We start from the raw sequence: 45,614 nt of genomic DNA, 5'->3' as shown, positions 1-45,614 counted from the left end.
GAGAGCATCTGCCTTACAAGCAGAGGGTCGGGGGTTCGATCCCCTCAGTCTCCACCATTTATTTCTTACAATGACGCGGGGTGGAGCAGTTCGGTAGCTCGTCGGGCTCATAACCCGAAGGTCGTAGGTTCAAATCCTGCCCCCGCAACCAATAAAACGTGGAACTGTGGTGTAGAGGCCTAACATGCCTGCCTGTCACGCAGGAGATCGCGGGTTCGAATCCCGTCAGTTCCGCCATTATTGTCTTGCTTCAGGGAAGAGAAGCCGTTAAGGGTTCGTCGGAGCTTTATCTTTGATAGGATGACTTCGCAGTCTCGAACGACTTGTATGATCTTCATGTTAAGCATGAGCCATTAGCTCAGTTGGTAGAGCACCTGACTTTTAATCAGGGTGTCGAAGGTTCGAGTCCTTCATGGCTCACCATCATTTAAATAATTAATGATACATATTTCGCGGACGTGGCTCAGTGGTAGAGCATCGCCTTGCCAAGGCGAGGGTCGCGGGTTCGAATCCCGTCGTCCGCTCCATATATGCGCCCTTAGCTCAGCTGGATAGAGCGTTTGACTACGAATCAAAAGGTCGGGAGTTCGAATCTCTCAGGGCGTGCCATTTTATTTTTTGAATTTGCAGTTTTTATTTTAATATAAGCCGGTGTGGCGGAATGGCAGACGCGTTCGACTCAAAATCGAATGGGGAGACCCGTGGAGGTTCGAGTCCTCTCACCGGTACCATATTAAAAACGAACAGTTCATTAGAGAATGTATCTAATGGGCTTTTTTTATGTATATGTCATTTGCCGATATCCGCCTACTACAGCCCTCGGCTGACTTTGGTACATCAAGACAAATATCGACTCGGCTTTGAAGCGGCGAAGCTGTTACTCTATTATGGAGGGAAAGGACGAGCCTAGAAATAAGTTCTCGAAACTAAATTAATCGTAAGAGAAAGTACGATGGCTCATCAGACGGAATAAATTTTTCTATAAATTTAGAGACTCTTACTGCTATATCGCTTCCCCCATATGTAAAGGTTAAATAACGAGAATGACTACTGGTGAGGAAAGCTTTTTTATTAGCTCGTTACGTCTCTTAGTTCTATTTATATTTTTTCAAAAAAACATCTTGCTATTTTAAGTGAATAAGTGATATAATCTTCTTGTCGTTTCAATTTGTTTCGGGACGTAGCTCAGCTTGGTAGAGCACCTGGTTTGGGACCAGGGGGTCGCATGTTCAAATCGTGTCGTCCCGATTGATGAAAGAATCCATGAATCAGAGTCTATCTGAGAAGTGGATTCTTTTTTTATGCTTGAAAAATGCTCCCTTCTTGTTCATTTAGGTTGAATAAATGGCTGATGAACAGGTCAAACTATGAAAAACATTGGACAGAAGGGATTAATTTGAATGTTTTTTCGAATAAAGAAACAATTCAAGAAACGATGGAGACGCTGGAGAAGGGCCTTGGGCACCTTTGCTCTCTTTATATTCATAGTCGGCGTAATCTGGACAGGTCAAACCTTTCCTGAACAGATGAAGGAACTGTTGACCCGAATGACGGACGGCTCTCCGATCGTTCTGGAGACTCTGCATGATCTGCAAAATAGTGTTGATCAGGAGGCGGAGGAACAGCGAATATTTATGAAACAGCTGAACGATTCCACAGGAGAAAGAACAGTTCATTTGCGAACTTCATATGTGTGCGGTGTGGAGGAACAGAAGTTAGGCAGTATGGATGTAAGCAGCATCTATACTCTCCTGAACAATCATCCGTCCTGGAAAGGAAGGATCGATGAGAAAGGGGAAGTATGGCTGGAAGAAATGATATCTGATGATCTTTCACCAGCATGCAAGGAGCAAGCTTATATGAGCATCGATGCCAATGGGAATCTGACGTTGTTTGATGGACCTCCGCAAGAAGAGAAGGTGTTGAGAACGTTCTTTCAACTGGACATCGGATCGATGGAATCATCTTTGCCCAAAGATGTGCTCAGGCAGCTTCAAGATGGCATCCGGATTCAAGATATTGATGAATATAACAGCGTATTGTCTACTTTTAGCGATTACGCAAGGGACCTGGCTGAAAATAAAATGGAGGCCCATTGAAGGGCGGAACATGTTTTGTATGTAAAAATCTTTAAATTGATGGGCAGTTGAATAAATTTATTAATTAAAGAGACGTCACAGGACGTCTCTTTATTTGTGTTTTGCAGGCAAGGTACAAAGTTTTTCCTCATTCGACAGCGATCTTTTGTTATAATGGGTAGACGATACATATGTTCGCTTCAGAGGAGAGATTCATTTTGCGCATATTGGGAATTGACCCGGGAATCGCGATAGTCGGGTTCGGGTTTGTAGATAAGGTTGGCAACAAGATGATACCGGTCCAATACGGCAGTATTCAGACAAAAGCACATACCCCCGAAGAAGAACGGTTGAATCATGTGTATGAAGGTATGGTGCAGCTGATCGATACATATAAACCGGATGCAGTCGCTTTTGAAAAATTGTTTTTTAACAGGAATGTTACGACGGCCATGTCGGTTTCACAAGCTCGCGGCGTACTTATATTAGCGGCTGTACAGCGCGGACTTCCTATTGCCGAATATACACCGATGCAGGTGAAACAGGCCATTGTCGGGTATGGGAAGGCGGAAAAGAAACAGGTGCAGGAGATGGTGAGAATGTTTCTGAAGCTGCAGAGTGTCCCTAAGCCTGACGATGTGGCGGATGCGCTATCCGTAGCCATTTGCCATGCCCATTCGTATACACTGAATTCAAAGATAAATGAGGTATTGCGAAAATGATTGATTTTTTACGGGGACAGCTTGTCCATATAGAGAATGAATATATTGTTCTGGAGGTTCAGGGGATCGGCTTTCGGGTGTTTTGTCCAAATCCGTTTGTCTTCGGCAAGGCTGAGGGTCCGGTCACGGTGTTTACTCATCATCATGTTCGTGAAGATACGATGCTTTTGTTCGGTTTTCCTACCCAGGAGGAACAGAGGCTGTTCAGAAAGCTCATTGAGGTTTCCGGTATTGGTCCGCGTGTTGCGCTTGGTATTTTAGGTGGCGGTTCACCGGAACAGGTTGTCTCCGCTATTTATCAAGAGAATATTTCTTTTCTCGTTAAACTGCCGGGGATCGGTAAAAAGACAGCGCAGCGAATGATCCTGGACTTGAAGGATAAGCTGGATGGTTTTGGAGGATACGAGCTCAACACCGGTCTGTTTGCGGCCAATGAAACCCAACCGGATGACGATTCGGCATGGGCGGAAGCGCGCGAGGGACTAAAGGCGCTCGGGTATACAGACAGTGAGCTTGACAAGGTATGGCTGAAATTAAAGGAAACGACAGCAGCCGAGTCCGTGGATGTGCTGATGAAGCGGGCACTGCAGCTATTATTTGCCGGTTAAGATGTCGGTTGCTGAAAGGAGTAGTTAAGGAATGGATGACCGTATCATATCGGCCAATTTAATGATGGAAGATCAGGCCGTAGAACTTAGTCTGCGACCTCGTTATTTAGCGGAATATATCGGGCAAAACCAGGTTAAAGAAAATTTGCATATTTACATTGAAGCGGCGAAAATGCGTAAAGAAGCGTTGGATCATGTACTTCTATACGGACCACCCGGTCTGGGAAAAACGACTTTGGCCAATATTATCGCCAATGAGCTGGGTGTAAGTCTGCGGACGACATCTGGACCCGCTATTGAGCGTCCGGGAGATCTGGCCGCCCTTCTCACAAATTTGCAGGAGGGCGATGTGCTGTTTATCGATGAAATCCATCGTCTGCATCGGTCGGTGGAGGAGGTCATGTATCCGGCGATGGAGGATTTTGCGCTGGATATTATGATCGGGAAGGGGCCGAGCGCACGTTCCGTTCGTCTTGACCTTCCACCCTTTACTTTAATTGGAGCTACTACCCGCGCAGGCTTGCTATCGGCTCCTTTAAGGGATCGCTTCGGTGTCGTCAGCCGTTTGGAATTTTATGCGGTCGATGAACTGAGTTATATCGTATCCCGGGGGGCTGACATTCTCGGCATCGAGATATTGGGAGATGCCTCCGATGAAATTGCGCTGCGCTCAAGAGGAACGCCAAGAATAGCGAATCGTCTTTTGAAGCGGGTTCGCGACTATGCACAGGTTCGTGGTGACGGTATCATCACGCCGGAAATTGCTCAAGAAGCGCTTCAAATGCTCCAGATTGATCCCATGGGTCTGGATTTTATCGATCACAAGATGCTTGGCGCGATGATTCACAGCTTTAGAGGAGGTCCGGTGGGGCTGGATACAATCGCTGCTACGATTGGAGAGGAGAGCCAGACCATCGAGGATGTGTATGAGCCCTATCTGCTTCAGATTGGATTTCTTCAACGGACGCCCAGAGGCCGGGTTTTGACACCGGCTGCATATAGCCATATGGGGATTCCGTATCCGGATGATGGCAGATAAACATAAGATTTTTTTATGAAAATATGATGATATCGATATAAGAAACGGCGCTGCCTTTTAATAGGATAACAAAGTCGTTCTACTTGCTTATTCTGACTATGCAGGAGGAATTACCTATGAAGAAAAATTGGAAGCGAAGCATTCATTCCTGGTGTATTAAAGGTTTGCTGGCCGTTATGGTAGTGGGGACGTTATGGCATGCCCCTGCTGCTTCTGCTGCAGCGCCTTCTCTGGATACGATAAGGGTAGCGATGTTTCTGGATTTGGGGAGCAAATATAAGTCCACAACTCCGGCTGTAACTGTAAAGTCGACAGAGTCTCTCTCTGCTTCATTGATTACCTCTGATGGTTCGCAAGAAGTGCTTTCCATCCCAGGGAATCAACAAGTTCGGTTTAGCGTGGACTCCTATCGTGTAAAAGTGTTGGAGACTACGGATTGGAAGACGGCCTCCGAGGCAGCGAAGAAATTGCAGGCGACGGCAGACAAGCCGCTTCTGTTCTTGAACAAGACTGCTAAAGGAAATGTGTATCAGCTTTATTCAGGTATGTACGCTAGCGAACAGGCTGCTAAAAGTGCTGCCACCCGAACGGCAAAGACAGTCGCTGCTTACTTGGATGGTCAGACTCCTGCGGTGAAGGGGTCTTTACACCTGTCGGCAGGCTCGTACGATTCTGAGGCAGCAGCCGAGAAGGTCCGCAGAACCTTTGTGGATGCAGGGATAGATGCTTTTAATGTGCTGGAGCCAAGCGCTGGTCATGCCAAGTATTCCGTATGGGTTGGAGAGGCGGCGAATTCATCTGAACTGGCAGCTCTTAAAAAGAAGGCTCAGGCGGTTTCTCCGGCACCACTTCGTGAAGTAGACAATAATGCGGCTGGTTTAATGATCAGACAAGATGCCGGGCTGAATCTACAACAGTCGCAGCCGGTGGATCATTATATGCTTGCAGGCAAGGCTTCCAAGCTGTGGATAGAAACTATGGGTACAGCGATTCAAGTGAAAGAGCGCTCTGATCGACAGTATAGAGGGGCGCTTGAGATCGGAACGAAGAACGGGCAGCTTTATCTTGTAAACGAACTGCCGTTTGAGCAGTATTTGTATTCTGTTGTTGGTGCGGAAGTGCCATCATCATGGGGGGCCGAGGCGCTGAAAGCACAAGCGGTGGCTGCTCGAAGCTATGCTTTATACCAAGGTGAAAAATTTGAAGTGGCTCATGTTGTAGATACGGTATTGAGCCAGGTATACAATGGGATTGGTTCTGAAAAAGAGAGTATTATCCAGGCGGTTGATGCGACAAAAGGCGAAGTTTTGATGAGGGGGGACAAGCTTGTTGAGGCGGTCTTTTCCTCCAATAGCGGCGGAATGACGGCAGACCCTTCGGAAGTATGGAACAGCAGCAATGATTTGTTCGCAGCGGTGGAAAGTCCCGGTGATAAATCTTCACAAGCTTCACTGAAGCAGTGGTACTATGTTCTGCTGCCTAATGGTATAGCAGGGTATGTTCGTGAAGATAATGCGAAGGAGACTGGCACTGTTACAGCGGCAGGCCTTAAGCACATGACCGTCACTGCGAAAAACACGAATGTGCGGCCGCTGCCTCTCATTCAATCTTCTGCAAAGCCGGTGGCTCAGATGAACCCAGGCGATACAGCGGTTATTTTGGATAAGGTTACTGAATCGAATAGCTATGAATGGATAAGAGGGCCTTATACATCTGCAGAGCTGCTTCAGTCTCTAAAGGGAAAAACCAGCTCGGCTCTGCCTGCTTCGATTAAAACATTGGAAGTTACTGAAAGAGGTCCATCAGGCCGGGCGATGGAAGTGGCGGCGAACGGACAGCCTCTCAATGTTAAATATCCGGATATGTACCGTTCTGCTTTTAAAGGACTTCCAAGCACGAAGTTTGATATTGAGCCGACCGGAAGTTATACTGTTTTAGGTGCTGATGGCAAGACAGCCACCGTCTCCGGCGGACAAAAGGTATCTGTAGTTTCAGCGGATGGAGAAAAAAATATAACTGGCGCCGGCTCGGTAGTTATGAATGGAGAAGGTAAAGCCAGAGTGATTGATAAGACGGCTGGATTTAAATTTACAGGTAAAGGCTTTGGACACGGACTCGGCCTTTCCCAATGGGGTGCTAAAGGGATGGCTGATGAAGGGTATGATTATAAGGAGATTTTGCAACACTATTATCGCAATGTAACTATTATGAAGGACTGACAATTGATGAATGTAGATTTGTATGATTTTGATTTGCCTGAGCATTTGATTGCCCAAACTCCGCTGCCTGAACGCAGCTCTTCCAGACTGTTGACGGTCAATAAAGTGGACGGGGCATTATCCCATCAAGTGTTCGGGGATATCGTGAACTATTTGCGGCCTGGCGATACGCTGGTGCTTAACGATACTAAAGTTATCCCTGCCCGGCTTTTTGGCAGCAAGGCAGATACAGGAGCAAAGGCTGAGGTGCTTCTTCTCAAGGCGCTTGGCGAGGATCGCTGGGAGGCGCTTGTAAAGCCCGGTAAAAAGCTGAAAAAAGGCAGCGTGATTACGTTTGGCGATGGAAAGCTAAGTGCAGTGATAGAAGAAGAGGGGGAAATGGGAGCGAGGGTCTTGTCCTTTTCATATGAAGGGATCTTCCAGGAGATACTCGATTCGCTAGGTCAGATGCCGCTTCCTCCATACATTAAAGAAAAACTGGACGATCGTGACCGATATCAGACCGTATATGCGAAGCATGAAGGTTCAGCAGCGGCTCCAACTGCGGGACTGCATTTCACGGAGGAGCTGCTTGATCGTATTCGAAAGCAAGGTGTTGATATCGCTTTTGTGACTCTTCATGTAGGTTTGGGCACCTTTCGTCCCATGACGGTTGATCGAGTAGAGGATCATGTCATGCATGAAGAATACTACTCTCTGTCACAGGAGACCGCTGAATTGCTTAATGAAACCAAACGTAGAGGCGGCCGGGTTATTGCAGTAGGGACAACCTCGTGCCGAACTTTAGAGACGGTAGGGAATCATTTTCAAGGTGGACTTTTAAGGGAGAGCAGCGGGTGGACGAATATTTTTATATACCCTGGCTACGAGTTCAAAGTGGTGGATGCGTTAATTACTAATTTCCATCTTCCGAAATCCACACTTGTGATGCTTGTAAGTGCTTTGGCCGGAAGAGATCATATTCTGAATGCTTATAAGGAAGCGGTTGAACGGAAATATCGTTTTTTCAGCTTCGGCGATGCAATGTTTATTTATTAATTTCGGAGGTTTATCAAAATGGCAGCAGCTATCACCTATGAACATATCAAAACATGCAAGCAGTCTGGCGCAAGACTCGGCCGCGTGCATACCCCTCATGGTGTTATAGAAACACCAACTTTTATGCCTGTCGGCACACTGGCAACGGTCAAAACGATGAGTCCGGAAGAGCTGAAGGCGATGGATGCGCACATTATTTTAAGCAATACCTATCATTTATTCCTTCGGCCAGGCCATGAGATTGTAAAGGAAGCAGGCGGTCTGCACCAGTTTATGAACTGGGATCGTCCGATTTTGACCGACAGCGGCGGTTTTCAGGTATTTAGTTTGGCAGAGATGAGAAAAATAACAGAAGAAGGCGTTCATTTCCGCTCTCATCTGAATGGAGATAAGTTGTTTATTTCCCCCGAGGTTGCGATGGAAATTCAAAATGCACTCGGTTCAGATATTATGATGGCGTTTGATGAATGTCCGCCGTATCCGGCCGAATATGAGTATGTAAAACAATCAACAGAACGCACTTCCAGATGGGCTGAGCGCTGCTTGAAAAGCCATGCTCGTCCCCATGACCAAGCCTTGTTCGGAATCGTTCAAGGAGGCATGTATGAGGACCTGCGGCGGCAGAGCGCGCGTGATTTGACTTCCATGGATTTCCCGGGTTATGCTATTGGTGGACTTAGTGTGGGAGAATCTAAGAAGCTTATGTATGAAGTGCTGGATTACACGGTACCTTTGCTTCCAGACAACAAACCGCGTTATCTGATGGGAGTTGGCTCGCCTGATGCGCTGCTGGAAGGTTCGATCCGGGGTGTGGACATGTTCGATTGTGTGCTTCCGACGCGGATTGCGCGTAACGGAACGACGATGACAAGCCAAGGCCGTCTTGTCGTTCGAAATGCCCAGTATGCCAGAGATTTTGGACCGCTTGATCCGGAGTGTGATTGCTATACATGTCGTAATTACTCACGGGCATATCTGCGCCATCTGATCAAAAGTGATGAAACGTTTGGGCTGCGGCTTACGACGTATCATAATCTTCACTTTCTTTTAAATCTGATGCGCAATGTGCGCAAGAGTATTATGGAAGATCGCTTGCTTGATTTCCGCGATGAGTTTTTTGAAAAATACGGCCTGTACAACAATGAAAAAGGGTTTTAAAATGAATGCCATCATGGAAAGTCCATGAAGGGGGGGAAAGATATGTTTGAAATTGCAGCTCAGCAGGCACCAAGTGGTGGAATTTTAAGTTTGATCCTGCCTTTTGTTCTGATGTTCGTCATCTTCTACTTTCTGCTTATCCGTCCACAGCAGAAAAAACAGAAGGCTCGCAATGCTATGCTTAGCGCTTTGAAAAAAGGTGATAAGGTAGTAACCATCGGCGGTCTTCACGGTACAATCGTAGAGATTACTGACGATGTCGTGGTGTTGAAAGTAAATGACGTAACCAAACTGACGTTTGATCGCAGTTCGGTTAGCCACAGCGTCGCTGCCGGCTCCGATGCATAAATCTCTTTAGCTGAAGATGATAGCTTCAGCTAAAGTTAACAAAGAGGGTGTCCGTTGATCGATGGATCAGCAGGACACCCTCTTTGTTAGTGATGACGTCACTTACACGACATTCACCCTGATATTCTTTTGTAAACAAGAGAGGAATGGGCTTTTTGGTGTGTAAGCTTTCCTAAATAAATACCTAGCGTAGAAGCGATCAAGCCTAGAATTGTTCCTGCAAGCATATCCAACAACCAATGAATACCGAGATAGAAAATGCTGAATATTATGATAGCCGCACTTATACCGGTAATGACCGCCCATCGTTTATTGCCGGAGCGGAAAGAGAGCATAGCCATGGATACGGACAAAGAGGTATGCAGGCTTGGGAAACAGTTATTTAATCCTGACATAGGTCGATAGACCGTCTCAAAGTTCGGAAATACGTCAAGCATATAAAAAGCTACCCCTGCAGCCGGATAAGACCAGGTTTCATTTACCGGGAACAGCAAGAAGAAGGGAATCGCCATCCCATAATTAATTAATATGGTATAGCAGGTCGCATACACATGCGGTTTGTTGTTATCGATAAGATATACTCCAATGGAAGCGATCATGAGTGCTTGAAATACAAGCAGATAAAAATAAGCTAGTATGGGTGTAAGCCAAGGACTATAAAAGATGTTCTGCACATGTTTTACAAAAAAACCTTCTAATTGAAAAATGACGGGGGTAAAATCCCCCGGAAACATAAAATAATTTTGCTCGAATTGAAGTTCAAGCTTATTTAGTAGAAGAACTGCACCCATAGCTATAAAAAGCATGAAAAAGCGCGGAGTTGATACTAGCTCTCTAACTAGGGCGAAAAGGGCTTTGAACGGATTGCTGAGAGTTCCTGCCCACAAAAGAACAATGACATTTAGGGCAGAGAACAAAACTATAGTACTCATGGATTGATATAACAAAGAAACAGAAGCCTCCTCTTTCCTGAATCCTAAAAAAGACAGTGTTATTAGTGTAACACAGTTTAGGGAAAGAGAATCAACAATTTATTTGTGTAAATTCACTCCAAACATGCCGCCTATGGAGCCTGAGACGAATACAGTGGCCATGAGTATAAGATTACCCCACGATAAAGAACTGTCAAGAGCAAGAAAACCGATAATGATCAACATGATTCCGTACAAAAGACCGGTGAGACAGCCATAGTACCAGCCTCTGTTTCCTGCACGCTTACCGCTGACAACTCCTCCAAACAGAGCAGCAACAGCATGTACGATAACCGTGTATAAAGATAAGTCATCCTCAGATAGATCGCTTGCCCAGAGAAGCAGTGACAATACGAAAGCCCCCAGAAACATCCACATAAATGAATACAGCAAGCCGGAAAGAATCGGGTTATTGATGCGCAAGGAGAAAACACGCCGGATTGGTTCCAATAAATCAGCCCCTTTACTAAACTTCAATTAATACCCATTATATGGCCAAGCCCCTACAGTTATTACTATCTAAGAAGTATATATGAATGGAAAGCTGGGTCGTGGGCAGAATACCAGTACCTTGAAAATGTCCAAACACATAGGAGGGAATGACAGATGGCAGAACATGTTACACTCCTTATTTTCCGGACAATTTTGATGTACGGGATTACTTTTTTAACACTGCGTATTATGGGGAAACGAGAGATTGGTAAACTATCAATATTTGATCTGGTCATCTCCATCATGATTGCGGAAATCGCCATATTTGTGCTTGAAGATGTAAAAAAGCCGCTTATTGACGGAATCATCCCCATTGTTGTATTAGTTACCATTCAGGTCGTGCTGGCTTATTGGGGACTGAAAAGCCGCAAAGTGCGGCTATTGGCAGATGGAAAGCCCAGTATTCTTGTGTCCAGAGGAAAGTTACATCGTAAGGAAATGAGCAGACTTCGTTATAATCTGGATGATTTAATGCAGCAGCTCCGGGGTAAGGATATCAACAGTTTGTCTGACGTGGAATTCGCGATTCTTGAAACATCCGGACAATTGACGGTTATACCTAAAGATCAAGCAAACAGTAGCGATGGCAGCAGCCCTTCAACGGCTGAAGATGAATCTTTGAATACCAAGTTTAAACATGACAAGGACATGAGAAGCGGAATCGATATTCCATATGGAAAAATAACATATGAAGCTCTGCCGGTCCCTCTAATCATGGATGGGAAGGTACAGGATGAAAATTTGGTTTTAATCGGCAAGTCAAGGCAATGGTTGAAACATGAAATTCAAAAGCATGGAGCACAAGACTTTGAAGAGGTTTTTTTATGTTCAATGGACCATAAAGGTAGACTGTATGTTGATCGGAATGATACGTAATTCCTTAAAGATGCTTTATGATCGGTCAAACCATTTACCGATAACCGGAACTCGCACCAAATCCCGAAAAGTGACAAGCTTCGTCATGAACACAACGATCATATACAAGAGAACACCTGTCGCCGCGGCGGATAAAAACTGGAGCCAGGGGAAGATGTTAAAAGGCAGATGCCGGTATCCATACAAAATACCTGCGCCCATGATAAGCATGACGGATGCGATTTTAACGAGGTCGAGCAGCTTGAAGCGAAATCCGATTAAACGGGATACACTGTATCCATGAAGCACCGTTACGACTATGCTGTTAACGATGATGGCAATGACCGCACCTTTGATGCCGAACTCGGGATTAGAGGATAAATACAAAATCAAGCCCATTTTGATCAAAGCACCGATCAAGGTGTTCAGCAAAGCTCTGCCTGGGCGGTCCAAGGCCTGAAGAGCGGCTTGGAGCGGTGCCTGTACATAGAGAAACAGCGCGAAGGGAGCCATTATTTTAAGCATGCCGCTAATTTCCGTATTGTTGTACAGCAGCAAACATAGAGGCTCAGCTAGAATGTACATGATGACGGCGAAGGGAGCTCCTGTTACAAGTGCCAGACGAAGGGCTTGATTCATCCGTTTATGGATGGTTGCCCGGTCTTTTCGAGCCGCAGCTTCTGAAAGCGAAGGAACTAGAGCGACAGCCAGTGACATCGTAATGGCTCCTGGTAAAAGCAACAGCGGAATGACCATACCTTGTAACGCTCCATATTGCGCTGTTGCCACGGATGTGGCTATGCCGGCGATGGCGAGGCTTCGAGCAGTAATGATCGATTCCATCAAATAGGAAATGGACCCTACCATTTTTCCACCGGTAACAGGGACGGCAATGCTCAGCAAGCGTTTCAGGACCATTCTTTTTTGGAGGGGAGTATGCAGGTTGTCCTGTTTATGGTTGTAGGAGGCTGCATCCGCAGCTGTTGGTTTGCGCTTATCGTCTTTAGCATATTGCCACAGCAGAACAAACATGCCGATTAGCTCGCCAACTGCCGTTCCAAGCATGGCTCCGGCGGCTCCATAGGCCAATCCCTTCGGCATCAACAGTTGAGCGAACAACAGCATACAGACGATTCTGACAATCGTTTCAATGATGGATGATGCTGCGGAGGGAATCATATTTTGCTTTCCTTGAAAATATCCACGATAAACAGCAGAGACGGCTATAATGATCATCATTGGAGTCATGCTGACAAAGGTTTGGTACACCCGCTCATCAGGAAGGATTACATTTGTAATCCATGGAGCCAGCAGAAGACTGATGATCATAAACAACGTTCCGGCTGTCACAGTAAAGGTCAGACTGCTCCGGAGTATATGTTTGGAGTAGTCGCTCCTCCCCGTTCCTTCCGCTTCTGCTACCATCTTTGCAATAGCAAGCGGAATTCCACCGGTGATGATCGTAACAAGAACGATAAAGAACGGATATCCAAGCTGGTAAATGCCGACCCCCTCCGGTCCGATAATACGCGGAAGGGCGATACGGGGAATAAACCCGAGTAGACGGTTAATAATTCCGGCGGCTAACAGAATCATGGTACCTTTAATAAATGATTGCTTGTTCAAGTTTATCCCACTCCCTGGTAAAAAGAATCCTTAAGCCTGATGTCCCTATTGATATGGATATGCCCTACCTGTCCCAGATGATGCTTTTCTTTTTTAGACTTTCTTGTATTTTGAAAAGAGGGAAATGAGATTTTCAGTCGAATGTTTAGCTAGAGACAACAGGGAGGAGGCGCTTACATGGGAATCGAATCCATGAGTGATAAAGAATTGGCCAGTATGATCGAAATGATCTGCTCCAGCAAGGTTGAAGAATTTCGCATGATCGGATACGAGTACGTGACGAGTGACGATATTTGGGATTGTGTAAGCAGCAAATACGAGAAACAGGGTATACCGTCTCTTCATAAGCTGGTGAATGATATTTTGTCACTGAAGGCGACCAGCTTCATGAATTATATGACAATATCCGCATATAAGGGATCTCCTTTTGATTAAAAAAGGATGATCTCTTTTGTTTGTATAACATACGGTAGACTCCTTAAAATGGCCGCCTGGTGGCCGTTTTCTAGTTAAAATTTTCGCTTATTTTCACGGATTCGACATTTCATGATAAATTGACTGGGTTTTGAGGCATCGCTATAATAGGAATATTGAGAATAGAAAGGGGAACTAGGGACGGCATGAAAAGAATCATAAGTTTCATCGCGACCGTACTCGTGATCACCGGTATAATGGTTGTGACGACCCCAGGATTGCTAAAAGACGTTCGTTTGGGTTTGGACCTGAAGGGCGGCTTTGAAATCTTGTATGAGGCAGAACCATTAGTGGAAGGTCAGCAAGTGACAAAAGAAGCCTTGCAGGAGACCGCAAAAAGTTTACAAAAACGCGCAGACGCATTAGGAACGACTGAGCCGGAAATAACACCGGAGGGGACGAACCGAATTCGTCTGAAGGTTGCAGGCGTCACTGACGAGGCAGAGGTCCGTAAGACGATGAAAGAACCAGCAAACCTTACGTTCCGCAGTAATGACGGTTGTAAAGAAGATGAACCATTTTGTAAAGTCGAGCTTCGGGGTGACGATTTCGTAGAGAACGGCGCTTCAGTCGTCTATGATAGCTTTAATCAACCTATGATTGATATCAAGGTGAAAGATAAGGCTAAATTTGCTGAGATTACAGAACGTCTTCTTGGACAAGAGCTCGCCATCTTTTTGGATGATGAGATGTTGTCTGCTCCGACGGTACAAAGTGTACTAATGGATGGTACTGCACAGATTACAGGTCAATTTACGATTGATGAAGCCGAAAATCTTCGAGACACGATTAATCTTGGCGCTCTGCCGCTGAAACTGACGGAGAAATATTCTCAAAGTGTAGGCGCTACCTTGGGAATGGAATCATTGACGAAAACGATACAGGCCGGCTTGATTGCTTCTGTATTTATCCTGCTCTTTATGATCGGCAGATATCGTATTCCAGGCATACTTGCCAGCTTTGCACTTATTTTGCACACGTGGCTTCTTATTCTGGTCTTTGTTTGGGCCAACTTTACATTGACGCTGCCTGGTATTGCCGCGATTATTCTAGGGATCGGGATGGCGGTTGATGCCAACATCCTTACTTACGAACGCATCCGAGAGGAAATGCGCAGCGGAAAGAGTGTGAAATCATCGGTCAAAGCAGGTGGTAAATCCTCACTCCGTGCCATTATGGACTCCAACATTACGACGATGTTGGTTGCAGCGGTTATGTTCGCATTCGGTACAGGTGCCGTTAAAGGATTTGCGCTCGTTCTTATCCTGGAGATTATTATCAGTATCGCAACAAACGTATACTTCTCCCGCTTCTTGCTTAACCAGCTTGTCCGGATCGGTTGGGCTAGCAAACCGAAGCACTTTGGTGTAAAGGAGAGTGACATACGTGAACTTTAAAAACTTTAACTTTGTTGGTGCCAGCAAATACTTTTATACATTCTCTATTATCCTTACGATTGTAGGGGCTATCTTTCTAGCTACTGTCGGTCTGAATTACGGGGTAGACTTCCGTTCTGGTTCCAATGTGGATATAACGACAACCAAAGAGCTTTCCAAAGAACAGCTTGAATCGATTCTGAATGATTTAGGGATCGGTGAAGATGCAAGTATCACTCCGGGTGAAGAACGGGTGAATATCCGATTCAATCAGATATTGACTGAGTCTCAGGATCTGGCTTTGAGAGACGCTGTTCATAAGCTGGACAAGGATGCGTCCTTTGAAATCAATACGGTGGACCCTGAGATGGCCAAAGAATTAGGACGAAACGCATTTTATGCAGTGTTGCTGTCTTGTATCGGGATCATTATCTACGTAAGTATTCGGTTTGAATGGCGGTTTGCCATTGCCGCAATTTTGGCCTTGATGCATGATGCTTTTGTCGTTGTAAGTGTGTTCTCTATCTTCCGTCTGGAAGTGAATACAACTTTTATTATCGCTGTTCTGACGATTATCGGTTACTCCATTAACGATACCATCGTAATCTTTGACCGAATTCGTGAAAACTTGCGGTTTGCAAAAATCAAAAGGCATTCCGATCTCGTCGAAGTGGTTAACAAAAGTCTGTCCCAGACGTTTGCACGTTCTTTGTATACGGCATTGTCTGTCGTGATTGCGGCATTCTTTATGCTTATCCTTGGCGGAGAGTCGATCAAAATGTTCTCTCTGGCGATCGTAATCGGATTGGTGATTGGTGCATATTCCTCGATCTTTATTGCTAGTCCGTTGTGGCTTTTGTTCAAGGGAAAAGATATTAAAAAGACGAAAGCACCGAAACCGAAAACAGAAGTTTAAGACTGGCAGCTTGGCAAGTATTGAATAGAAATGATATGAAAAAGAAAGCCGTGTCACAAGGCGACGCGGCTTTCTAAAAATAAGAAGTAAGTATAAACTACATAATGTATACTTGGCTTATATTCGAGAAACGCCGCCGCCTCTTAATATGGATGACGAAGGCGTTTCTTCTTGATTATCGATATATGTGCTGATATACAATGTTGAGGGGGGCCTCATGTGAATAACGAACGATTGTCGCAAACAGCTACAGCTGTTTGGGTCGGAATCATTAGTGATTTTACTGTGGCTATTGGTAAAGGCATTGCCGGTTATCTCTCCGGAAGCCGATCCCTGATGGGAGATGCGTTGCATTCAGCCACTAATGCCGTTGCACTGCTCGCGGAACGTTTACCCTGGTTTGGTGGACAGAGGCTTTTTAAAGGCAGCGGGACGAAAGCTTCCGAACAGCAGGCTTCACCCTTGGTGTCCATTTTATTTTCGGTCCTCCTGTTCATGGGTGGAATTCAAATCGCTGTCTCTGCCTTGATGGATATTTCCTCGGGAGCGCCGGAGGCTCCAGGCAGGCTGGCACTCATAGCTGTATTAATATCACTCGGTGTGAATGAAGCTGTTTTTCAATACCAATATCGTCTGTTCAAAAAAAATGATGATCGGCGTTTACAAATTCATTCTGAAAATCATCGATTCGGTTTATATTCTTCCTTTACGGTATTGATCGGCGCATTTCTTGCGATGGCAGGAGCGTATTTTGGCATACAGGCTCTAATATACATGGATTCAGTAGCTGCACTTATTATTTCAGGCTTAGTGCTTCGAAAAGGTTATATCCTGATTGTGCGTTCGGTCTACGGTTCATTGCCAGAGGAATCCCGTTATGAGAAAAGTGCTGATTACCTCGATACGATTCAGCGGGTGCATGGTGTCATTACGATTGAGGAACTAAAAATACAGGAGCATAGACAACTGCGCCGGGTTAGTCTGGATGTAAAGGTCAGCGTAAATCCGCGGATCACCGTCTTTGAAGCTCATGAGATTGCCGACAGGATTCGAAAGCTGTTGCTGCACCGTTTTATACATGTCTCCGACGCAAACGTGAGCGTAGTGCCTTACGAGCCTGGATATCCGTACAAATCCAATTTTGATTTGATGGATAACGATCCGCCAACATTACCACAGTGATCGTTATTCCAACCGGGCAAAATGGTGTTAAGCAAGAAAGAAAGGTGAACGATTGTGCTGTATTCCAAATATGAATGGCGAACGCTTTCAGTTGACAAAGAGATATCGAAGCAGCTTGAAAAAGAACTGTCTGTTTCCCCAATCGTGGCGTCTTTAATGGCTGCCAGAGGAATTACATCCTCAGTCGATGGAGAACTGTTTTTATATGGAACACTTGATCATACCCATGATCCGTTTATGATGCTGGGGATGCGTGAAGCGGTGAATCGAATCCGCAAGGCACTCGATGAAAAAGAACATATTTTAATATACGGGGATTATGATGCGGATGGTGTATCCAGCACCTCATTGATGATTTACTTAATGAGATATTTGGGCGCCTCATATGATATATACATACCTCATCGTTCCAACGAAGGATACGGACTTCACAATCATGCACTGGATTGGGCACACCAACAAGGTGTTAGTCTTGTCATCACTGTTGACACGGGAATAAGTGCGGTTGAACAAATAGCGTATGCCAATGAGCTGGGGATGGATGTTATTGTAACGGATCACCATGAGCCGCCTGAGCAGCTTCCGGAAGCCTACGCACTCATCAATCCGAAAATACCGGCTTGCCCTTACCCATTTAAGGGGTTAGCTGGTGTCGGGGTTGCTTACAAGCTGGCACAGGCTCTTGTAGGTACGCCTCCCCAGGAGTGGCTGGAAATCGTAGCGATCGGCACGATTGCGGATCTTATGCCGCTTGAAGACGAGAACCGTATTTTGGTCAAAAACGGACTGATGTCGATGAGGCACACTCGAACTGCTGGTGTAAGGGCGCTTCTTGAGGTTAGCGGGATCAATGTGGAGCAGGTGACGGCTGTTAATGTGGCATTCTCCATGGCTCCAAGAATTAATGCAAGCGGCCGGCTTGATCATGCTGGAAGAGCTGTTACTCTGCTGACAACAGACAAGCAGGAAGAAGCGGAGCGGCTGGCTTGGGAACTGGATGGCCTGAATAAGCATCGCCAACAGGTTGTGGAAGAGATTGTACAGGAATCGATGGATATGATTTTGAAGCGTTGGGGGTACGAACAGCTGCCGCCTGTTATCGTTCTGGCAGGGGAAGGCTGGAATGTCGGTGTTGTAGGGATTGTAGCCTCGAAAATACTCGAGCGTTTTTACAGACCCATTGTTATTCTTGGGATCGATCCTGAGACGGGGGAATGCAAGGGATCAGCCCGTTCCATTCCGGGGGTTGATATTTATGAAGCGCTTAGCTCCTGTAAGGAGATTATGCATCATTTTGGAGGACACCCGGCTGCTGCAGGCATGAGTTTGCATATGGATCGTCTGGCCGAATTTGAAGAAAGCTTATGTTCATTTGCAAACTCTGTATTGAAAGAAGAACATTTTACCCCGGTTTATCATGCTGATCTGGAGTGCAGAATTGCCGATGTTCCGCTTCAGGTGATCGATGAGCTTGCGATGCTTGGACCTTTTGGAATGTCCAATCATGTTCCAAGAATGATTTTTTATGGTTTGGAAGTGATGGAAGCCCGAAAGATAGGTAAGGATAACAAGCATTTAAAGCTGCGTTTTCAGCAGAAAGGTAAACAGTTGGATGCAGTCGCGTTTGGTTTGGGCCATCTGGCAGATGTACTCCCGGAAGGGACGAAGGTAGACGTACTTGGAGAGCTGTCAGTAAATGAATGGAATGGCAGTCGGAAGCCGCAGCTTATGGTTCAGGACATTCGTGTACCCTATCAGCAGATATTTGATTTCCGGGGGATTAAAGAACCTTTAATGGAACTGAAGCGGTTGAGAGCATCGCTGGAACCGCATTTACACTGCTCCTTAACCCGCTCAGCAGTCGTGTTTTCTGAAGATTTACAGGATACTATAAAAAGTCATTTGTATGATATGTCCCTTTGGGTATATGATAGGAATGCTGGTATTTTGCCGAACAATCCGGTAGCGGAAGAAGGCGGCTTTGAGTCAATTTCTGTGTTGTTTGTGCTGGATGTACCGGAGTCGCCGGGACAGCTCGATCACTTGCTGTCATCGTTTCTCTCTGTGCCTAATATATTTTTGCTGCACCCGGTTCGTCATGAGCGTGAGCAGTTGGAAATACCAACACGGGAGCAGTTTAAAAAGCTGTACGTCATGCTTGCTAGTCTGGGATCGAAGCCGATGTCCGAACATGAAGTGGTCCAAAAGATGAACAGACATACATCACTTACGCCGCGAATGCTTTTAAAAGTTCTTGATGTATTTGAGGAATTGGCATTCATTAAGCGATCTCAAGGGATGGTTACATTCGTAACAAAGCCGGCTAAGAAATCACTGGATTCTTCGAGACATTTCAGGGAGCTGAATGAACTCGCAGAGATGGAGCAGCATTTGCTTCATGCAAGCACCTCACAATTAACCGATTGGATGATGGCCCGCTCAAAAGGCGCATCGTAAATGACAGTCATCTGACTTAGGAGGAGATTTATTTGGATTTTAAAGATTATATTCGTGTTATTCCAGACTTTCCGCAGCCGGGGATCAGCTTTAAGGACATTACAACGCTGCTTAAGAACGGTGAAGCTTACAAAAATTCAATCAATGAACTGAAGAAGATGGTGGAGCACCTCAAGATTGATGTCATTGCTGGTCCCGAGGCGAGAGGATTTGTCGTGGGAGCGCCGCTTGCTTATGCGCTGGGTGTTGGTTTTACTCCGATTCGCAAGAGCGGGAAGCTGCCTGGTGAAACGATTGAGGCAGGGTATGCTCTCGAATACGGAAAAGATAAACTGGCGATGCATGTCGATGCGATTGAGAAAGGACAAAATGTTTTGATTGCTGATGACCTGCTCGCTACGGGGGGCACGATTGCGACTTCTGTCAATCTGGTGCGTCAGCTAGGCGGAAATGTCGTAGGGGCTGCGTTCATGATTGAATTGACAGAGCTTAAAGGCCGAGATAAATTGCAGGATATCGACGTGTTTACACTGATGAGTTACGAGTAAGCATGATCGCATGATTTTTTGTTTTCCCGGGAAATAATAACAAAGAACAGGTTAAACATAAAACCCGCAAAAAGACACTTTACAAAGTGCCTCTATTGCGGGTCTTTTGGATTAAAATGAGGAATACATGATTTAGAAATTTTATCAGATTAATCTTGAGTTTTTTCCGCTAGGGGCTGTTCTTCAGCTTTTTCATTAGAGAGCCCTGTAATCTCAAAAAATTTAAACAATACAGCGAGAACGATGCCGACAAGAGTAGCAAGGGCCATTCCCTTAAGTTCTACATTGCCAAACTTTAATGTTACACCGCTGATCCCGACAACGAGTACAAGCGTGGCCAGAATCATATTGCTGGCTTTCGAGAAGTCAACACGCTGTTCCACAAAGATGCGCAGACCAGAAGCTGCGATCACACCGAAGAGAAGCAGTGACACGCCACCCATAACCGGTCTAGGTATATTAGCGATAACGGCTGAGAATGTCCCGGAGAAAGACAGGAGGATAGCGATCACAGCAGCTCCGCCAATCACACGCACGGAGTAAACTTTTGTCAGCGCCATAACGCCGATGTTTTCACCATACGTTGTATTCGGTGTGGAACCGAAAAATCCGGATAAAATGGTAGAAACACCGTTACCGAGAAGCGAGCGGTGAAGTCCCGGATCTTTAGATAAATCTTTCCCGACAATGTTGCTCGTTACAAGCAGATGACCAATATGTTCAACAATGACGACGATGGAAACCGGAATAATCGTAAGGATTGCGGCCCAGTCCCATTCAGGAGTCGTGATTGTAGGTGGGGAAAACAGGCTGGCTTGAGCTATTTTGTCAGTCTCTACAACACCGAGGGCGTAGGAGAGGGCATAGCCGACAGTGATACCGATCAGAATATGTATAATTTTTGGGAAACCACGGAACAGGATGGAGCCAAACACTGTAACACCTAATGTCACCATGGAAATGGTAATGGTTGTGGGGTCCATAGACCAGTTAGCGGCTTTGACCGGATCGCTTGGAGGAAGAAATCCCGCCATATCCGCTGCGACGGGAACGAGTTCAAGTCCGATCATAGCAATAATGGCGCCCATGACAGCTGGCGGAAATACGACGTCAATCCAGCGGGTTCCGGCAAATTTAATAATGAGGGCAACAAGACAAAAGATAATACCGGTTATAATAAAAGCGCCGAGTGCTTTCCCATAATTCTCACCTGGGTTATCTTTTAGCACAACTGCAACCGGTGCGAGGAATGCGAAGCTCGACCCCAGATAAGCCGGGATTTTTCCTTTACATAACAAAATATACAGCAAAGTACCGATTCCGTTCATCAGCAGGATCATCCCCGGATCTACACCAAACATATTAGGGACAAGCACCGTGCTGCCGAACATGGCAAACAGATGCTGCAAGCTTAGTAAAAAGCCTGGACCAAATGGAAGTTTTTCGTCTACTTGAATTTCGCGTTGCAAATACATTCACTCCTCAAGGGCAATTTAAAAATTGAAATCAAAGAAAGAACCGGTCTTTCATGCATGAGATCTTTAATAGGTTATATACAATCGACTTTTTTTTCAACTACATTTTTCTTGCTGAAGTTAAGAGTGAGTAAATACTTCATGTTTGTCCATGTCGTTTAGTACGATGGAAACGGCTTGTTCAATTCATCCTTAAACCTTGATGTTATGCGCGTTAAAACGAAAGTAGAGTGTTGACGTAAAACGATGTAAGCGTCATAATAATAAGAATAAATACAAACAAAAAAGAACCTGCACGTTTGAACAAAAGGGCGGGTTCTATTTTATATAGAAAGGGAAGAAAAGGACTTAGAATGGGCATAGAGCGATTACTCGAAAAGGCTGGCGCCTATATTAAAGAACCCGATCTTCTCCGTATTCAGGAAGCTTATCGGTTTGCGGAGCAAGCCCATCAGGGACAGGTGCGGAAATCGGGGGAACCTTATATTCTTCATCCGCTTGCAGTTGCCGAGATCGTAGTTAACATGCAGATGGACACGCTGTCTATTATTGCTGCGCTGCTGCACGATGTTGTTGAGGATACAACTGTTTCTTTGGAAGAGATCCGCGAGAAGTTCGGCGATACATGCGCCATGCTGGTAGATGGATTAACGAAGCTGGAACGCATTAAGTTTGGTTCCAAGGAAGAGCAACAGAACGAAAACTATCGTAAAATGTTTATTGCGATGGCTCGGGATATTCGCGTTATCGTCATAAAATTGGCAGATCGCCTTCATAATATGAGAACATTGAAGTACCAATCGGAGGAAAGCCAGCGACGTATTTCTCATGAAACGCTTGAAATTTTCTGTCCCATTGCCCATCGTCTCGGTATATCAGCGATCAAATGGGAGATGGAGGATATCGCCCTTCGTTATTTAAACCCGCAGCAATATTACCGCATTGCCAATTTGATGCATAAAAAACGTGCAGAGCGGGAGCAATATATTGAAAACGTAATTGAGCGGATTAAGGAAAAGCTGGACGAGATGGGGATTCAGGCTGAGCTGTCCGGCAGACCGAAACATATTTACAGTGTGTATAACAAGATGAAAGTGAAGAACAAGCAATTTAATGAGATTTATGATCTTCTGGCGATTCGGATCATTGTCGATAATATCAAGGATTGTTATGCAACTTTAGGTATTATCCACACATTATGGAAGCCGATGCCAGGACGATTTAAAGATTATATTGCGATGCCGAAGGCGAATATGTATCAATCTTTGCATACTACCGTTGTCGGTCCAAATGGGGAGCCCACCGAGGTGCAGATCCGGACGGTTGAAATGCACCGCACTGCAGAATATGGTATTGCGGCACACTGGGCATACAAGGAAGGCGCCAGCGGAGCGGGCGATTTTGATAACAAAATGACTTTCTTTCGTGAGATTCTGGAGTTGCAGCATGAAGCAAAGGATGCTTCGGAGTTTGTCGAAACGCTTAAAATGGATTTTTTCTCAGACCTGGTATTTGTGTTTACTCCAAAAGGCGAGGTTATCGAGCTGCCTGCTGGCTCTGTACCGCTTGATTTCGCTTATAGAATTCATACGGAGGTCGGCAACCGTACGATTGGTGCGAAGGTGAATGGGCGGATCGTACCGCTGGATCATGAGCTGAAGACCGGGGACATCGTTGAGATTTTAACTTCGAAACATTCTTATGGCCCAAGCCAGGACTGGCTGAAAATCGCCCAATCGTCTCATGCAAGGAGCAAAATCAAACAATGGTTTAAGAAAGAGAAGCGGGAAGAGAACGTAGAGAAGGGCCGGGATTTGCTTGAGCGGGAGTTGAAGCGTCTCGGTGTTGATGTTTCGGAGTGGATGACTGACGATAAACTGATCGAGGTAGCCAAGAAATTTGCTTTTAATGATATCGAAGATATGTTGTCGGCCATTGGTTTTGGAGGAATTACAGCTGCACAGATTTGCACACGTTTGACCGAGAAGCTTCGAAAGGAGCAAGAGGAAGCTAATCTGCTGGAGTTAACGTCGGAGATCAAAGAGATTAAGGCGCCGACTGAGAAGCGAAGTCGACCGACAAATGGTGTTCGGGTTAAAGGGATTGACAATCTGCTCGTTCGCTTTGCCCGCTGCTGCAACCCGGTTCCTGGAGATGATATTGTCGGTTACGTTACACGTGGACGCGGCGTTTCTGTCCATCGATCGGATTGTGCGAACCTGCCGAATACGGATCATGAGGAAGAAGCTGCACGTGTGATCGAGGTGGAATGGGAATCGGCCGTTGAAGCGAATTACAGCGTTGATATTGAGGTAACCGGTCACGATCGAAGCGGCTTGCTTAATGAAGTACTTCAGGCTGTATCGGAGAGCAAGACGAATATTTCGGCTGTAACCGGCCGCTCAGATAAAAACAAGATGGCGTTGATCCATATGACCATTTTGATTCGGAATAAGGATCATCTCCTTTCAGTTGTGGAGCGAATTAAACGTGTGAAGGATGTCTATACCGTTCACCGTATTATGCAATGAATGATTGATAAAGGTGAAGCGTCGTACGGCCGCATTTGTCGTACTGTTATACGTGCGCGGTCTTGCTTCTTCCAAAGAAGCTGGCCGCGATTTTTTCTTAAGAGGGGCTGGATAGGAATGAGAGTCGTTATTCAAAGATGCAAAAATGCGCAGGTCACTGTAAATGAAGAGGTAGTAGGGCGTATTGGAAAAGGGCTAATGGTGCTCGTTGGAGTCACTCATGAGGACGAGGAGAAAGATGTGAAATATTTGGCGGATAAGGTGGCTGGACTAAGAATTTTTGAGGACGAACATGAAAAAATGAATCTTAGCGTGCAGGATGTCGGTGGAGCTATTTTATCGGTTTCCCAGTTTACGCTATATGGAGACAGCCGCAAAGGCAGACGGCCGAACTTTATGGCTGCGGCCAAACCGGACAAGGCCGAGATGCTGTATGAAGCCTTCAATCGTGAATTGGCGGCAAAGGGTCTTCAGGTGGAAACCGGTGTGTTTGGGGCTATGATGGACGTTTCCTTAACGAATTGGGGCCCGGTCACTTTAATAATCGACAGTCGTAATTAAATTGGATTTGCTTGGGATGCGCATAGGTTATGGAGATCTGGACATGCTGTATGACAAGAGAGGTTTGCTTAAAGACAGCAAGAAGGAGTTTTACAGATGCGTCAATCCCATAAATCCCTCAGTTGGAGAGTTTTTTCACTCTCGACCTCTGGCAGTTCGCGAGAAGCAGATAGTATAAGTCGCTCTGTTGTACTTAGTAGTGATCCCATGTGGAAAAAGGATGAAAAAGCTTGTTCTCGTATTTTCCTACGAAGAACATGAAAACGAAATTTTTATTTTGCATCATAACGGAAAGCTGCTGATTAAAGCGGCTTTTTTTATTACAGTCTTTTTGAATGATTAACTTTGCTTGGGATTGTTATAAAAATGAATCAGAAGGGTAATAAAAAGCAAGTACATGAGTGAAAGGAGAAATGTTATATGAGTAAAGTTGCATTTTTACTAGCTGATCAATTTGAAGATTCTGAAATGAAGGTTCCTTATGAAGCGGTAAAAGAGGCGGGACATCAGGCTGACATTATCGGTCTTGAACAGGGTCAAAAATTAAAGGGTAAGCAGGGCAAAGTTGCATACACTACAGATAAAGCTATCGCTGATGTAAATATAAATGATTATGATGCGGTAGTCATTCCAGGCGGTTCGTCCCCGGAAAATTTGCGTCTGGATTCGAATATTTTGAAGTTTGTAACAGAGGCTGATCATGTGGGCAAGCCGATTGCATCCATTTGTCATGGCCCGCAAATTTTAGCCAGCGCCAACCTGTTGAAAGGACGTACGATTACTTCATATCCTCCCCTTAAGGATGACATGGTTAATGCAGGTGCAAACTTCAAGGATGAGGAAGTTATCGTAGATCGCAATTTTATCACCTCTCGAACACCAGATGATGAACCTGCTTTCGTACGTGAGCTATTGAAGGTGCTGTAACGCATGTTTTTACGGATCAACGTATAAGCTGATTCATGCAATACGGTATTAAAAATAGTTTGGAATAAAGGAGGAATGCCAATGGCTAAACAGATTCAAGCTTATTTCAGAAATGAAGATGAAGCGGAGGGCGCAAGAATCAAACTTCAGGTGTATAACACAGAAAATTTGGAGATTGGACGGCTTCAAGAGGCTATTGGCAGAGATGACGACATTTTAATACCTTTGGTCCCTTGGAACGCGGGCGGTACGGGCGGTACTACGATGGGAACGGGAGCTGTCGGTGGCGTGGCTCCAGCCCCGGGTATGATCGTGAGCGCACCTGCTTCTTCTAATCTGGATCAAAATGATTCGTTTTTTGCCTCTGATGAATCGATGGACTCCGAAGACTTTACTGATGAAGATTTCGACAAATTGAGTTATGTGTTGTCTGTCAAAGTTCGTGACGAAGATTATGATGAAATCGTTTATATGCTTCGGGTGAACAGAGCATGTATACAGTGTTTCAATGAGTCCTGAAAATATCGCTTTCACATTTTGTAATATAACTGTAATGTTCGTAAAATGTTTCCTTAATATTCGATGTTTATAATAATGGCATGACCCCCTTTTTTATATATGTTTTGAACCTACAACATCGGTTTGTAGGTTTTTCTTTTTTTAGAGCGACGTACTTGACGTTTTTTTTGCTTGACTTTAGTACAGCGGTTCATTACAATCTAAAAATATAATGTTTTGGGTATATTATATAAAATAATATGATTTGATGACGGGACCAAGTACTCCATCCCCACATGAACAGAGAAGAATCCCTTGGCTGTAAGGATTCCCATGATGAATGGACGAATGACCTCCCCGAGAACAGGCGGCGAATGTCATTTTCGGATGTAATTCCGGTGTATGTATTCTAGTAGCCGTTTCTGCGCTGCCGTGCGTTATCCGGTTGAAAGCGGATCAGACCATACAGTAACCGTACAGTTTATGATGGATGATTCGGAATGTGGGTGGCACCACGGGAGATTGGTTTGTATACAGTCCCTCGTCCCTGTTGTTATACGATGACAACCGGGATGGGGGTTTTTTGGTTTTCAAAAAGTTTTTACATAGATTATTTCGGAGCTGTTTCATTAACAGATCTGGATGAATTGGAGGGGATGAACAAATGGCTAAATATGAGAAGCCAACAGGCACACAGGATTTCTTACCAGGCACAGTCGAGAAATGGCAGTTTGTTGAAGAGAAGGCAAGAGAAATGTGTCGCCGCTACAACTACCGCGAAATACGTACGCCAATGTTCGAACAGACAGAGCTGTTTGAGCGGGGAGTTGGTGAGACGACGGATATTGTCGAAAAAGAAATGTACACGTTCACGGACAAGGGTGATCGGAGCATGACACTTCGTCCGGAAGGAACGGCCGGGGTTGTTCGGGCATACGTACAAAATAAATTGTACGGTGAACCGGACGTTACGAAGCTGTACTATATCGGACCGATGTTCCGTTATGAACGTCCGCAGGCGGGGCGGTATCGGCAGTTTCATCAGTTCGGTGTGGAGGTGTTCGGCAGTGCGGAGCCAGCCATAGATGCTGAAGTGATCGCATTAGGATATTCCTTTACGAAAGAACTTGGCCTGCAGGGAGTAAAGGTTGAAATCAATTCGGTTGGAACTCCAGAAGTAAGGGCTGCTTATCGGGATACGCTACTTGCTTTTCTTACACCGATGAAAGATCAACTGTGTTCAGATTGCCAGTCCCGTATGGAACGAAACCCGCTGCGGGTGCTCGACTGCAAGAAGGATCAGGATAAATTCAGTGGTGCGCCGTCGATTTTGGATAGCCTGGACGAGGAGTGCAGCATTCACTTTGAAAAAGTTAAAGGTTATCTGGATGCCATGGGTATTGAGTATGAAATTAATCCACGTCTAGTCCGCGGCCTGGATTATTACACCCACACAGCGTTTGAACTCAAGGCTCAAGGGATCGGCGCGATCGATACGGTAGGCGGCGGCGGACGATTTAACGGCCTGGTTGGAGATATCGGCGGGCCAGATCAGCCGGGTATCGGCTTTGGCATCGGTTTGGAGCGGATCATGATGATTCTAGAAAATCAGAAAATCGATTTGCAAGCAGAGAAACCGCTTGATGTGTATCTTGTCGCTTTAGGGGAAGCAGCAGAACAGGAAGTAACAAAAATGGCGTACAAGCTGCGCAATGCAGGCTTTTCTGCCGAGCGTGATTATCTCGGCCGAAAAATGAAGGCACAGATGAAGTCGGCTGATCGACTGAAGGCTCGATATACAGCGATCCTCGGTGATGATGAGCTCTCCCGTGGAGAAATCGCACTGAAATCGATGGAAACCGGTGAGCAGCGTACCGTGAAGCTGGATGATCTGCATAAGGAATTAAGTTAATCTGCCGTACTCGGCTTAATTATAAACAAAGGGGTATGATGAAACCATGAAAAGGACGCATCATTGCGGTCAATTAACGACCGCCAACATTGGAGAAACTGTGACGCTAAACGGCTGGGTACAGACGCGCCGTGACTTGGGAGGCGTGCTCTTCATCGATCTGCGCGACCGCAGTGGAATTATGCAGGTTGTATTCAATCCGGATTTCTCGGGTGACGCATTGGCTGTGGCGGACAAGGCACGCAGTGAATATGTATTGGCTGTATCCGGCAAAGTTGTAAAGCGCGATCCTGAAACGATCAATCCTAACCTTCCAACAGGGGAGATTGAAGTTCAGGTGACTGAAATTGAGGTCCTAAACACAGCTAAAACACCACCGTTTTTCATTGAAGATGACATTGAAGTGGATGAGCAGCTTCGTCTAAAGTATCGTTATCTGGACTTGCGCCGTCCTGAAATGCAAAAGACGCTGATGCTTCGTTCCAAAGCAGCTAAAGTATTCCGCGATTTTCTTGATGAACAAGGTTTTGTTGATATTGAAACGCCTATTTTGACAAAAAGCACACCGGAGGGTGCCCGGGATTATCTGGTACCAAGCCGTGTGCATCCAGGTGATTTTTTCGCTCTGCCGCAATCTCCGCAAATTTACAAGCAGCTTCTGATGGTAAGCGGCGTTGAGCGTTATTATCAAATTGCACGCTGTTTCCGTGACGAGGACCTCCGTGCAGATCGTCAACCAGAATTCACCCAGGTCGATATCGAAGCGTCATTCATGGAGCGTGACGACTTGCTCAGCATGATGGAGCAGCTGATGGCCCGCCTGTTTAAGGAAACGATCGGCGTTGAGCTGGCGACACCGTTCCAGCGTATCAGCTACGCTGATGCAATGGGGAAATACGGTTCAGACAAGCCTGACCTTCGTTTCGGTCTTGAATTGATCGAGATGAATGACATCGTAGCGAACAGCGGTGTCAAGGTGTTTGCTTCCGTTATTGAAAAAGGCGGCGAAGTGAAATGCTTGAACGCCAAAGGCTGCGGTACCTGGACACGTAAGGAAATCGATGATCTGGGACCATATGCAGCACGTTACGGAGCCAAAGGGCTTGCCTGGATTCAAGTGAAGGAGGGCGAATTCAGAGGCCCTATCGTGAAGTTCTTCAGCGAGCAGGAGATTGACGCGATCAAAGAGCGTACTGGAGCAGAAGAGGGCGACTTGCTGCTGTTCTCCGCCGATAACTCGAAAGTCGTTGCTGATGTACTCGGTGCACTTCGTCTCAAGATCGGACGCCAGCTTGGCTTGATCGATGACAGTGAATTCAAGTTTGCCTGGGTTCTGGACTTCCCTCTTTTGAGCTATGACGAAGATCAAAAACGTTATGTGGCAGAGCATCATCCGTTCACCCGTCCGAGGGATGAAGACTTGGAACTGCTTGAGACAGATCCGCTCAAGGTTCGCGCTCAAGCTTATGACCTTGTACTGAACGGTTATGAAGTAGGCGGCGGTTCCATGCGTATTTTCAAGCGTGAAGTACAGGAGAAAATGTTTGCTACATTGGGACTGTCTCCAGAAGAAGCGAATGAGAAGTTCGGCTTCCTGCTGGATGCTTTCGAATTCGGTACGCCTCCGCATGGGGGCATCGCATTTGGCTTTGACCGTTTGGTTATGCTCCTTGCTGGACGCACCAACCTGCGTGAGACGATTGCGTTCCCGAAAACCGCAAGTGCCACGGATCTGCTGATGAATGCCCCATCCTCTGTAGATGGCGGTCAGCTGGAGCAGCTCCATATCAAGCTTGCTAAAAAACCAGGCGATGACAAAAAATAAAATTTCCGGGAGAAACGGCTGAAGAACAGCCGTTTCTGCCTGTCAGGAGGCATAGAAAGATGCTGCATCAGTTTTCCCGGACGGAACTGGCAATCGGGCCTGAAGGCCTTAAGGTTATGAAAAAAAGTACAGTAGCGGTGCTCGGTATTGGCGGGGTCGGCTCTATAGCTGTAGAGGCTCTTGCTCGTACGGGCGTTGGCCGTATTATTCTGATTGATAAAGATGTTGTTGATATCACGAATATCAATCGTCAAATTCATGCGTTGACAACAACGATCGGCCAGAAAAAGGCGGATCTGATGGTTGAACGTGTCAAGCTGATCAATCCGGAATGTGAAGCGATTGCTCTAAATATGTTTTATACCGACGAAACTCATGAAGAGCTGTTTAAATATGACCTGGATTATGTAATCGATGCTTCAGATACAATTATTTATAAAATCCATCTGATCAAGGAATGTTTAAAACGGGGTATCCCAATGATATCCAGCATGGGAGCGGCCAATAAAATGGACCCTACCAAGTTTCAGGTTGCTGACATTTCCAAGACATCCATGGACCCCATTGCACGGGTTATCCGGACAAAGCTGCGCAAGGAAGGCATTAAGAAGGGGGTCAAGGTTGTATATTCCCTGGAAGAACCGCTGAAGCCTCGCCAGGATGTTACGGACAAAATCGTGCCGGAGAACGCTCCGGAAATACGCAAAGCCAAACAGCCTCCGGCAAGTAATTCCTTTGTGCCTCCCGTGGTAGGGCTGATTATGGTCAGTGTAGCAGTCAAGGAGCTTCTGGAAAGAGCAGGCGTATCTTAGGCGCTTCATACCTTGAATGTAAATGATAAAAAACAACGTAGTCCGCTATACAAAGGCGTTACTGCGTCTTCTTTCAAAGAACGCTTTTATCCTGAACACGAGGGATTAAAGCGTTCCTTTTTTACGTTCGGTTTTAGCTGAGGTAAAAGATCCAATAGTATATTCATGTAAGTTGTGCTACAATAAAAATCCTTTTTGTGTCACGGATGCCCTAAACGGCGGCGATACGAAAAAATATTTCTTAGGAGGTAACTGAAATTGACGGACTCTTTTCAAAGTGCCTATCAAGAAGAAGAGCAAAGGCTAAATGAAGTGATCGCCGAAATTGACAAACAGCTTGCTCGTCTGCAAAGTATTCCGGTGTATACCGGACATGATTTCACAGAGCAGGTGCTCGAAGCGGGGCGTGAGGAGCGGCGTCAGGCGCTTCAAAAAAGTCTGGCGGAGCCTTATTTTGGACGGCTGGATTTTCAGGAAAACGGAAGAGAGAAACAGGTTCCGCTCTATATTGGCAAAGTTGGTTTTGACCGTGAGGAAGCGGGAGAGCATCCGATGGTTATCGATTGGCGTGCCCCCATTGCCAGCTTGTTCTATTCGTTTACAGGCGGCAATGATTCTGCTACATATGACTCGCCTGAAGGACTTGTTGAAGGTTTGGTATATTTAAAGCGAAATGTCGTGATCCGCAAGCAAATTTTGGAGCGTGTATCCGACACCTACAACCGTGAAAGCGGCGGACCTGCTGTATCCGATGAATTTCTCGTCTATCGACTAGGTGAAAACAAAGACAATCGGCTGAGAGATATCGTATCTACAATCCAGGCTGAACAGGATAAAATCATCCGTGCAGCCAAGAACACGGCACTGATTATCCAGGGGGTAGCGGGGAGCGGAAAGACAACGGTAGCACTTCACCGTCTGGCTTTTTTGCTGTATCAATACAAGGATCAAGTATCAGCAGAGAAAATGATTATTTTTGCTCCAAACCATATGTTTCTGGATTACATTTCCGATGTGCTGCCTGAGCTTGGCGTGGGCGACATTCAGCAGCGGACGTTCGCTGATTGGGCATCGGATCTTCTGAATATTAATATGACATCGAGTGATGCTTCGGAAACACTGTCTTATTGGTTTGAGGCGGAAACAGGTCAGGGAACCCCAGACATCAATGATGATGTTAGAGGCCGCTTTAAAGGATCTTTACGTCTCATGAATTTGATCGAGCGCTGTGTTCAGCAGCTTGAGCAATATGCGCTGCCGGAGGGAGACTTCTCCCCATGGGATGGTGCTGTGCTGAAACGGGAAACGATATTCGAGTGGTTTAACGAAGAATACAAACCGTATCCTCTTGCGAAGCGGAAGGAACGGGTTCTTGCCCGGCTGCACCGCTGGGTGGAGATGGAGCTGAAAAAGTCATCGTCTTCTGCTGTTTTGAAAGAGAGAAAGAAAAAAGCGGCTGGTCGAGAGAAAGCTTATGCAAAGAAATGGCCTGTTTTTGAACCGCTAGTATTGTATAAGCAGTTGTTTGGCGCTGTGAAAGCTAACGGGACGTGGGCACAGGAGCTTCAGGCCGAAATTCCGAAGGAAGTTCTGAAAGCGACCCGAAGTGATCTGAAAAAGAATATGATCCGCGAAGAGGATCTGACACCGCTTCTTTATTTTCACTGTTTGATGAATGAAATGACGGGTGAACAGAGATTTGACCATATCGTTATTGACGAAGCGCAGGATTTTTCGCCGTTCCAGGTTGCGCTCTTGGATCATTTTGTAAGAGGGCATTCTTTTACGATACTTGGTGATCTCTCGCAAGGGATTCATGCTTACCGCGGAGTTCATGCCTGGGAAGAGATGAGCGGATTGTTTGCTGAGGAGAACAGAGCTTACTTTGCGCTAACCCGAAGCTATCGTTCTACGATGGAGATTATTGAATTTGCTAACGGCATATTGGAGAAGGGAGTAGAGAGCGACCTTTTGGCTGTGCCTGTTTTCCGAAGTGGAGATGCTGTGCGCCTCATCCGCTATAGTGAAAAGGGCAGGGTAAAGGATCTTCGCCGAGCGTTACGTCATCTGCTTTCCAAAGGGAGTTACCGAACCGTTTCGATCTTGACGCGTACACTACGGGAAGCGAAGGAGCTTCACGAAATGCTGTTGGATGAGTGGCCAGAGCTTCATCTTATCGATGGAAGCAAACAAACGTATCAGGGCGGTTTATCTGTACTTCCGGTATATCTCTCCAAAGGGCTTGAATTTGATGCTGTTATCGTGGCAGACGCAGACAGCGACCACTATGCGGAAAAAGCTTGGGATGCCAAGCTTATGTATGTTGGCTGCACGCGTGCTTTGCATGAGCTGTGGCTGCTGCATAAAGAGCAGCTTCCTTCCTATGTCGTATCAAAAGAGTCCGAGATTTCTTCTCTGGGCTGGCCGGAAGATGTTAAATAATCTATTTGAAAATCTGTCACTTACACTATAAAAAGAAATCGCTCTAAGGGCGATTTCTTTTTTGTCGACAACCATTCTAGCTGCACCTGAAAGCGTCTATTTAACGAAAAAGAGTGGGCATTCCGCTGTTGGAACAATTATTTCTTTCGTTCTGCTGGCCGAGCTGCTTATGAGAATCGTCTAAATTATCTATAAACCGATAAAGAGTAACCCACATGAGAATGACGAAAGCGACAAGGACAAATCCGGTAATAAGGCGTTTTTTCATAAGATGATAACCTCCTTAAAGCTTCAGAAAGATGTACAGGCTTTTCGTACTATAATTATAAACATGCGAAAGAGGCGAAAGTTTTATAATTGACGAATATTATCGGGAGACGGGCAGGGGCGAAGTGAATGCCGGATTATGATATGATTAGAAAAGCACAATACGGATCATAACAACGTTGTGATTCAAGCAAGGAAGTGTAATGATGGATTTATTTTCATTTGGTCGTGAAGAGGAGCGTGATTCCAGGCTGTTGGCTGACCGGATGCGTCCGAATAACCTGGAAGAATATATAGGACAAGAGCATATTGTAGGACCCGGCAAGCTGCTTCGTCGTGCTATTGAAGCGGACCAGGTTTCTTCGATTTTGCTCTACGGTCCACCCGGATGCGGAAAAACAACGCTCGCTCATATTATATCGAAGCATACACAAGGGACATTCGTACGCTTAAATGCGGTGGATGCTACTGTAAAGGATGTACGTGAAGTAATAGAGCAGGCACAGAACAACAAATCATTGTACGGAACCAAAACTATACTGTTTCTGGATGAGGTACACCGGTTTAACAGTTCCCGTCAGGATGCCCTATTGCCTGCGGTAGAAAAGGGAACGATCATTTTTATAGGCGCAACAACTGAAAATCCGTTTCATTATGTCAATGGGGCTTTAATGAGCCGCTCCACATTGTTTCAGCTAGAACCGCTGAATAAGGAGCATTCCTGTATCGCCATGAAACGAGCGCTTCAGGATCAGGAACGCGGACTTGGTTTTATGCAGCTTCAGGCGGATGACGAGGCGCTTGATCACATCGCATCCATGGCGAACGGTGATATTCGCCGGGCATTGAATGCACTGGAGCTTGCAGCAATGACGACACCTCCCGATTCAGACGGCACCGTTCATATTACGCTGGAGGTTGCCGAGGAATCGATCAGGCGTCCAACTGTTCGGGCGGATGAATCTACCCAATATGATGTGTTGTCGGCTTTTCACAAAAGCATTCGCGGCTCCAGTGATGCTGCGCTCTTCTGGTTTTTGTACGCTGTAGAAAAACTCGGTATGGACCCCATGGTGTTTATTCGCCGATTGATTGCGGCCAGCAGCGAGGATATTGGGCTTGCGAATCCGCAGGCGATGGTACAAGCTGTCAGCGCCTTGGAGGCTTATCGCAATAATGGTTGGCCGGAGGCCAAGCTGAACATTGCACAGGCGATTCTTTTTGCTGTGGAGAGCCCGAAGTCCAATGCTGTTTACACCGCCATATCACGTGCGATGTCCGCTATGGATGAAGTGAAATCGGCTGAGGTACCGCTTCATTTGCGTGACACTCATTATCAAGGGGCTGAGAAGCTGGGTCATGCCGGATACAAATATCCTCATGACTATCCGGGACACTATGTGAAGCAGGACTATTTACCGAAGGAGCTGGCAGATCGGGTGTTTTATCAGGCGACAGAGCAGGGGAATGAGGCGAAAATTTCGCATAATCAGCGCTTGCGAGAGAGATGAGCAACAGTTTTTTGAAATGATGAAAAGAAGGCGAAACATATGGGAAAGAACCTGATTTTCGTGGGTGCAGGCGGTTTCGGAGGCACACTGCTCCGTTATGGTTTGGATGAGAGCATCCCTGCCCCGCTTAACGGCTTTCCAGCCGCGATCCTGCTCATCAATCTGATGGGGTGTCTGTTTTTAGGCTGGTTTATGACATACTGCCTGTCATCCTCGCGGATTTCTGAACAGGCCCGTCTGTTTATCGGCACCGGGTTTACGGGGGCGTTCACAACGTTTTCCACCTTTACCGTAGATGCAGTCAGGTTTATGGAAAACGGTCAAAATACAGTTGCAGCAATTTATGTGCTGGGCAGTGTTGTGGGCGGTTTGTTTATGTCCGGCATCGGCGTTTGGCTGGGACGAAAGATGTCATTGAAGCAAGAAGGTGCGAAAGCATGATGCTCTGGATAGGCCTGGGAGGGATAGCCGGAGCTGTTTCTCGTTATTCCATCGGTGTCTGGATTGGAAAAAAGGTAGAGGGTTCATTTCCATGGGCTACGTTTTTTATCAATTTGGCTGGCTCTGTTCTACTTGGATTTTTTACTGGTTGCTTCGACTATCTTCCTGAGACCGTTTATAAGATGCTTGGTACTGGATTTTGCGGGGCGTTCACAACATTTTCAACATTTGGTTATGAAGCGGTCTGTCTGGCAGCGAACAAACGATACACCCAAGCATTCTCATATGTGGCTGGGTCCGTTGTTCTCGGCCTTGCAGGCGCATGGGCAGGACTTTATTTAGCAGCCCAGATGTAGATAGTTACAAATCCCTCACTGTGATAAATGTTACAGTCAAAACCTATATGTTGTTATATTGTTTGATTCAACAACTACATATAGTGCTTGATGGTCGATTGGATCATTCCAATCTGAAAAGGGAATCCGGTGCAAATCCGGAGCGGTCCCGCCACTGTAACAGCTTATCCGAAGAGAGATAGACGAGTCAGATGTCTATCTCCCATTCGTAAACTGAAGCCAGATACCTGCCATGAAGTCAACACAATGTGCCTACGGTCGATAGGAAGTGTTTCGAATGGAAGGGTGATCCGGCGTTTGATCGGATTCAACGGTTCTTTATTGAAGCATGTTTTTTCGCAGACTTGCGGCAGCATGCTTCTTTTATTTTGACAATAACCGTGCTTTCATCACATTGTGAAATGTTGATTTATACACCTGTACAGGTGCTTTCGTATGGAGGGATTTTTGATGAAAGTCATGAAGAGGGATGGTACATGCGTCTCGTTTGAAATTACGCGGATTATAAATGCGGTGAACAGGGCGTTTCAAGCTATAGAAGGGGGCTCCAGATATGAAGCCTCGTCCCGGGTCGCTACGCTGGTAGAAGCCAAAGCCGCTGGTATCGAGCAAATGACAGTGGAGGAAATACAGGACCTTGTCATTCATTTTCTAAAAAAAACCGGTTATGACCAGGTAGCGAAAGCTTACACAGAATATCGTGAAACAAGGGACAGAGAACGGATGAGGCGGGGGGAACTGTACAAGATCAGCAGCAGTGTTATCGGTGTTAAAGATCTTGATCTCCTTCGTGAAAATGCCAATCTGAACGGTGAGTCCTTCAGCGGGAAAATGAGCCGGATCGGATCGGAATATGCGAAGTGGATGGCAACCAGCTTTATACTTCCAAAACCGCTGAACGAGGCGATAAAAAACGGATATGTGTATGTCCACGATTTAGATCAATATGCTTTAGGAACGACCAACTGCATTTTCATCCCTTTTGGCAAGCTTCTGGAAAAGGGCTTTAACACCGGAAACGGTTCGGTCAGGTCTCCGCAGAGCATCATGACCGCTATGGCGCTCGTAGCTATCATTTTTCAATCTCAGCAGAACAGCCAATTCGGCGGTGTATCCGGTAATAAAATCGATTGGGACCTGGCGCCGTATGTAGGGAAATCTTTCCGCAAGCATTTCCGAAAGGGGCTTACTTATTTTAGCGAAGGACAAGGGAACCAGAATGAAGATATTTCGGATATGGAACTGTATATGGATCATGACAGACTTCAAGAGCGCTATCCCCTTACCTATAAATTTGCTTATGAAGAGACCGTAAATGAAACAAAGCAGGCCGCAGAATCTTTGATTCATAATTTAAATACGATGAGCAGCCGTGCTGGTGGACAAATACCGTTTACCTCTTTAAATTACGGGATGTGTACTTCCACTGAGGGAAGACTGGTATCTCATGCACTGCTTGACGCCACGATGAGGGGATTGGGACGGGGAGAAACACCGATATTCCCGCAGCATATTTTTCAGTGTAAAAAAGGGGTCAATCAAGAGGAAGGCGATCCGAACTACGATCTGTTTCTTAAAGCGGTTGAGTGCTCCAGCCGGCGCTTATATCCGAACTTTGTCAACGTGGATGCAACGTTTAATCTCCCTTATTACCGGCCGGAGGACCCCGATACGATCATCGCAACGATGGGGTGCCGAACTCGAACGATATCGGACCGGTTTGGCAGAAATCGATTGAGCGGCAAGGGGAACTTATCTTTCAATACGCTCAACCTGGTACGGCTTGGCATTGAACATGGTATCGTTATGGGCCAGCGGAAGGAGCCGGATATGACCGGGTTTTACGACAGTCTGGATCGGTACATGAAGATCGCTGTGGAAGGGCTCGTTCATCGTTATCATATTCAAGCGAGACAACCGGCAAAAGCGTCCGATTTTATGATGCGTGAAGGAGTATGGGAAGGTGGAGAGAAACTTGCTCCCGAGGATGAGGTGGCTGAGCTCATCAAACACGGAACACTGGCTCTTGGTTTTATCGGTGTTGCGGAATGTATGAAGGCACTGACTGGTTTGCATCATGGAGAGGACGAGGGTGTTAGAAAGATGGCGCTTGATATCGTTCGCAGGATGCGTAGTTACTGCGATGAAATGAGTGAGCAATATGATTTGAATATCTCTCTATTTGCTACTCCGGCCGAAGGTCTGTCGGGTAAATTTACGAAGCTGGATCGGGCAGCGTTCGGCACGATCCCGGGGGTGACGGATCGGGAATATTACACGAATTCATTTCACATTCCCGTATATTATCCAGTGGCCGCTTTTCAAAAGATTCAGTGGGAAGCTCCATTTCACAAACTCTGTAATGCGGGAGCGATCTCGTATGTTGAACTGGACGGCAACGCCCGGCAGAATACGACAGCATTTCGCAAAATCGTCCAGTTTGCGTTAGATCAGGACATCGGCTATTTTTCTGTCAACCATCCGCTCGATCGGTGCCCTGTCTGTGATTATGAAGGGATTATCGGTTCAGCTTGCCCTCAGTGTGGGGTAGAGGAAGGAAAAGTAGTGTTTCATCGCCTGCGCCGGGTGACGGGGTATTTAACGGGGAACTACACAGAGCGATTCAATTCAGCCAAGCAGGCCGAAGTTCGAGATCGGGTCAAGCATCAATGAATATATGCGGCTATATACCGGAAAGCATCAATGAAGGTCCGGGAGTTCGTGCCGTCCTGTTCGTCAGCGGCTGCCGTCATGCTTGCCCGGGCTGCTTTAACACGTCTTCATGGGATTTTGAAGCTGGAGAGCCGTTTACAGAGGAACTGAAATCTCGGATACTGGATGAGATCGCAAGTAATCCTTTGCTGGATGGAGTCACATTATGCGGCGGGGACCCATTTTTCTCGGCAGAAGAATGCATCAGCTTTTTGTCCGATGTTCGGGACCGTTGCCCGGATAAAAATGTGTGGGCCTATACGGGTTTTACCTTTGAGGCGCTTATGAGGCAGGAGAAGCTTCGAGAGCTGGCCCTTCTGTGTGACGTTATTGTGGACGGAAAATTTATATTAAAGAAAAAGGATACTTCCCTGGCGTTTCGCGGAAGCCGAAATCAGCGGTTGGTGAATGTTGCCTTGAGTATAGAGAGAGGCCACGTGGTTGAAGTGATTTTATAATTGGGAAAATAAATAGGCATGACCTTTCAGGGTTTTAGTATCCTGAGGGTCATGCCTCTTCTTATCTTGGGGAGAAAACGTAAGCTTTCTCTGACAACGGCAGCAGGGCGGTTACCCCTTAATAGGGTACTTTCTCCGCATACTCGATCGTTCCGCCGCCAAGGCATTCTTCACCTTGGTAAAATACAACAGCTTGTCCGGGTGTAATGGCTTTTTGTTGCTGATGAAAAGCAACGTGAACCGTTCCGTCTTCCCTTGGCGTTACGGTCACTTCCTGATCCGGCTGGCGGTAGCGGAATTTCGCTACGCAGGTGAAGGAATCATTGGGCATAGCTTCCTTACCTGCTATCCAGTTAACCCCGGAGGCAATCAATCCGGTGGAATACAGACTTGGATGATCTCCTTGTACAACATACAGCACATTGTTGTTCAAATCCTTATCGGCAACAAACCATGGCTCTCCGGTACCCGAGCCTCCGATGCCGAGTCCTTGGCGCTGTCCAAGGGTATAATACATCAAGCCGTCGTGACGGCCTTTGACTTCGCCGGTTATGACATCGACCATATCTCCGCCCTGTGCCGGGAGATAGTGGCTGAGGAATTCCTTGAAATTACGCTCGCCGATAAAGCACACGCCGGTGCTGTCTTTCTTCTTGGCTGTGTAAAGACCGGCTTCCTCTGCAAGACGGCGAACTTCCGGCTTAGGCAAATGTCCGATCGGGAACATCGCTTTGGATAGCTGATTCTGATTTAGCGCGTTCAGAAAGTAAGTTTGGTCTTTGTTGTTGTCTACGCCGCGAAGAAGGCGGAACTTTCCGTCTTTCTCCACCACACGGGCATAATGTCCTGTCGCTACATAGTCGGCGCCAAGATCCATCGCTTTGTTTAAAAATTCACCAAATTTTATTTCCCGATTGCACATGACATCCGGATTTGGTGTTCGACCAGCCTTATATTCATCAAGAAAATAGGAAAATACTTTATCGTAGTATTCCTTTTCAAAATTGACGGTATAGTAAGGGATTTCGAGCTGTTCACATACACGACGAACGTCCTCTGCGTCCGCTTCGGCCGTGCAGTAGCCGAGTTCATCGGTGTCGTCCCAGTTTTTCATAAAAATGCCGATCACTTCATAACCCTGCTGTTTCAGCAGCAGTGCTGTTACGGAGGAATCGACTCCCCCGGACATGCCGACAACGATTCGGGTGTTTTGTTTATCTTTTGACATCGTCATCACCATTTTCGTATTGAATTGTGCCCATGGACGTATTTTATCACAACCTGGCTTACTTCACACGTCCCATGTTGTGTCCTCTCCAGATGCACATTTTTTAAAAAATAGTTGCGGATTATTACCCATAGTGACTGTGGTTATGTTACCATATGCACAGGGGAATAATCGGAATAGAGAGGATTATGGGCATTTTGTAATGATAACGCCTGATTAGCCTGATTTTTCGCCCCAAACCCATAAAACTGATGAGATATGTTATATATACTATTTCGAGAGAGGTGTCTTCCTTGAAGATTTCAACTAAAGGCAGGTATGGATTGACGATTATGATGGAGCTGGCGGCCAGATTTGGTGAGGGGCCGACGTCACTGAAAAGCATAGCTGAAAAAAATCAGCTGTCGGAGCATTATTTGGAGCAGCTTGTTGCTCCGCTTCGAAATGCAGGGCTGGTTAAAAGTATTCGCGGCGCGTATGGCGGCTATATTTTGTCGCGTGAGCCGGCCAGTATTACGGCAGGTGATGTCATCCGTGTGCTGGAGGGACCGATTTCACCTGTAGATTTTACGGAAGAAGATGATCCGGCGAAGCGGGATCTGTGGCTGCGTATCCGCAACAGCATCGCCGAGGTGCTTGATTCCACGACCCTTGATAATCTGATCAATTATGAAGAGCAAAGCGCTGTGGATAGCTATATGTTCTATATATAAGGGCGGTTTTTTCTTTGAAGTCAATCCTCCCTTAAAACCACTAATCATGGATGATAAAGAACGGACCTTTAATATGGCTCGTTCTTTTTTGTTGGGGATAATGAGCATATCCATAAGTTTAGCATTATTTTCAATTCAATAATGATGTTGTAAGAATCGCTATAAAATAATATACTAAAGTGATGCGATAAATAAATGATGAATGAAAATTATTAAAAAAATCAAGAAATTCTGATTTAGGTGACGTGCGATGAAATCCATATATCTAGACCATGCTGCCTCTTCGCCGGTTCATCCGGAAGTGGCCGAAGAGATGATGCGTGTGATGACAAGTCAATACGGCAATGCTTCCAGCGTTCATTCCTTTGGGAGGGAAGCCAGAAAACAGGTAAGCAGGTCGCGGGACGAGATCGCGGCCCTTTTGGGCTGCTTGCCGGAAGAGCTGGTGTTTACTTCTGGCGGTACGGAGAGTGACAACCTTGCGATTTTCGGTACGCTGGAGGCGCTGGGACTTCGCGGCAAACATGTAATTACATCCGTAATTGAGCACCATGCGGTGCTCCATACATGTGAGGAGCTTGAAAAAAGAGGCTGTGAGGTTACTTATGTGCCTGTAGACAACACAGGCCGCGTTAGCGTAGAAGATGTTGCCGCTGCTATTCGGGATAATACCGTTTTGATCACGATTATGTTTGGCAATAATGAAGTCGGAACGGTGCAGCCGATCCGGGAGATTGGCGAGCTTGCCCGCAGCAGAGGCATTTATTTTCATACAGATGCAGTTCAAGCTCTAGGAGTCGAGTATATTAACTGCAAGGAGTTTCCGGTGGACCTGTGGAGTTTTTCCTCTCATAAGATCAATGGTCCTCAAGGGGTTGGCGCTCTAGTTGTGAAACGAGAAACGCCGTTATCTCCAAGATTGTTTGGGGGGCTGCAGGAGAAAAAACGCCGTGCTGGTACCGAAAACATGGCCGGAATAGCTGGTTTCGCAAAAGCGGTACAGCTGGCTCTTCAAGGATTGGATGAGCGCAGAGCGCATTATACGAACCTGCGTAAGAAGCTTATTGATGAGCTCTGTCATGAATCGGGACAGGATACTTTTGTTGTGAACGGGAACCCTCAGTTTTTTATGCCTCAAATTTTAAATATCAGTTTTCCGGAGATCAGTACCGAGACGATGCTTATGAATCTGGATATGGAAGGAATCGCTGCGGCGAGCGGGTCTGCCTGCACTTCCGGATCTTTGGAAATCTCCCATGTCCTGCAGGCGATGAAGCTACCTGAAAATGTTTTGCGCTCCGCGATTCGTTTTAGTTTTGGGTTGGGTAATACTACTGAAGAAATGGAGTACACAGCCCAAAAAATTGGAACCATCCTGAAACGGTTGCGTAAATAAATGCTAAGGGATTTCTCCTTTTATGAATTGGGGGTGGGTTTTTCCATTTCATCCTGTAGAAACGACCGGATTTAAACAGATATTGAAGCTGTACAATGAGGGGCGTTTCAAAATTGTGAAGGATGAGGAGGTGTCCGTGCAACATGAAACTTCAAGAAATGATCGGACTGGCTGTATTCGACGTGGAAAGCGGCAAAGAAATTGGCAAAATCCACGATTTTATACTAGATAAAGATTGGCGTATCACCGGGTTTGAACTTGAAGGCAAAGCTATTTTTTCATCTCATGTGAAAACCGTATCATGGGAAGACATTACAGCTTACGGTGAAGACGCGGTTATGATTCGAAGTGAAAATGCTGTTCGTAAAACGAGTGCTGATGACATTCCGTTAACGTATCTTTTAGGCCGACGGAAATTAAAAGAGATGCAGGTGCTGACAGAGGACGGAATTTTACTCGGACGCATTTCTGATGTTTATTTTGAGCAAGAACAGGGCAATACAATACTAGGGTTGGAAATTTCTGACGGTTTTGTGTCCGATTTAATTGAAGGTCGTAAATGGCTCCGCTGTACATCGGAAATGGAGATCGGAGAAAATGCTGTTATGGTGCCACCAATGAGCGAACAGCGCTTGGAAAATGCTATTAATTCTGTGAACGGATAGGGTGAGAAATGATTATGAAATGTCCAAATTGCAGTTCTAAAGACATCGGGAAAATCGGTTCCCATCAATTTTACTGCTGGGGATGTTTTATCGAACTGACGGTCAATGGCGAGAAAATGTCTGTCTACCAGGTTGAAGAGGACGGTACGCTTAGCTCGCTGGATGATTTGTTTTTCGGTGATGAATTTCCGCAGGATTTCCCTCCTCCAATGCACGCATCGAATTGATTATGCGTACATAGGAGTGGAAGATACAAGGAGACTCTTGCTTTTACCAGTGCGGTAATAGCGGGAGTCTTTTTTTGATTTTGGATTCGAAAAACTCGGCCTTCAAGAATGTTAGATTAATTTGGGGAGCTCGTACATATACTTACAGGGTAACGTCAGTCCGAAAGGAGAGATCGCCCTGTGGAACAGCTGACGGCGAACAAATGGTTCCGTTTGATGATCTGGCTGCTGCTCGGGCTTATCGCCCTTTACTTTGTGTGGCTGCTGCGACCGTTGTTTCTGGACGTTTATCGCTTTTTGAAAGCTGTACTAGCCCCGTTTGTCGTGGCTATGATCATATCTTATGTGCTGAATCCAATCGTATGCATGCTGTCGGAGCGCAAGGTTCCAAGAAGCATTGCGGTTCTTCTTATATATGCTGTGTTTCTGACCTGCTTGGCCGTTATTTTGATCAATATGATTCCAATGCTGATCAGGCAGCTGGAAGAACTGAACGAACATTTGCCGGAATTTACAATGCATGCCCAAAGTTTAATGACAAATCTGGACAGCAAGCTTTTGCCTCCCGGCATTCGGACAGGGATGAACAGTTGGTTTTTTCATATGGAAACCAGGATTGCAGACGGAATATCGAGCTTTATGGATAACATCGGGGCAACGATCAGTCTTCTGTTTAATGTGTTAATCATTCCTTTTTTGATCTTTTATATTTTAAAAGATTTTGACGTTTTTCAGCGAACAGCGGTATCTTATTTGCCCCGCAGCCGGAGAAAAGCGATCGTTACACTGATTAAAGAAATCGACACCGCCCTTGGCAATTATGTTCGCGGGCAATTTTTGGTTTGCCTCATTATCGGGATATTGGCGTATATCGGTTATATGCTGATCGGTATGCCCTATGCTTTACTTTTGGCCAGCATTGTCGCCATATTTAATATTGTGCCTTATTTGGGTCCGTTTTTGGGCGCAGCGCCTGCGCTGTTGATGGCATCCACGATATCCTGGAAGATGGTGCTTTTTGTAGCGGCTGTCAATATGGTGTGTCAGATGCTGGAGAGCAACGTAATTTCTCCTCAGGTGGTTGGCCGCAAGCTGCATTTGCATCCGCTATTGATCATTTTTGCTCTCTTGGTTGGCGGTCAGATTGCTGGAATGATCGGTCTCATTTTGGCTGTTCCTTTTTTCGCAGTCATAAAGGTGTTGCTTCAGCATTTTTTCTCTTATTACATAAGGCGGAAAAGCGGCTGATATCCTTAAGGCTGACATGCATTGACAGATAGTTTAGGCATCGATATACTTGAAAATATTAAAGGTTATATAAATTGAAATCGATGAGGAAATAAAGTAGGCTGGTGCTCCTTTCCCAGAGAACAGGTTCCTTCGAAGAAACACGATTCTTCGTTGGCTGTGAGAACCTGAAAGCGTCACGGGCTGAACATGCTGATTTCCGAGAGCGAGACAAACTCGCCGGGTGGCGCCCGTTATCAAGCCGAAATAAGGCGATTGCCTGAAGGTTTCGACGGATTACTACTTTAGTCTGTCAATACTATCAGGTGATAACCAGGGTGGTACCGCGAGATAATCGTCCCTGAATGGATTCAGGGGCTTTTTTGTGTTCTGTCCTGTAGAAAAACGGACCGGACAATATGAAGACTGGAGGCTGTAATTATGAAAGCTAGTGAAATTCGTTCCAAATGGCTGGAGTTCTTTGCAGAGAAAGGACATAAGATTGAGCCAAGTGCGTCCCTTGTTCCACATAACGATCCATCGCTATTGTGGATTAATGCTGGAATGGCGCCGCTTAAATCTTATTTTGACGGACGTGTAAAGCCGGAAAACCCTCGTCTGGCCAACTCTCAGAAATGCATCCGGACCAATGATATTGAAAATGTAGGAAAAACCCGGCGTCACCACACCTTTTTTGAAATGATGGGCAACTTCTCAATCGGTGATTATTTCAAAGAAGAAGCGATTACCTGGGCATGGGAGTTTCTGACTGACAAGAAGTGGATTGGCTTTGATCCAGAACGGTTGTCGGTTACCGTATATCCTGAAGATGAAGAAGCTTTCAAGCTGTGGAATGAGAAGGTTGGTCTGCCGGAAAGCCGTATTATCAAGCTGGAAGATAACTTCTGGGACATCGGTGAAGGCCCATGCGGACCGTGTACGGAAATTTTTTATGATCGCGGTGAAGCTTACGGAAATGATCCGTCCGACCCTGAGCTTTATCCCGGCGGAGAGAACGAGCGCTATCTTGAAGTGTGGAACCTTGTATTCTCTCAATTCAATCATAACAAAGACGGAAGCTATACACCGCTGCCGAACAAAAACATCGATACCGGAGCAGGGTTGGAGCGGTTTGCTTCGATTTTGCAGGACGTGGACTCGAACTTCGACACCGATCTGTTCCAGCCTATTATTCAGGAGACAGCTGCACTTGCCGGGATTAAATACAATGACAATCCGGAGTATGACACTGCGTTGAAAGTTATAGCTGATCATATTCGAACAGTTGCATTTGCCATCGGAGACGGGGTCATGCCTTCGAAT

At 46.0% G+C, this 45,614-nt stretch carries 41 protein-coding genes, 8 tRNA genes and 1 riboswitch (2 of these 50 running past the window's edge); of the genes, 43 read left to right on the top strand and 6 right to left on the bottom strand.

From position 1 onward, the window contains the following. The 16 genes from C8268_RS15410 to yajC form a co-directional block, all read left to right on the top strand. Nucleotides 1-57 (top strand) — tRNA-Val (locus tag C8268_RS15410) (it extends 19 nt beyond the left edge of the window). A gap of 17 nt (nt 58-74) precedes the next feature. After that, nucleotides 75-151 (top strand) — tRNA-Met (locus C8268_RS15405). A 9-nt stretch (nt 152-160) separates the two neighbouring features. Further along, nucleotides 161-237, top strand: a tRNA-Asp gene (locus C8268_RS15400). A gap of 110 nt (nt 238-347) precedes the next feature. Beyond that, nucleotides 348-423 (top strand) — tRNA-Lys (locus C8268_RS15395). Between the two features lie 29 nt (nt 424-452). Then, a tRNA-Gly gene (locus C8268_RS15390) sits at nt 453-527 on the top strand. Nucleotides 528-532: 5 nt separating this feature from the next. Next, nucleotides 533-609: transfer RNA gene (locus C8268_RS15385), tRNA-Arg, on the top strand. 38 nt (nt 610-647) lie between these two features. Further along, a tRNA-Leu gene (locus C8268_RS15380) sits at nt 648-731 on the top strand. A gap of 443 nt (nt 732-1,174) precedes the next feature. Further along, nucleotides 1,175-1,248, top strand: a tRNA-Pro gene (locus C8268_RS15375). A 152-nt stretch (nt 1,249-1,400) separates the two neighbouring features. Next, nucleotides 1,401-2,099 (top strand): BofC C-terminal domain-containing protein, encoded by a 699-nt coding sequence (locus C8268_RS15370; protein ID WP_106768487.1) that lies wholly within the window; start codon nt 1,401-1,403, stop codon nt 2,097-2,099. Nucleotides 2,100-2,296: 197 nt separating this feature from the next. Then, the gene (ruvC, locus tag C8268_RS15365) at nt 2,297-2,800 is read left to right on the top strand and encodes a crossover junction endodeoxyribonuclease RuvC (RefSeq protein WP_106768486.1); all 504 of its coding nucleotides are present in this window, start codon (nt 2,297-2,299) and stop codon (nt 2,798-2,800) included. Further along, nucleotides 2,797-3,408: a Holliday junction branch migration protein RuvA gene (ruvA, locus tag C8268_RS15360; protein WP_106768485.1), complete on the top strand. Its 612-nt coding sequence runs from the start codon at nt 2,797-2,799 to the stop codon at nt 3,406-3,408. Before ruvC ends, ruvA begins: the two co-directional genes overlap by 4 nt. Nucleotides 3,409-3,439: 31 nt before the next feature. After that, a complete protein-coding gene (ruvB, locus tag C8268_RS15355; RefSeq protein ID WP_106768484.1) occupies nt 3,440-4,447 on the top strand; it encodes a Holliday junction branch migration DNA helicase RuvB in 1,008 nt (335 codons plus the stop codon). 116 nt (nt 4,448-4,563) lie between these two features. Beyond that, complete coding sequence (locus tag C8268_RS15350) at nt 4,564-6,666, top strand: SpoIID/LytB domain-containing protein (RefSeq protein ID WP_106768483.1); 2,103 nt, start codon at nt 4,564-4,566, stop codon at nt 6,664-6,666. Nucleotides 6,667-6,672: 6 nt separating this feature from the next. Further along, complete coding sequence (gene queA, locus C8268_RS15345; RefSeq protein ID WP_106768482.1) at nt 6,673-7,704, top strand: tRNA preQ1(34) S-adenosylmethionine ribosyltransferase-isomerase QueA; 1,032 nt, start codon at nt 6,673-6,675, stop codon at nt 7,702-7,704. Nucleotides 7,705-7,722: 18 nt separating this feature from the next. After that, nucleotides 7,723-8,862 carry a tRNA guanosine(34) transglycosylase Tgt gene (gene tgt, locus C8268_RS15340; protein ID WP_106768481.1) on the top strand — a complete coding sequence of 380 codons (1,140 nt, stop codon included), beginning with the start codon at nt 7,723-7,725 and terminating at the stop codon, nt 8,860-8,862. A 42-nt stretch (nt 8,863-8,904) separates the two neighbouring features. Then, the gene (yajC, locus tag C8268_RS15335; protein WP_106768480.1) at nt 8,905-9,210 is read left to right on the top strand and encodes a preprotein translocase subunit YajC; all 306 of its coding nucleotides are present in this window, start codon (nt 8,905-8,907) and stop codon (nt 9,208-9,210) included. 113 nt (nt 9,211-9,323) lie between these two features. Here yajC and C8268_RS15330 read toward each other — a convergent pair whose 3' ends face one another. Together C8268_RS15330 and C8268_RS15325 are read right to left on the bottom strand one after the other, a co-directional pair. Further along, on the bottom strand, nt 9,324-10,157 hold the full coding sequence (locus C8268_RS15330) for a phosphatase PAP2 family protein (protein WP_234032822.1): 834 nt from the start codon (nt 10,155-10,157) through the stop codon (nt 9,324-9,326). Nucleotides 10,158-10,241: 84 nt separating this feature from the next. Beyond that, the gene (locus C8268_RS15325; RefSeq protein WP_106768479.1) at nt 10,242-10,631 is read right to left on the bottom strand and encodes a TIGR04086 family membrane protein; all 390 of its coding nucleotides are present in this window, start codon (nt 10,629-10,631) and stop codon (nt 10,242-10,244) included. 156 nt (nt 10,632-10,787) lie between these two features. Between C8268_RS15325 and C8268_RS15320 the strand changes: the two genes are divergently transcribed. Then, a complete protein-coding gene (locus C8268_RS15320; protein ID WP_106768478.1) occupies nt 10,788-11,549 on the top strand; it encodes a YetF domain-containing protein in 762 nt (253 codons plus the stop codon). Nucleotides 11,550-11,564: 15 nt separating this feature from the next. Here C8268_RS15320 and spoVB read toward each other — a convergent pair whose 3' ends face one another. Next, complete coding sequence (spoVB, locus tag C8268_RS15315) at nt 11,565-13,154, bottom strand: stage V sporulation protein B (RefSeq protein WP_106768477.1); 1,590 nt, start codon at nt 13,152-13,154, stop codon at nt 11,565-11,567. Between the two features lie 177 nt (nt 13,155-13,331). Here spoVB and C8268_RS15310 point away from each other — a divergent pair, with 177 nt between their 5' ends. The 6 genes from C8268_RS15310 (at nt 13,332) to C8268_RS15285 (ending at nt 20,107) form a co-directional block, all read left to right on the top strand. Further along, nucleotides 13,332-13,589, top strand: a complete 258-nt coding sequence (locus C8268_RS15310; RefSeq protein WP_106768476.1) for a post-transcriptional regulator — start codon at nt 13,332-13,334, stop codon at nt 13,587-13,589. A 185-nt stretch (nt 13,590-13,774) separates the two neighbouring features. Beyond that, the gene (gene secD, locus C8268_RS15305) at nt 13,775-15,025 is read left to right on the top strand and encodes a protein translocase subunit SecD (protein WP_106768475.1); all 1,251 of its coding nucleotides are present in this window, start codon (nt 13,775-13,777) and stop codon (nt 15,023-15,025) included. Further along, nucleotides 15,015-15,920 carry a protein translocase subunit SecF gene (gene secF / locus C8268_RS15300; RefSeq protein ID WP_106768474.1) on the top strand — a complete coding sequence of 302 codons (906 nt, stop codon included), beginning with the start codon at nt 15,015-15,017 and terminating at the stop codon, nt 15,918-15,920. The genes secD and secF overlap by 11 nt, the downstream gene beginning before the upstream one ends. Before the next feature lie 219 nt (nt 15,921-16,139). Further along, complete coding sequence (locus tag C8268_RS15295) at nt 16,140-17,102, top strand: cation diffusion facilitator family transporter (protein ID WP_106768473.1); 963 nt, start codon at nt 16,140-16,142, stop codon at nt 17,100-17,102. A gap of 54 nt (nt 17,103-17,156) precedes the next feature. Beyond that, on the top strand, nt 17,157-19,559 hold the full coding sequence (gene recJ / locus C8268_RS15290) for a single-stranded-DNA-specific exonuclease RecJ (protein WP_106768472.1): 2,403 nt from the start codon (nt 17,157-17,159) through the stop codon (nt 19,557-19,559). 32 nt (nt 19,560-19,591) lie between these two features. Further along, complete coding sequence (locus tag C8268_RS15285; RefSeq protein ID WP_106768471.1) at nt 19,592-20,107, top strand: adenine phosphoribosyltransferase; 516 nt, start codon at nt 19,592-19,594, stop codon at nt 20,105-20,107. A 149-nt stretch (nt 20,108-20,256) separates the two neighbouring features. On the opposite strand, the gene uraA is transcribed toward C8268_RS15285, so the two are convergent. Continuing rightward, nucleotides 20,257-21,576: a uracil permease gene (gene uraA / locus C8268_RS15280; protein WP_106768470.1), complete on the bottom strand. Its 1,320-nt coding sequence runs from the start codon at nt 21,574-21,576 to the stop codon at nt 20,257-20,259. 359 nt (nt 21,577-21,935) lie between these two features. Here uraA and C8268_RS15275 point away from each other — a divergent pair, with 359 nt between their 5' ends. From C8268_RS15275 to C8268_RS15240, 9 genes are all read left to right on the top strand, one after another. Then, nucleotides 21,936-24,113: a RelA/SpoT family protein gene (locus tag C8268_RS15275; RefSeq protein ID WP_106768469.1), complete on the top strand. Its 2,178-nt coding sequence runs from the start codon at nt 21,936-21,938 to the stop codon at nt 24,111-24,113. Nucleotides 24,114-24,230: 117 nt separating this feature from the next. Next, nucleotides 24,231-24,674: a D-aminoacyl-tRNA deacylase gene (dtd, locus tag C8268_RS15270; protein WP_106768468.1), complete on the top strand. Its 444-nt coding sequence runs from the start codon at nt 24,231-24,233 to the stop codon at nt 24,672-24,674. A gap of 220 nt (nt 24,675-24,894) precedes the next feature. Next, nucleotides 24,895-25,017, top strand: coding sequence for a hypothetical protein (locus C8268_RS23345; protein WP_272939334.1), 123 nt, complete (start codon nt 24,895-24,897; stop codon nt 25,015-25,017). A 77-nt stretch (nt 25,018-25,094) separates the two neighbouring features. Continuing rightward, nucleotides 25,095-25,601, top strand: coding sequence for a type 1 glutamine amidotransferase domain-containing protein (locus C8268_RS15265; RefSeq protein WP_106768467.1), 507 nt, complete (start codon nt 25,095-25,097; stop codon nt 25,599-25,601). A gap of 81 nt (nt 25,602-25,682) precedes the next feature. Beyond that, entirely contained in the window at nt 25,683-26,120 is a 438-nt protein-coding gene (locus C8268_RS15260) for a hypothetical protein (RefSeq protein ID WP_106768466.1), read from the top strand. Between the two features lie 643 nt (nt 26,121-26,763). Beyond that, on the top strand, nt 26,764-28,011 hold the full coding sequence (gene hisS, locus C8268_RS15255; protein WP_106768465.1) for a histidine--tRNA ligase: 1,248 nt from the start codon (nt 26,764-26,766) through the stop codon (nt 28,009-28,011). Nucleotides 28,012-28,057: 46 nt separating this feature from the next. Further along, nucleotides 28,058-29,836 carry an aspartate--tRNA ligase gene (gene aspS, locus C8268_RS15250; RefSeq protein ID WP_106768464.1) on the top strand — a complete coding sequence of 593 codons (1,779 nt, stop codon included), beginning with the start codon at nt 28,058-28,060 and terminating at the stop codon, nt 29,834-29,836. 59 nt (nt 29,837-29,895) lie between these two features. Continuing rightward, nucleotides 29,896-30,648, top strand: a complete 753-nt coding sequence (locus tag C8268_RS15245) for a tRNA threonylcarbamoyladenosine dehydratase (RefSeq protein WP_106768463.1) — start codon at nt 29,896-29,898, stop codon at nt 30,646-30,648. A 258-nt stretch (nt 30,649-30,906) separates the two neighbouring features. Then, nucleotides 30,907-33,090, top strand: a complete 2,184-nt coding sequence (locus C8268_RS15240) for a HelD family protein (protein ID WP_106768462.1) — start codon at nt 30,907-30,909, stop codon at nt 33,088-33,090. Between the two features lie 100 nt (nt 33,091-33,190). Here the strand turns inward: C8268_RS15240 and C8268_RS22740 are convergent, their stop codons facing one another. Then, nucleotides 33,191-33,358, bottom strand: a complete 168-nt coding sequence (locus tag C8268_RS22740; RefSeq protein ID WP_158702742.1) for a hypothetical protein — start codon at nt 33,356-33,358, stop codon at nt 33,191-33,193. A gap of 205 nt (nt 33,359-33,563) precedes the next feature. Between C8268_RS22740 and C8268_RS15235 the strand changes: the two genes are divergently transcribed. The 5 genes from C8268_RS15235 to nrdG all read left to right on the top strand — a co-directional run bounded on the left by C8268_RS15235 (nt 33,564) and on the right by nrdG (nt 38,835). After that, complete coding sequence (locus C8268_RS15235; protein WP_106768461.1) at nt 33,564-34,868, top strand: replication-associated recombination protein A; 1,305 nt, start codon at nt 33,564-33,566, stop codon at nt 34,866-34,868. Nucleotides 34,869-34,907: 39 nt separating this feature from the next. After that, entirely contained in the window at nt 34,908-35,309 is a 402-nt protein-coding gene (gene crcB, locus C8268_RS15230) for a fluoride efflux transporter CrcB (protein WP_106768460.1), read from the top strand. After that, entirely contained in the window at nt 35,306-35,665 is a 360-nt protein-coding gene (crcB, locus tag C8268_RS15225) for a fluoride efflux transporter CrcB (RefSeq protein WP_106768459.1), read from the top strand. The genes crcB (C8268_RS15230) and crcB (C8268_RS15225) overlap by 4 nt, the downstream gene beginning before the upstream one ends. A 74-nt stretch (nt 35,666-35,739) precedes the next feature. Further along, a riboswitch (cobalamin riboswitch) is annotated at nt 35,740-35,914 on the top strand. 201 nt (nt 35,915-36,115) lie between these two features. After that, nucleotides 36,116-38,338: an anaerobic ribonucleoside triphosphate reductase gene (locus tag C8268_RS15220; RefSeq protein ID WP_106768458.1), complete on the top strand. Its 2,223-nt coding sequence runs from the start codon at nt 36,116-36,118 to the stop codon at nt 38,336-38,338. Next, on the top strand, nt 38,335-38,835 hold the full coding sequence (nrdG, locus tag C8268_RS15215) for an anaerobic ribonucleoside-triphosphate reductase activating protein (RefSeq protein WP_106768457.1): 501 nt from the start codon (nt 38,335-38,337) through the stop codon (nt 38,833-38,835). Before C8268_RS15220 ends, nrdG begins: the two co-directional genes overlap by 4 nt. A 118-nt stretch (nt 38,836-38,953) precedes the next feature. On the opposite strand, the gene mnmA is transcribed toward nrdG, so the two are convergent. Then, a complete protein-coding gene (mnmA, locus tag C8268_RS15210) occupies nt 38,954-40,063 on the bottom strand; it encodes a tRNA 2-thiouridine(34) synthase MnmA (protein WP_420094250.1) in 1,110 nt (369 codons plus the stop codon). A gap of 293 nt (nt 40,064-40,356) precedes the next feature. On the opposite strand from mnmA, the gene cymR reads away from it, so the two are divergent. The 6 genes from cymR to alaS all read left to right on the top strand — a co-directional run. Then, nucleotides 40,357-40,776 (top strand): cysteine metabolism transcriptional regulator CymR, encoded by a 420-nt coding sequence (gene cymR / locus C8268_RS15205; protein ID WP_106768455.1) that lies wholly within the window; start codon nt 40,357-40,359, stop codon nt 40,774-40,776. A 250-nt stretch (nt 40,777-41,026) separates the two neighbouring features. Then, on the top strand, nt 41,027-42,172 hold the full coding sequence (locus C8268_RS15200; RefSeq protein WP_106768454.1) for a cysteine desulfurase family protein: 1,146 nt from the start codon (nt 41,027-41,029) through the stop codon (nt 42,170-42,172). Nucleotides 42,173-42,315: 143 nt separating this feature from the next. Next, a complete protein-coding gene (locus C8268_RS15195; RefSeq protein ID WP_106768453.1) occupies nt 42,316-42,837 on the top strand; it encodes a PRC-barrel domain-containing protein in 522 nt (173 codons plus the stop codon). A gap of 14 nt (nt 42,838-42,851) precedes the next feature. Beyond that, entirely contained in the window at nt 42,852-43,064 is a 213-nt protein-coding gene (locus C8268_RS15190; protein ID WP_106768452.1) for a hypothetical protein, read from the top strand. 180 nt (nt 43,065-43,244) lie between these two features. Then, entirely contained in the window at nt 43,245-44,312 is a 1,068-nt protein-coding gene (locus C8268_RS15185) for an AI-2E family transporter (RefSeq protein WP_106768451.1), read from the top strand. 420 nt (nt 44,313-44,732) lie between these two features. Next, on the top strand, nt 44,733-45,614 hold the 5' portion of the coding sequence (alaS, locus tag C8268_RS15180) for an alanine--tRNA ligase (protein ID WP_106768450.1). The gene runs 1,746 nt beyond the window's last position; only the first 882 of its 2,628 coding nucleotides appear in the window; the start codon lies at nt 44,733-44,735; its stop codon lies off the right edge, out of view.

It is taken from the genome of Paenibacillus faecalis (genome assembly GCF_900289175.1).
GTDB classification, from domain to species: domain Bacteria; phylum Bacillota; class Bacilli; order Paenibacillales; family Paenibacillaceae; genus Paenibacillus_AQ; species Paenibacillus_AQ faecalis.
Note: the sequence above shows the minus strand (reverse complement) of the source record. Positions and strands in the feature narration are given on the sequence as shown.

Coding starts and splice junctions, on each gene's coding strand:
- C8268_RS15275 (WP_106768469.1), top strand. CDS start 21,936: ATGGGCATAGAGCGATTACTCGAAAAGGCTGGCGCCTATATTAAAGAA.
- crcB (WP_106768460.1), top strand. CDS start 34,908: ATGGGAAAGAACCTGATTTTCGTGGGTGCAGGCGGTTTCGGAGGCACA.
- C8268_RS15320 (WP_106768478.1), top strand. CDS start 10,788: ATGGCAGAACATGTTACACTCCTTATTTTCCGGACAATTTTGATGTAC.
- C8268_RS15200 (WP_106768454.1), top strand. CDS start 41,027: ATGAAATCCATATATCTAGACCATGCTGCCTCTTCGCCGGTTCATCCG.
- C8268_RS15370 (WP_106768487.1), top strand. CDS start 1,401: ATGTTTTTTCGAATAAAGAAACAATTCAAGAAACGATGGAGACGCTGG.
- C8268_RS15350 (WP_106768483.1), top strand. CDS start 4,564: ATGAAGAAAAATTGGAAGCGAAGCATTCATTCCTGGTGTATTAAAGGT.
- C8268_RS15310 (WP_106768476.1), top strand. CDS start 13,332: ATGGGAATCGAATCCATGAGTGATAAAGAATTGGCCAGTATGATCGAA.
- mnmA (WP_420094250.1), bottom strand. CDS start 40,063: ATGTCAAAAGATAAACAAAACACCCGAATCGTTGTCGGCATGTCCGGG.
- C8268_RS15235 (WP_106768461.1), top strand. CDS start 33,564: ATGGATTTATTTTCATTTGGTCGTGAAGAGGAGCGTGATTCCAGGCTG.
- ruvA (WP_106768485.1), top strand. CDS start 2,797: ATGATTGATTTTTTACGGGGACAGCTTGTCCATATAGAGAATGAATAT.
- C8268_RS15265 (WP_106768467.1), top strand. CDS start 25,095: ATGAGTAAAGTTGCATTTTTACTAGCTGATCAATTTGAAGATTCTGAA.
- C8268_RS15245 (WP_106768463.1), top strand. CDS start 29,896: ATGCTGCATCAGTTTTCCCGGACGGAACTGGCAATCGGGCCTGAAGGC.
- C8268_RS22740 (WP_158702742.1), bottom strand. CDS start 33,358: ATGAAAAAACGCCTTATTACCGGATTTGTCCTTGTCGCTTTCGTCATT.
- C8268_RS23345 (WP_272939334.1), top strand. CDS start 24,895: ATGAAAAAGCTTGTTCTCGTATTTTCCTACGAAGAACATGAAAACGAA.
- C8268_RS15260 (WP_106768466.1), top strand. CDS start 25,683: ATGGCTAAACAGATTCAAGCTTATTTCAGAAATGAAGATGAAGCGGAG.
- ruvB (WP_106768484.1), top strand. CDS start 3,440: ATGGATGACCGTATCATATCGGCCAATTTAATGATGGAAGATCAGGCC.
- dtd (WP_106768468.1), top strand. CDS start 24,231: ATGAGAGTCGTTATTCAAAGATGCAAAAATGCGCAGGTCACTGTAAAT.
- hisS (WP_106768465.1), top strand. CDS start 26,764: ATGGCTAAATATGAGAAGCCAACAGGCACACAGGATTTCTTACCAGGC.
- C8268_RS15195 (WP_106768453.1), top strand. CDS start 42,316: ATGAAACTTCAAGAAATGATCGGACTGGCTGTATTCGACGTGGAAAGC.
- secD (WP_106768475.1), top strand. CDS start 13,775: ATGAAAAGAATCATAAGTTTCATCGCGACCGTACTCGTGATCACCGGT.
- aspS (WP_106768464.1), top strand. CDS start 28,058: ATGAAAAGGACGCATCATTGCGGTCAATTAACGACCGCCAACATTGGA.
- yajC (WP_106768480.1), top strand. CDS start 8,905: ATGTTTGAAATTGCAGCTCAGCAGGCACCAAGTGGTGGAATTTTAAGT.
- tgt (WP_106768481.1), top strand. CDS start 7,723: ATGGCAGCAGCTATCACCTATGAACATATCAAAACATGCAAGCAGTCT.
- nrdG (WP_106768457.1), top strand. CDS start 38,335: ATGAATATATGCGGCTATATACCGGAAAGCATCAATGAAGGTCCGGGA.
- C8268_RS15220 (WP_106768458.1), top strand. CDS start 36,116: ATGAAAGTCATGAAGAGGGATGGTACATGCGTCTCGTTTGAAATTACG.
- C8268_RS15190 (WP_106768452.1), top strand. CDS start 42,852: ATGAAATGTCCAAATTGCAGTTCTAAAGACATCGGGAAAATCGGTTCC.
- queA (WP_106768482.1), top strand. CDS start 6,673: ATGAATGTAGATTTGTATGATTTTGATTTGCCTGAGCATTTGATTGCC.
- crcB (WP_106768459.1), top strand. CDS start 35,306: ATGATGCTCTGGATAGGCCTGGGAGGGATAGCCGGAGCTGTTTCTCGT.